The organism is Erythrobacter tepidarius, assembly GCF_002155695.1.
Taxonomy (GTDB): Bacteria; Pseudomonadota; Alphaproteobacteria; order Sphingomonadales; family Sphingomonadaceae; genus Erythrobacter; species Erythrobacter tepidarius.
The window spans coordinates 1-57503 of sequence record NZ_MUYJ01000009.1; the positions used below are offsets into that span (position 1 = coordinate 1).

The 57503-nt window shown below is 66.7% G+C and carries 50 protein-coding genes and 2 riboswitches (1 of these 52 running past the window's edge); of the genes, 21 read left to right on the forward strand and 29 right to left on the reverse strand.

Annotated features, from left to right (window positions below; genetic code table 11):
• The 12 genes from gcvPB to BZF61_RS09900 form a co-directional block, all read right to left on the reverse strand.
• Positions 1–1418: aminomethyl-transferring glycine dehydrogenase subunit GcvPB (gcvPB, locus tag BZF61_RS09845; protein WP_086618915.1), on the reverse strand; the 1418-nt coding region annotated here is incomplete at its 3' end.
• Entirely contained in the window at positions 1418–2791 is a 1374-nt protein-coding gene (gcvPA, locus tag BZF61_RS09850) for an aminomethyl-transferring glycine dehydrogenase subunit GcvPA (protein WP_086618916.1), read from the reverse strand. The genes gcvPA and gcvPB, both read right to left, overlap by 1 nt.
• 33 nt (positions 2792–2824) lie before the next feature.
• Positions 2825–3616: a hypothetical protein gene (locus tag BZF61_RS09855; RefSeq protein WP_245804575.1), complete on the reverse strand. Its 792-nt coding sequence runs from the start codon at positions 3614–3616 to the stop codon at positions 2825–2827.
• Complete coding sequence (gene gcvH / locus BZF61_RS09860; protein ID WP_086618917.1) at positions 3613–3981, reverse strand: glycine cleavage system protein GcvH; 369 nt, start codon at positions 3979–3981, stop codon at positions 3613–3615. Before gcvH ends, BZF61_RS09855 begins: the two co-directional genes overlap by 4 nt.
• A gap of 3 nt (positions 3982–3984) precedes the next feature.
• Complete coding sequence (gene gcvT / locus BZF61_RS09865) at positions 3985–5115, reverse strand: glycine cleavage system aminomethyltransferase GcvT (protein ID WP_086618918.1); 1131 nt, start codon at positions 5113–5115, stop codon at positions 3985–3987.
• 167 nt (positions 5116–5282) lie between these two features.
• A riboswitch (glycine riboswitch) is annotated at positions 5283–5382 on the reverse strand.
• A gap of 78 nt (positions 5383–5460) precedes the next feature.
• Positions 5461–6408, reverse strand: a complete 948-nt coding sequence (locus BZF61_RS09870; protein ID WP_086618919.1) for a sulfite exporter TauE/SafE family protein — start codon at positions 6406–6408, stop codon at positions 5461–5463.
• Positions 6409–6411: 3 nt separating this feature from the next.
• Positions 6412–7599: a serine hydrolase domain-containing protein gene (locus BZF61_RS09875; protein WP_245804576.1), complete on the reverse strand. Its 1188-nt coding sequence runs from the start codon at positions 7597–7599 to the stop codon at positions 6412–6414.
• Positions 7600–7631: 32 nt separating this feature from the next.
• On the reverse strand, positions 7632–10232 hold the full coding sequence (metH, locus tag BZF61_RS09880; RefSeq protein WP_086618920.1) for a methionine synthase: 2601 nt from the start codon (positions 10230–10232) through the stop codon (positions 7632–7634).
• A gap of 20 nt (positions 10233–10252) precedes the next feature.
• Positions 10253–11296, reverse strand: a complete 1044-nt coding sequence (locus tag BZF61_RS09885) for a homocysteine S-methyltransferase family protein (RefSeq protein WP_086618921.1) — start codon at positions 11294–11296, stop codon at positions 10253–10255.
• Positions 11293–12225: a methylenetetrahydrofolate reductase [NAD(P)H] gene (gene metF / locus BZF61_RS09890; protein WP_211276759.1), complete on the reverse strand. Its 933-nt coding sequence runs from the start codon at positions 12223–12225 to the stop codon at positions 11293–11295. The genes BZF61_RS09885 and metF overlap by 4 nt, the downstream gene beginning before the upstream one ends.
• On the reverse strand, positions 12225–13220 hold the full coding sequence (locus BZF61_RS09895; protein ID WP_086618924.1) for an ArsR/SmtB family transcription factor: 996 nt from the start codon (positions 13218–13220) through the stop codon (positions 12225–12227). The genes metF and BZF61_RS09895 overlap by 1 nt, the downstream gene beginning before the upstream one ends.
• Before the next feature lie 96 nt (positions 13221–13316).
• Positions 13317–14783, reverse strand: coding sequence for a sodium:solute symporter family transporter (locus tag BZF61_RS09900; RefSeq protein ID WP_245804577.1), 1467 nt, complete (start codon positions 14781–14783; stop codon positions 13317–13319).
• A 112-nt stretch (positions 14784–14895) separates the two neighbouring features.
• On the opposite strand from BZF61_RS09900, the gene BZF61_RS09905 reads away from it, so the two are divergent.
• Complete coding sequence (locus BZF61_RS09905; RefSeq protein ID WP_245804590.1) at positions 14896–16977, forward strand: alpha-galactosidase; 2082 nt, start codon at positions 14896–14898, stop codon at positions 16975–16977.
• Complete coding sequence (locus tag BZF61_RS09910) at positions 16974–18875, forward strand: beta-galactosidase (RefSeq protein ID WP_086618929.1); 1902 nt, start codon at positions 16974–16976, stop codon at positions 18873–18875. The genes BZF61_RS09905 and BZF61_RS09910 overlap by 4 nt, the downstream gene beginning before the upstream one ends.
• Here the strand turns inward: BZF61_RS09910 and BZF61_RS09915 are convergent.
• The 5 genes from BZF61_RS09915 to BZF61_RS09935 form a co-directional block, all read right to left on the reverse strand.
• Positions 18872–19768, reverse strand: a complete 897-nt coding sequence (locus BZF61_RS09915; protein ID WP_086618930.1) for an NAD(P)H-binding protein — start codon at positions 19766–19768, stop codon at positions 18872–18874. The two genes, BZF61_RS09910 and BZF61_RS09915, sit on opposite strands and share 4 nt — an antisense overlap.
• Positions 19769–19860: 92 nt before the next feature.
• Positions 19861–22128, reverse strand: a complete 2268-nt coding sequence (locus BZF61_RS09920) for a penicillin acylase family protein (protein ID WP_086618932.1) — start codon at positions 22126–22128, stop codon at positions 19861–19863.
• 123 nt (positions 22129–22251) lie between these two features.
• Complete coding sequence (locus BZF61_RS09925) at positions 22252–23190, reverse strand: TorF family putative porin (protein WP_086618934.1); 939 nt, start codon at positions 23188–23190, stop codon at positions 22252–22254.
• Positions 23191–23444: 254 nt separating this feature from the next.
• Positions 23445–24518, reverse strand: a complete 1074-nt coding sequence (locus BZF61_RS09930; protein ID WP_086618935.1) for an NAD(P)-dependent alcohol dehydrogenase — start codon at positions 24516–24518, stop codon at positions 23445–23447.
• A gap of 120 nt (positions 24519–24638) precedes the next feature.
• Complete coding sequence (locus BZF61_RS09935) at positions 24639–25433, reverse strand: SDR family oxidoreductase (RefSeq protein ID WP_086618937.1); 795 nt, start codon at positions 25431–25433, stop codon at positions 24639–24641.
• Between the two features lie 199 nt (positions 25434–25632).
• On the opposite strand from BZF61_RS09935, the gene BZF61_RS09940 reads away from it, so the two are divergent.
• The 7 genes from BZF61_RS09940 (at position 25633) to BZF61_RS09970 (ending at position 32800) form a co-directional block, all read left to right on the forward strand.
• The gene (locus BZF61_RS09940; RefSeq protein ID WP_086618938.1) at positions 25633–28026 is read left to right on the forward strand and encodes a TonB-dependent receptor plug domain-containing protein; all 2394 of its coding nucleotides are present in this window, start codon (positions 25633–25635) and stop codon (positions 28024–28026) included.
• Positions 28027–28045: 19 nt separating this feature from the next.
• Complete coding sequence (locus tag BZF61_RS09945) at positions 28046–29086, forward strand: phytase (protein WP_086618940.1); 1041 nt, start codon at positions 28046–28048, stop codon at positions 29084–29086.
• A 10-nt stretch (positions 29087–29096) separates the two neighbouring features.
• On the forward strand, positions 29097–30446 hold the full coding sequence (locus tag BZF61_RS09950) for an alkaline phosphatase PhoX (protein ID WP_086618941.1): 1350 nt from the start codon (positions 29097–29099) through the stop codon (positions 30444–30446).
• Positions 30447–30470: 24 nt separating this feature from the next.
• The gene (locus BZF61_RS09955) at positions 30471–31034 is read left to right on the forward strand and encodes a hypothetical protein (RefSeq protein WP_086618942.1); all 564 of its coding nucleotides are present in this window, start codon (positions 30471–30473) and stop codon (positions 31032–31034) included.
• A gap of 121 nt (positions 31035–31155) precedes the next feature.
• The gene (locus tag BZF61_RS09960) at positions 31156–31617 is read left to right on the forward strand and encodes a Dps family protein (protein WP_086618944.1); all 462 of its coding nucleotides are present in this window, start codon (positions 31156–31158) and stop codon (positions 31615–31617) included.
• Between the two features lie 77 nt (positions 31618–31694).
• On the forward strand, positions 31695–32321 hold the full coding sequence (locus tag BZF61_RS09965) for a 6-phosphogluconolactonase (RefSeq protein WP_086619135.1): 627 nt from the start codon (positions 31695–31697) through the stop codon (positions 32319–32321).
• The gene (locus BZF61_RS09970; protein ID WP_086618945.1) at positions 32321–32800 is read left to right on the forward strand and encodes an NUDIX hydrolase; all 480 of its coding nucleotides are present in this window, start codon (positions 32321–32323) and stop codon (positions 32798–32800) included. The genes BZF61_RS09965 and BZF61_RS09970 overlap by 1 nt, the downstream gene beginning before the upstream one ends.
• Here the strand turns inward: BZF61_RS09970 and dinB are convergent.
• Complete coding sequence (gene dinB / locus BZF61_RS09975; protein WP_086618947.1) at positions 32797–33927, reverse strand: DNA polymerase IV; 1131 nt, start codon at positions 33925–33927, stop codon at positions 32797–32799. The genes BZF61_RS09970 and dinB overlap by 4 nt on opposite strands.
• A 77-nt stretch (positions 33928–34004) precedes the next feature.
• On the opposite strand from dinB, the gene BZF61_RS09980 reads away from it, so the two are divergent.
• Positions 34005–35312, forward strand: coding sequence for a multidrug effflux MFS transporter (locus BZF61_RS09980; RefSeq protein WP_211276760.1), 1308 nt, complete (start codon positions 34005–34007; stop codon positions 35310–35312).
• Between the two features lie 110 nt (positions 35313–35422).
• On the opposite strand, the gene BZF61_RS09985 is transcribed toward BZF61_RS09980, so the two are convergent.
• The 7 genes from BZF61_RS09985 to crtY form a co-directional block, all read right to left on the reverse strand.
• A complete protein-coding gene (locus BZF61_RS09985) occupies positions 35423–36976 on the reverse strand; it encodes an acyl-CoA carboxylase subunit beta (RefSeq protein ID WP_086618949.1) in 1554 nt (517 codons plus the stop codon).
• 103 nt (positions 36977–37079) lie between these two features.
• A complete protein-coding gene (locus BZF61_RS09990) occupies positions 37080–38993 on the reverse strand; it encodes an acetyl/propionyl/methylcrotonyl-CoA carboxylase subunit alpha (RefSeq protein ID WP_086618950.1) in 1914 nt (637 codons plus the stop codon).
• A complete protein-coding gene (locus BZF61_RS09995; RefSeq protein WP_086618952.1) occupies positions 38990–39478 on the reverse strand; it encodes a hypothetical protein in 489 nt (162 codons plus the stop codon). The genes BZF61_RS09990 and BZF61_RS09995 overlap by 4 nt, the downstream gene beginning before the upstream one ends.
• Positions 39479–39534: 56 nt before the next feature.
• Positions 39535–40488 carry a phytoene/squalene synthase family protein gene (locus BZF61_RS10000; RefSeq protein ID WP_086618953.1) on the reverse strand — a complete coding sequence of 318 codons (954 nt, stop codon included), beginning with the start codon at positions 40486–40488 and terminating at the stop codon, positions 39535–39537.
• 10 nt (positions 40489–40498) lie between these two features.
• Complete coding sequence (locus tag BZF61_RS10005; protein ID WP_086618955.1) at positions 40499–41080, reverse strand: LOG family protein; 582 nt, start codon at positions 41078–41080, stop codon at positions 40499–40501.
• Entirely contained in the window at positions 41077–42639 is a 1563-nt protein-coding gene (locus BZF61_RS10010; RefSeq protein WP_086618957.1) for a phytoene desaturase, read from the reverse strand. Before BZF61_RS10010 ends, BZF61_RS10005 begins: the two co-directional genes overlap by 4 nt.
• Positions 42636–43898, reverse strand: a complete 1263-nt coding sequence (crtY, locus tag BZF61_RS10015; protein ID WP_086618958.1) for a lycopene beta-cyclase CrtY — start codon at positions 43896–43898, stop codon at positions 42636–42638. Before crtY ends, BZF61_RS10010 begins: the two co-directional genes overlap by 4 nt.
• Positions 43899–44057: 159 nt before the next feature.
• On the opposite strand from crtY, the gene BZF61_RS10020 reads away from it, so the two are divergent.
• Positions 44058–44987 (forward strand): MipA/OmpV family protein, encoded by a 930-nt coding sequence (locus BZF61_RS10020; RefSeq protein ID WP_158094087.1) that lies wholly within the window; start codon positions 44058–44060, stop codon positions 44985–44987.
• A 54-nt stretch (positions 44988–45041) separates the two neighbouring features.
• Here the strand turns inward: BZF61_RS10020 and BZF61_RS10025 are convergent, their stop codons facing one another.
• Positions 45042–45329, reverse strand: coding sequence for a hypothetical protein (locus tag BZF61_RS10025; RefSeq protein WP_086618960.1), 288 nt, complete (start codon positions 45327–45329; stop codon positions 45042–45044).
• 106 nt (positions 45330–45435) lie between these two features.
• Here BZF61_RS10025 and BZF61_RS10030 point away from each other — a divergent pair, with 106 nt between their 5' ends.
• The 6 genes from BZF61_RS10030 to BZF61_RS10055 all read left to right on the forward strand — a co-directional run bounded on the left by BZF61_RS10030 (position 45436) and on the right by BZF61_RS10055 (position 52660).
• On the forward strand, positions 45436–46722 hold the full coding sequence (locus BZF61_RS10030) for a metal-dependent hydrolase family protein (RefSeq protein ID WP_425429619.1): 1287 nt from the start codon (positions 45436–45438) through the stop codon (positions 46720–46722).
• A 403-nt stretch (positions 46723–47125) separates the two neighbouring features.
• Positions 47126–48829, forward strand: a complete 1704-nt coding sequence (locus tag BZF61_RS10035) for a S8 family serine peptidase (RefSeq protein WP_086618961.1) — start codon at positions 47126–47128, stop codon at positions 48827–48829.
• Between the two features lie 81 nt (positions 48830–48910).
• Positions 48911–49177, forward strand: coding sequence for a hypothetical protein (locus tag BZF61_RS10040; protein ID WP_086618962.1), 267 nt, complete (start codon positions 48911–48913; stop codon positions 49175–49177).
• A 66-nt stretch (positions 49178–49243) separates the two neighbouring features.
• A riboswitch (TPP riboswitch) is annotated at positions 49244–49353 on the forward strand.
• 40 nt (positions 49354–49393) lie between these two features.
• A complete protein-coding gene (gene thiC, locus BZF61_RS10045; RefSeq protein WP_086618963.1) occupies positions 49394–51265 on the forward strand; it encodes a phosphomethylpyrimidine synthase ThiC in 1872 nt (623 codons plus the stop codon).
• Positions 51258–51836: a DUF3833 family protein gene (locus tag BZF61_RS10050; protein ID WP_143737003.1), complete on the forward strand. Its 579-nt coding sequence runs from the start codon at positions 51258–51260 to the stop codon at positions 51834–51836. Before thiC ends, BZF61_RS10050 begins: the two co-directional genes overlap by 8 nt.
• Positions 51837–52015: 179 nt before the next feature.
• Entirely contained in the window at positions 52016–52660 is a 645-nt protein-coding gene (locus tag BZF61_RS10055) for a hypothetical protein (RefSeq protein ID WP_086618966.1), read from the forward strand.
• A 33-nt stretch (positions 52661–52693) separates the two neighbouring features.
• Here the strand turns inward: BZF61_RS10055 and BZF61_RS10060 are convergent, their stop codons facing one another.
• Positions 52694–53464 carry a GGDEF domain-containing protein gene (locus tag BZF61_RS10060; protein WP_158094088.1) on the reverse strand — a complete coding sequence of 257 codons (771 nt, stop codon included), beginning with the start codon at positions 53462–53464 and terminating at the stop codon, positions 52694–52696.
• Between the two features lie 271 nt (positions 53465–53735).
• Between BZF61_RS10060 and BZF61_RS10065 the strand changes: the two genes are divergently transcribed.
• Positions 53736–53948: a cold-shock protein gene (locus BZF61_RS10065; RefSeq protein ID WP_086618969.1), complete on the forward strand. Its 213-nt coding sequence runs from the start codon at positions 53736–53738 to the stop codon at positions 53946–53948.
• Positions 53949–54221: 273 nt separating this feature from the next.
• Complete coding sequence (locus tag BZF61_RS10070; RefSeq protein ID WP_245804578.1) at positions 54222–54572, forward strand: HPF/RaiA family ribosome-associated protein; 351 nt, start codon at positions 54222–54224, stop codon at positions 54570–54572.
• Between the two features lie 21 nt (positions 54573–54593).
• Here BZF61_RS10070 and BZF61_RS10075 read toward each other — a convergent pair whose 3' ends face one another.
• Complete coding sequence (locus tag BZF61_RS10075) at positions 54594–55826, reverse strand: FAD-binding domain-containing protein (protein ID WP_086618970.1); 1233 nt, start codon at positions 55824–55826, stop codon at positions 54594–54596.
• 68 nt (positions 55827–55894) lie between these two features.
• Between BZF61_RS10075 and BZF61_RS10080 the strand changes: the two genes are divergently transcribed.
• Together BZF61_RS10080 and BZF61_RS10085 are read left to right on the forward strand one after the other, a co-directional pair.
• Positions 55895–56320 (forward strand): COG3650 family protein, encoded by a 426-nt coding sequence (locus BZF61_RS10080; RefSeq protein ID WP_086618972.1) that lies wholly within the window; start codon positions 55895–55897, stop codon positions 56318–56320.
• A 31-nt stretch (positions 56321–56351) separates the two neighbouring features.
• Positions 56352–56759, forward strand: a complete 408-nt coding sequence (locus tag BZF61_RS10085; protein ID WP_086618973.1) for a GFA family protein — start codon at positions 56352–56354, stop codon at positions 56757–56759.
• Between the two features lie 8 nt (positions 56760–56767).
• On the opposite strand, the gene BZF61_RS10090 is transcribed toward BZF61_RS10085, so the two are convergent.
• Positions 56768–57503 carry the 3' portion of a S41 family peptidase gene (locus BZF61_RS10090; RefSeq protein ID WP_086618975.1) on the reverse strand. The gene runs 725 nt beyond the window's last position, so the window shows 736 of its 1461 coding nt (coding positions 726–1461); the start codon falls outside the window, past its right edge; it ends in the stop codon at positions 56768–56770.

The window sequence follows — 57503 nt, forward strand, 5'->3', positions numbered from 1 at the left end:
AACTGGTCGATCGCGGCCTTGCTCTCGGTCTCGGTCGGCTCGACCAGCATCGCGCCGTGGACCACCAGCGGGAAATAGACCGTCATCGGGTGATAGCCCTCGTCGATCAGCCCCTTGGCGACATCGAGGGTCGAGAGGCCATTGGTGAAGTCCTTGTCGCCGAACAGCGCCTCGTGCATGCACGGCCCGCTGGCGCCGAAGGGGGCGTGGAGAATGTCCTCCATCGAGCGCAGGATGTAGTTGGCGTTGAGCACCGCGTCCTCGGCCACCTGCTTGAGCCCGTCGGCCCCGTGGCTGAGGATATAGGTCAGCGCGCGGGTGAACATCCCCATCTGGCCGTGAAAGGCGGTCATCCGGCCGAAGCTCGGGCCGCGTTCCTCGTGGTTCTCCTCCTCGACGAGGTAGAAGGTGCCGCCCTCATCCTTCCGCACGAAGGGCAGCGGCGCGAAGGGCGCGAGCGCTGCCGACAATACCACCGGCCCCGAGCCTGGCCCGCCGCCGCCATGCGGGGTGGAAAAGGTCTTGTGCAGGTTGATGTGCATGGCGTCCACGCCAAGGTCGCCCGGGCGCACCTTGCCGACGATGGCGTTGAAGTTGGCCCCGTCGCAATAGACATAGCCGCCCGCCGCGTGCACCGCATCGGCGATCTCGCGGAAATCCTTCTCGAACAGCCCGCAGGTGTTGGGGTTGGTGATCATCACCGCCGCCACGTCTGGCCCGAGCCGCGCCTTCAGCGCCGCAACATCGACCCGGCCTTCGCTGGTCGCGGGGATGTCCTCGACGCGGTAATTGGCAAAAGCGGCGGTGGCAGGGTTGGTGCCGTGGGCGCTTTCGGGCACCAGCACCACCTCGCGCGCATCGCCGCGCGCCTCATGCGCGGCGCGGATCGCGAGGATGCCGCAAAGCTCGCCATGCGCGCCGGCCTTGGGGCTCATTGCCACGGCGGGCATCCCGGTGAGCTTGCACAGCCATTCGCCGAGCTGGTGGATCACTTCGAGCGCGCCCTGCACCGCGTTCTGGGGGGCGAGCGGGTGAATATCGGCAAAGCCGGGCAGGCGCGCGATCTTCTCGTTGAGCCGCGGGTTGTGCTTCATCGTGCAGCTGCCGAGCGGGAAGAAGCCGAGGTCGATCCCGTAGTTCTGGCGGCTGAGGCGGGTGTAGTGGCGCACTGTTTCCGGCTCGGTCAGGCCGACAAGACCGATCGCATCGCGGCGGGCCAATCCGCCAAGGCGCGTCGGCGCGGCGGGATCGATGTCGGGCAGGTCAACGCCGGTCACGTCCGCACGGCCAATCTCGAATAGCAGCGGTTCTTCCAGCATCAGCGCGCGGTTGCCGGTGGTGGTGGCCGGGCCGCCGTGGAACCCGTCTTCGGCCAGCTGCATCTCGGGCTTCCAGCCGCTCTTGTTGGGGGCGTTCATCACACGGTCTCCTTGACGCTGGCTTCAAGCTCTGCGGCGAGGCGTTCGATGTCTTCTTCGGTGGTGGTCTCAGTCACGGCGACGAGCAGCGCGTGTTCGAGCGCCGCGACCCCAGGGTAGAGCCGCCCCAATGACACCCCGCCCAGCACGCCCCGGTCAGCCAGATCGCGCACGATCTGGCGCGCAGGCTTGCCGCCGAGCATCAGGGTGAATTCATTGAAGAAGGCGGTGTTGAGCACCGCGACGCCCGGCACCTTGGCGAGGCGATCGGCGGCGAGGCAAGCAAGGCGGTGGTTCTCCGCGGCCAGCTGGCGCAGGCCCCTTTCGCCCAGCAGGGTCATGTGGACGGTGAAGGCGAGCGCGCACAAGCCCGAATTGGTGCAGATGTTGCTGGTCGCCTTCTCGCGGCGGATGTGCTGCTCGCGGGTGGAGAGGGTGAGCACGAAACCGCGCTTGCCCTCGGCGTCCACTGTCTCGCCGCACAGCCGGCCGGGCATCTGGCGCACGTGCTTGGGATCGCGCACCGCGAACAGGCCAAGGTACGGCCCACCGAACTGCAGGCCGACGCCGAGCGACTGACCCTCGCCCACCACGATATCCGCGCCCATCTCGCCGGGGCTTTTGATTGCCCCCAAGGCTACCGGCTCGGTGTTGACCACCACCAGCAGCGCGCCCTTGGCATGAGCCGCTTCGGCGACCGGAGTCAGATCGCTGATGCGCCCCAGAATGTCGGGATATTGCACCACGACACAGGCGGTGTCCTCGTCGATCCGGGCGATGAGGCCAGCGAGATCGGGTTCAGGCGTTATCGCAGGCAGGGCATCGGCAATCTCGTCGCCGGTGAAATGCGCCATGGTCTTCACCACCTGCGCATAATGCGGGTGCAGCGCGCCCGAGAGCACCGCGCGCTTGCGGCGGGTGACGCGGGTCGCCATCGCCACCGCCTCCCAGCACGCGGTCGAGCCGTCATAGAGCGAGGCATTGGCGATTGTGCAGCCGTAAAGGCGCGCGACCTGGGTCTGGAACTCGAACAGCACCTGCAACGTGCCCTGCGCGATTTCCGGCTGGTAGGGGGTGTAGGCGGTGAGGAACTCGCCGCGCTGGAGGATGGTGTCAACGCTCGCCGGAACGTGGTGGCGATAGGCGCCCGCACCGAGGAAGAACGGCACGTCGCCCGCCACCAAGTTCTTCGCCGCCAGCGCCTTCATGTGGCGCTCCACCGCCATCTCGCTGGCATGCATCGGCAGGCCGTCAATCGGCCCATCGAGGCGGGCGACTTCGGGCACGTCGACGAACAGGTCATCGACCGAGGATACGCCGATCCTGGCCAGCATCGCCTGCCGGTCGGTGTCGGTGAGGGGGAGGTAGCGCATGGGAGAGGGTATCCGTGGCTGGTGGGTGGATGGTCAGGTGCTCAGGTGCGCCAGATCGGCGAGCGCCCCGACGAAACGCGCGGGGCCGGTGTGGGTGGTGCGCATCCAAGGCGCGGCCCAGACCCGGAAGCCCGCATCGCGCGCGCGGTGGCAGAAAGCGTAATCGTCGGAAAGCAGGTGCCCGCTTTCGGGATCGAACATCGGCTGGAATAGCGCATAGAGATAGTCGCCCAACCCGTTCTCGCCGCGGTCCTGCGGGTCGACCGGGTAGCGCAGCTCGGGGTGCCGCTCGCACAGGGTTTCGATCACCTCGCGGCGGATCAGCATCAGGCCGGTGCCGATGCGCTTGAGTTCGAGCGGCTGGTCGAGCCGCACGCCCGCCGCCGGATCGAGCGCGTCGAGCGCGAACAGGCCGGAATAGCGCTCGAGCTCGGCCGGATTGCCCTCGGCCAGCCCCTTGGCCGCCGCCGCGGCGACGAGCGCCCAGTTGACCCGCCGCTTGGGGCAGGGCGCGCCGATCACCGCCAGCCGCGCGTCCGTCTCTACCAGCGCCAGCAGATCGAGCACCTGTTCGGGCAGAAAGCCGATATCGGCGTCGAGAAACAGCAGGTGCGTCGCATCCGATTGCACGAAGGCCCCGGTGAGCAGGTTGCGCGCTCTGTTGATCGAGGCGTTGTTGCTGAGGAAGGCGAAGTTGAGCGCCACCCCGCGCTTTTCGGCCAGACCCGTCAGCCCGATCACCCCGCGCAGATAATCGGCCTCGGCCCCGCCATAGAGCGGGGTCGCGACCATCAGGCGCGGGGGCGAGGCGGGCTTCGTGGTCACAGGCTCTCGATGAAGGCCTTGTAGGCGGCGGCGTCCATCAGCTCGGTGAGTTGGCCGGCATCGGCGATGGTCATGCGGAAGAACCAGCCCTCGGCCTCGGGTGCGGTGTTGACCAGCGCTGGGTCTTCCTCGAGCGCGCTGTTGATTTCGGTCACTTCTCCGTCGATCGGGGCATAGACGTCGGAAGCGGCCTTCACGCTCTCGACCACGGCGGCGTCCTTGCCCTTGGTGATCGCGGTGCCGACCGGGGGAAGTTCGACGAACACGATGTCGCCGAGCTGGCCCTGTGCATAATCGGTAATCCCGACCGTGGCGACCTCGCCATCAACCTCGATCCATTCGTGCTCGTCAGTGAAATAGCGCATGGGTCAGCTCCCTCGGTAATAGCGGTGGGGTACGAATGGGGTGGGCGTGACAGTGGCCGCGAGGCGCTTGCCGCGAACCGCCACCTCGATTTGCGTGCCGATGGCGGCATGGGCGCTTGCGACATAGGCCAGGGCGATGGGCACCTGCAGCGTGGGCGAAAAGCCGCCGCTAGTGACTTTGCCGATCTTCTGGGCGCCCGCGAAGACTTCCGCGCCTTCGCGCGCCGGGAGGCGGCCCTCAATCGTGAGGCCGACCCACCTGCGTGCCGGGCCTTCGTTGATCTCGCGGATGATCCGTTCAGCGCCCGGAAAGCCGCCTTCGGTGCGGCGGCGCTTGTTGATGCCGAAGGTCAGACCGGCTTCGATCGGCGAGGTTTCGGGCGAAAGGTCATGGCCGTAGAGCGGCAGCCCCGCCTCCAGCCGCAGCGAATCCCGCGCGCCGAGGCCGATTGGCTTCACCTCCGGCTCGGCGCAGAGCAGGTCGGCAACTTCGGCGGCAACCGCGGCGGGGAGCGAGATCTCGAACCCGTCCTCACCCGTGTAGCCGGCGCGCGCGATGGTGACGTCATGGCCCGCCAGCTTGAACCTGCCGAACTTCATGAAGGTCAGGCCGGCGGCTTCGGGCACATGGCGGGCAAGCGCATCAACCGCCTTGGGCCCTTGCAGCGCCAAAAGGGCATGTTCGTCCATGTGGTGGATCGTGATATCGTCGGGCAGGGCCACGCGTAGGGTGCCGATATCGTCCCACTTGGTTGCGCCGTTGACCACCAGATAGAGCGCCTCCGGCCATCGCGAGACCATCAGGTCATCGAGCACTCCCCCGTTCTCGTCGAGCAGCAGCGAATAACGCTGCTGGCCGAGCTTGAGGGTCGAAAGGTCAATCGGCAGCACCGCCTCGACCGCTGCATCGAGATCCGGTCCGGACAGCAGCAGCTGGCCCATGTGCGACACATCGAACAGGCCCGCATTCTCGCGGGTCCATTTGTGCTCGGCAAGGATGCCCTCGTACTGGATCGGCATCGCGTAGCCCGCAAAGGGCACCATCCGCGCACCGCACGCCCGGTGCCACGCATCAAGCGGCAGCGCCGCGAGCGGCAGATCTTCGAGAGTTTCGTCGGTGTCGTGGTCGCTCACGTGCAGTTCCCAGGCAGAATGCGGCAGTCCGGGAGCGCCATTACAGCACCCCTAAAAACTGCCCCCTCTGTCGGGTGACCTGAGAGCTTCGGCAGACCCGCAAACGCGCGGCCCGCCTCCCCTTCGGTGGCCGCAAGCCAAAGCCGGCGGCGCTTTCCAGAGTGTCACACAGTCGAGCGGTCCGGTGGCCTGAGAGTTTCCGGGGCGGTTGCTCCTTCGGCGCCTCTGCCCCCTTGCGAAGGCATCGGACTCTCCCGCTCGCCTGCCCGCACGAGAATCGCTCCGGTGCGGAAGACATTCTCGCCCTGCGCGAATTGCTGCATCGCGTCAATCGGGCGAAATGCCTTAGCGCGTGTTCAGCCACAGCAAATATAGCGCCGAGAGCACGATCCAGCCGCCGTCGAGGGTCTTGAGGCGCTTTGCCCCCAGCCACAGCGCGATCGGACGGGCAAGGAACCCGCCCAGGGCCGCCCCCGGAGCGGCGAGCAGCACCACCTCCCACTGCACCGTGCCGGCCCCGATATGCCACACCACCCCGGCAAGGCAGCTCGCCGCCGAAATCACGCAGGCCGCCCCGGTGCAAAGCAGCACCGGATAGTGGCGGATGAACAGGTAGAGCGCGACAAGCTCGCCCATCCCGACCGAAAACAGCGCGGTGATCATCCCCCCTGGGATCGCCAGCAAGAGCAGCACCACAAGGTCAGTCCGCTCAAGCCGGGTGCGCTCGGGCCGCTGGGCGTTGACCGTCCATGTCGCCGCGATCAGTGCGGTGCCGAGCAGGATCGAGAAGCCCTTGTAGGCAAACAGCACGTCCTGCTGGTCGAAGGCGGTGAGCCGCTGGGTGGCGAGCATCGCGGGGAGCGAGAGCGCCAGCACGCCGAGCGCCACGGTGACGAAATCACGCGGACGCACCCGCGCCTCAAGCGGGCCGGGTTCGGGCTGGTGCAGCAGGCGGTCGGTCCAGCGCAGCGAGCCCATGGTCATGCCGAAGGACTGGATGCCCATTGACACGCCCACCACCATCAAAGGCGAAAGGCTCATCACGCCTAACTCGCGCATTGCGTTGAACACGGGCACGAAAACCACGCCCCCGCCGGTGCCCGAAGTGTTGGCAATGATCGCGCCGATGATGCCGACGCCGGGGAGGAACCACAGCCGCGCGAGCAGCGCGGGATCGGCGGGCACCAGCGCCCACAGTGCGATATAGGCGATCAGCAGCGCGAGGCCGCCCGCCAGCACGATGCTGTGCGGCGGCAGCGTGCCGCCGGGCCGGGGCGGGGGACGACCGGTCATGGTCTAGCGCGCGCGCTCCGCCATCATGTCCAGCGCCCGCGCCATCAGCGCCCTTTCACGCGGGGTGAAGTTGCCGGTGTCCTCGCCCCCGGCAGGCGGCGGGCTTTCGGTGGTGAAATAAACGAAGCCCTGCCCGCGCGAGGGTTCGTACCACAGCCCCGAAAGCAGACCATAGGCCTCACCTGGGTGGCCCAGCCACGGCCTTCCGCTGTCGAACAGGGTGTCATCGCAGGGGTCATCGAACCATTCGATCATTTGCAGTCCCAGCCCGTAGTGGCAGAACAACTGCTGCGCTTCAGTCCGGCCCTGCACGGGCGAAATCACGAAAAGCTCCAAGGTGCGGGACTTGAGAAAGTCCGCTTCCCCTCCCCGCACAAGCGCCTGCCCGATCTTGCCCAGGTCCATCATCCCGATCCGCACCCCGCCCTGAGGAGAAAATATCGAGGCATTGGTGCCGGGGACGTAGGCGTCAAGGCTGCATTCCACGCCTTGCGCAACAGGGATGGTGCAGGCTGGCGGCAGGCTGTCTGCACCATCGGCTGCGACTTCGCCGGCGTGGCGGTAGAGCGTTACCGCGCGGGCCTCCATCTCGGGGCCGCAGCCGATCCAGTTGAAGCAGGCCTTCACCCCGAGCGGCGCGAACACGAGGCGCTCCACCAGCCGGTCATAGCGCTCGCCCGAAGCCGCTTCGAGCACGGTCGCCACGATCGGCGAGCCGAGGTTGGCATATTCGAAAGCGGCCTCTCCCGGCCTGCCCGTCTTGCGCCACGCCGCAGGGTCGGCCAGTTTCGCTTCGAGGCTCTCGCCCAGCGGAATGACATATCCCCCCGCGTCGGACAGGCCGGCGCGGTGCATCAGCAGGTGCCTGAGGGTGACGGGCGCATCGGGATGGTGGGGCGAACGCAACTTCCACCCGAGATAGTCCGAAACATCGCGGTCGAGATCGAGCTTGCCCTCGTCCATCAGCCTGAGCGCAGCGAGCGCCATGATCAGCTTGGAAATCGAAGCGATGCGCACCGGATCATTGGCCTCGAGCGCGCGGCCGCTTTGCTTGTTCGCCAGCCCTTCCACGATCAGCGGGCGGACGCCCTCGCGGTCGAAGGCGACCACCACTGTTGCAGGCGGCGTATTCTGCGCGACGGCGGGGACAGCGGTGAGCGCCAGAGCGGCGACGGCGAGGCGGCGGATCATGCCGCACAACATCGCCGCTTGCCCCCGCGCAATCAATCGAGATTTGGCCTGAGCCAGCGTTCGGCCTGCTCCACGCTCACGCCCCTGCGGCGGGCGTAGTCCTCCAGCTGGTCGCGGCCCACGCGGGCGACGCCGAAATACTGGCTTTCGGGATGGCCGAAATAGAACCCGCTCACCGCCGCGGTCGGCAACATGGCAAAGCTTTCGGTGAGCGTCAGGCCGGCATTATTCGGGGCATCGAGCAGATCGAACAGGATCGGCTTCAGCGAGTGATCGGGACAGGCAGGATAGCCCGGCGCCGGACGAATGCCGCGATATTCCTCCTTGATCAGCGCCTCGTTGGTGAGCTGTTCACCCGGCGCATAGGCCCACAGCGTGGTGCGCACGTGCTGGTGCAGCGCCTCGGCAAAGGCTTCGGCAAAGCGGTCGGCGAGCGCCTTCAGGAGGATGTCCGAGTAATCGTCCTTGTCGGCCTGGAAGCGCGCCGAATGCGGCTCAACCCCATGGACGCCGACCGCAAAGCCGCCGATCCAGTCGCCGTCGGGGGCGATGAAGTCGGCAAGGCACATATTGGCGCGATCACGCGATTTCTTCACCTGCTGGCGGAGCATGGGCAGGCGGGTGCCGTTGTCGAGCACAATATCATCGCCGTCACGCCGGCACGGCCACAGGCCGGCGACGCCGCGCGCGGTGAGCCATTTTTCCGCGATGATCCGGTCGAGCATCGCATTGGCATCGGCGAACAGCTGGGTCGCGGTTTCGCCCACCACTTTATCGGTGAGGATCGCCGGGTAGTTGCCATGCAGCTCCCACGCGCGGAAGAACGGCGTCCAGTCGATAAAGCCGCGCAGGTGCTCCAACGACCAGTCACCAAACACATGCAGCCCCGGCTGCGCCGGGGCGGCGGGCTTTTGGGCGAGGTCGATCACGAAGCCATTGGCGCGCGCTTCGGCCAGCGCGAGCAATTCGCTCTGCCCCTTGCCCGCCCGCGCATCGCGGACATTGCTGTACTCGCTGGCGACCTCGGCGACGTATTCGTCGCGTTGGGTGTCGGAGAGCAGTTTGGAGGCCACCCCCACCGCGCGGCTCGCGTCGAGCACGTGGATCACCGGGCCATCATAGGCCGGATCGATCTTCAGCGCGGTATGCACCTTCGATGTGGTCGCCCCGCCGATCAGCAGCGGCATGGTCATGCCGGCGCGCTGCATTTCCTCTGCCACCGTGACCATCTCGTCGAGCGAGGGGGTGATAAGGCCCGACAATCCGATCATGTCGGCCTTGTTGTCGTTGGCGGCCTTGAGAATCTCCGGCCAGGGCACCATGACGCCGAGGTCGATCACCTCGTAACCATTGCACTGGAGCACCACGCCGACGATGTTCTTGCCGATGTCGTGGACGTCGCCCTTGACGGTGGCCATGATGATCTTGCCCTTGGCCTTGCGATCTTCCTCGGGCAGCAGATCCTTCTCGGCCTCGATGAAGGGGATGAGATGGGCGACCGCTTTCTTCATCACCCGCGCGGACTTGACCACCTGCGGCAGGAACATCTTGCCCGAGCCGAACAGATCGCCGACGACGTTCATCCCGTCCATCAATGGGCCTTCAATCACATCGATGGGGCGCGCGGCAGACTGGCGCGCTTCTTCGGTGTCCTCGACGATATGCGCGTCGATGCCCTTCACCAGCGCGTGTTCCAGGCGCTTGGCCACCGGCCAGCAGCGCCATTCCCCGGCGGCCTTCTCGTCGGCGAGCGACTTGCCCTTGAAGCTTTCGGCGAGCGCGATGAGACGTTCCGTGGCGTCAGGATCACGGTTGAGGATCACGTCCTCGCACGCCTTGCGCAGCACGGGATCGATCTGGTCGTAGACATCGAGCTGCCCGGCGTTGACGATCGCCATGTCGAGCCCGGCGGGGATCGCGTGGTAGAGGAACACCGAATGCATCGCGCGGCGCACGGGTTCGTTGCCGCGGAAGGAGAAGCTGAGGTTGGAAAGCCCGCCCGAGTAATGCGCATGCGGGCACAAAGTCCGCAACTCGCGCACCGCTTCGATAAAGTCGACACCGTAATTGTTGTGTTCCTCGATCCCCGTCGCGACCGCGAAGATGTTGGGGTCGAAGATGATGTCCTCAGGGGGAAAGCCCTCGGCCACCAGCAGATCATAGGCACGCTTGCAGATTTCCACCTTGCGGGCCTTGGTGTCCGCCTGCCCGACCTCGTCAAAGGCCATGACCACCACGGCCGCGCCGTAATCCATGCAGATGCGGGCGTGATGCAGGAAGGTTTCCTCGCCTTCCTTCATGCTGATCGAATTGACGATCGGCTTGCCGCTGACGCATTTCAACCCGGCTTCGATCACCTCGAACTTGGACGAATCGATCATCACCGGCACGCGCGCGATGTCCGGCTCGGCAGCGATCAGCTTGAGGAACGTCGTCATCGCGTGGACCGCATCGAGCAGGCCCTCGTCCATGTTGACATCGATCACCTGCGCGCCGTTTTCGACTTGCTGGCGCGCCACCTCGACGGCAGCGGCATAGTCGCCCGCCATGATCAGCTTCTTGAAGGCTGCACTACCGGTAACGTTGGTGCGCTCGCCGATATTGATGAAGCGCGAGGAAAGGGGTTGGCTCACTTTGGATCTTTCGAAATGGGTCAGCCCGTCACGAGCGCCTCGAGGCCCGCCAGCCTCATCACTGGTTCGGGCTGCGGAATGACGCGCGGGGCGCTGTTCGCAACCGCCTTGGCGATGGCGGCAATATGGGCGGGCGAGGAGCCGCAGCATCCGCCGAGGATGTTGACCTGGCCGTGATCCGCCCAGTCCTTGACCAGCGCGGCGGTGGTTTCGGGCAATTCGTCATATTGACCCAGTTCGTTGGGCAGCCCAGCGTTGGGATAGACCAGCAGCAAGGTATCGGCGATCTGCGACAGGACCTTCACATGCGGGCGCAGCTGTTCGGCACCGAAGCTGCAATTGAGGCCGATGGTGAGCGGTCGGGCGTGGCGCACCGCATACCAGAATGCTTCGACCGTGTGGCCTGACAGATTGCGGCCCGACAGGTCGGTGAGCGTCATCGAGATCATCACCGGCACTTCGCGGTCCAGCTCCCGCTCCAGCTTCTTGACCGCCATGATCCCGGCCTTCGCGTTGAGGGTATCGAACACGGTCTCGATCAGGACGAAGTCCACCCCGCCCTCGACCAGCGCGCGCGCCTGTTCGAGATAGACATCGACGAGATAATCGAAGTCGATCTCGCGGAAGCCCGGGTCTTCGACATCGGGGCTCAATGAAAGGGTCTTGTTGGTCGGCCCGATTGCCCCCGCAACGAAACGGGGCCTGCCGTCCTTGGCCTCGAATTCCTCCGCCAAGGCACGGGCGATCTTGCCGCTGGCGAGATTCATCGCGCGCACCAGACCTTCAGCCCCGTAGTCGGCCTGCGAAATGCGGTTGGCCGAGAAGGTGTTGGTCGAGACGATGTCCGATCCCGCCTCGAAATAGGCGCGGGTGATGTCGCTCAGCACATCGGGGCGCGTGAGGGCGAGAATGTCGTTATTGCCTTTCTGGTCGGCGGGCAGGCCAAGGTTGCCCGCGTAATCCGCCTCGGTCAGCTTGCGCAGCTGGATCTGCGTCCCGAACGCGCCGTCGAAGATCAGCACGCGTTCGCGCGCGGCGGCGAGGAGTTGTTCGCGCTTGGTCATTGGCCGGCCTCCGCAACGGGCCGCTTCCCGAGCAAATGGCAGATCGCGTAAGTCAGCTCGGGGCGATTGAGCGTGTAGAAGTGGAAATCGCGCACCCCGCCGGCATAGAGCCGGCGGCACAGTTCGGCAGCAACCGTGGCCGCGACCAGCTGTCGCGTGGCGGGCATTTCGTCGAGGCCTTCGAACAGCCCGTCCATCCACGCCGGGATCGCCGCCCCGCAGGCGCTTGCGAACTTGCGCGCCTGTGCGACGTTGGTAACGGGCAGGATGCCAGGGAGGATCGGCGCCTCGATGCCTGCCGCTGCGCATTGATCGCGGAAGCGGAAGAAGGTTTCGGCGGAAAAGAAGAACTGGCTGATCGCGCGGGTCGCCCCGGCGTCGAGCTTGCGCTTCAGATTGTCGATGTCGGCCTGCGGCGAGGCGGCGTCGGGGTGCGTTTCGGGGTAGGCGGCGACCGAGATTTCGAAGTCGGCGATCTCCTTCAGCCCGGCAACCAGCTCTGCCGCGCAGGCATAGCCTTCGGGGTGCGGGGTGAAGGGCGCGCCCGGTTCTCCCGCATCACCGCGCAGCGCGACGATGTGGCGCACGCCCGCGTTCCAGTATTGCTCGGCCACCTCGCGGATTTCCGCCTTGCTCGCGGCGACGCAGGTGAGGTGCGCGGCGGCGGGCAGCTGGCCTTCCGCGATGATCCGCGCGACCGTTGCATGGGTGCGCTCGCGGGTGGATCCGCCCGCGCCATAGGTGACCGAGACGAAGCTCGGGCCGAGCGGCTTCAATTGCGTCACCGCATCCCACAGCTGGGCCTCCATCTTCTCGTTCTTGGGCGGGAAGAATTCGAAGCTCACCGCGACGTCGCCGGGCAAGCTGGAAAACAGCGGGGCATCGGTGGCGGTGCGGTATTCCTCAAGCTGGCTCAGGGTCTGGGTCATCAGGCGGTTTCCTTGGCGCGGCCAGATCCGGGGGATGCGGCAGAAGAGGCGGGGGACGTGCGACGGGTGCCAAGCCAGATCTTGACGGTGAGATCGCCGCCTTCGAGCGCGATCGGAGTGCTCGCGGCAAAGCCGGCGGCGCGCAGCAGTTCGGCCATCTGCCGGTCGGCAAAGCCGAGGCGCGCGTGCTGGTGGCGATCGCGCAGTTCCTCGCGCTGGTGCGCGGCGAAATCGACGATCGCGATCCGCCCGCCGCGCCGCAGCACGCGTCCGGCTTCAGCCAGTGCCGGGCCCGGATCGGCGGCGAAATGCAGCACCTGGTGCAGCAGCACCGTATCGAAACTGGCATCGGCAAAGGGCAGGTCGTAGAAATCGCCCTGCACCAGCTCGATCCGCGCCGCGGGCAGGTGTTGCAGCTTGGCGCGTGCGACACGCAGCATTTCGAGATTCTTGTCGAGCGCGACCACCCGCTCGGCACTGCCTGCGAACAGTTCGGCCATGCGGCCGGTGCCAGTGCCGATATCGAGCAGGTGCCCGAGCGGCGCGTCGGCCAAGGCCGCAGCAAGGCGGCTTTCGACTTCGGCATCGGGGCTGTGGAGCGCGCGCAGATCGTCCCATTCGCTCGCGTGGCGAGCAAAATAGGCTTCGGCTGCGATCTCGCGCGCGCGGCGGATCGCAGCGAGCTTGTGCCGATCGGCCTCGCACAGGGCGGCGAATTCGCCTTCCTCGGCCTCGGCCACCGCGAGCAGGTGCTGAACCGCCGTTATTATCGGCCTGCCCGCTTCGCTCTGGCGCAGGAACACCCAGCTGCCCTCGCGGCGGCGCTCGGCAAGGCCTGCATCGCACAGGATGCCGACGTGGCGCGAGACGCGCGGCTGGCTCTGGCCCAGCACTTGCGCAAGCTCGCCCACCGCCAGCTCCATTGTCGAAAGCAGGCGGGCAATGCGCAGCCGCGTCAGATCAGCGAGCGCCTTGAAGATATGCTCGGTCACCATCACAGGATCGATATAAAGATATTTTTATATCTGTAAATCGCCTGCGTCGACGGGGAGCGCCAAAGCCTTGTCCGCCGCTCTGGCCTGATGCTTGCGTCACCCCTGCAGCCGCGGCGCTGCTCCAATGGCGAGGCGCGCGCGCTGGCCCAGCACCAGCCGGTTGACCGCCAGCGCCGCCGCCACGCTGGTCGCCAGCGTCACCACCATGAAGTGGATGTAATGCAGGGTAATGATCCCCTCGGGCTGCAAGATGAAGGTGTAGAGCCCGTAAAACGCCACCCCCCACACCACCCCGGCAATGGCCGCGCGCGATTCCACCCCCTTGAACAGCAGCCCGACCACGAAGGCCGAAAGGATCGGCATCGAACTGAGACCGTTCAGTTGCTGGAGCAGGTTGATGATGCTGGTGGCGTTGGCGAACACGGGGACCAGCGTGATCGAGCTGGCAGTAAACAGCACTGTCACCACGCTCGACAGGCGCCAGTGATTGGCGACCGGGGCGATGAACTTCGCATGGAAATCGACCGCATAAAGCCCGACCGCCGCATTCATCACCGCGGCGGTATGCGCGATCACGGCCGCGGCGATCGTGGCGGCGAACACGCCCGATAGCCACGGCGGAAGCACTTGGCCCACCAGCCGGCCATAGGCCGCATCGTTGATGTCGCCGAACAGCTGGTAGGCCACCACCCCCGGCACCACCACGATCGCCGGGATAATCAGGATGCGCACCGCCGCAGCCGCCAGCACGCCCTTTTGCGCCTCGCGCACACTGGGGGCGGCCATCGCCTTCTGCGTGATCGGCTGGTTGGTCGACCAGTAGTAGATCTGGATGAAGATCATCCCGGTAAACAGCGTCGCGAAGGGAATCGGCGAATCCGGTGCACCGATCATCGTCAGCCGCTCCGGCGGGACGCCGCGGGTGATGTCCCAATCCACCGCGTTGAGCGCCAGCACCACGATCAGCACCGCGATTCCCAGCACGCCTATCCCTGAATAGGTCTCCATCACCGCCACCGCGCGCAGCCCGCCGGCAATGGTATAGGCCGCCGCCACGACCCCAAGAAACCCGGCCAGCACCAGCAGCGGCAGATCGATCCCCGCGGTCTTGAGGAACAGCGCCCCCGAATAGAGCCCGGCCGGGAGGTAGATCAGGATCATCCCGAAGAGAAACAGCGCCGACACCAGGGTGCGAATCCCGCCCCCGCCATAGCGCTGTTCGAGCAGCTCGGTGACGGTCGTCACCCCCGCGCGGTAGTAGATCGGCACGAACACGAAGGCGAGGATCAGCAGGCCGACAAAGCCGCTGATCTCCCACCATGCCAAGAGCAGCATCTGGTTGCCGTTCATGCCGACGAGCTGGTCGGTCGAAAGGTTGGTGAGCGTGATCGCCCCGGCCACGAACAGCCAGTTGAGCTTGCCGCCGGCGAGATAGACGTCCTTCTGCGATCCGTCGTGCCGGTCGCGCCGGGTGGTAAACCAGGTCGCCAGCGCGATCAGCGCGGTCAGGCCAAGGCACACCGCGATCTGCACCAGACTGGCGGTCGACATGGCTTCGGGCATTCTCGTGCTTTCCCCTCCCGTTCGGGGCGGTTACAGCGCATTGACGGATGCCGGGCAAGCCTGCAGGCGCAGTTCATCACCGGACGCGGATGGGAGAGAAGGCTTGGACTATGTGCGGCTCGATGGCGACGCGCTGACGCTGGTCTTCGCGCTCGAGCAGGGCGGCGGTGCCGACCTCGCCTATGCCGGGCCGCGCCTGCCCGAGAAGGAGGATCTGGCGATGCTGGCCGCCGCAGCGGCACGCGGACGGCATGAAAGCCAGCCCGATGTGCCCCCGCAGCCCGGCCTCTGGCCGCAGCGCGAGAGCGGCTGGCAAGGCACGCCCGCCGCCCGGTTTCGCCGCCTTTCGGGCGAGATCATCGCGGCGGATTTCCGGTTGATCGCGTGGTCCCACGAAGAAAGCGCATTGGCCTGCCGCTTCGCCGATCCGCGCGCCGGACTCCACGTGTCGCTCCATTGGAGGCTCTTTCGCAGCGGCGCGGTTTTGTGCCTGGCCGAGGGCTGCAACGCGCGCGACGAGGCCATCATCCTCGAACACCTCGCCACGCTCAACCTGCCGGTTCCGTCACGCTTCGACAGTTTCACCGCATTCAGCGGGCGCTGGGCGAGCGAAATGCAGGAGACCCGGCAGCCCATCGCTCCCAATGGCCTTGCGCGCGCTTCGGCGGGCGGCAAGCCGGGCTTTGGCGGGGGCAACTGGCTGCTGCTGCACGCGGGCGCGGAAGTGCTGGGAGCGCACCTTGCCACCAGCGCGGATCACGAAACGCGGATCGTGTGCGACAATGCCGGATCGAGCAACGGGAGAGCGATCCTGCAGATGGGCGCCGGGCTGGAACCTGGCGGACGGATCATCCCGCCCAAGGGCGCCTTTGGCGGAGCGCCGGTCCTGTTTGCCCTGGCCCCCGATCGCAGCGCACTCGCGCAGATCTTCCATCGCCACCTGCGCGAGGCTGTCCTGCCGGCGCGTGCCGCATGGGTCCCGCGCAAGGTGCATCTCAATTCGTGGGAGGCGCTCGGTTTCAACCTTGGCGAACCCGCGCTGATCGCGCTGGCCGAGGCCGCTGCCGCACTCGGCGTCGAGCGCTTCGTGCTCGACGATGGCTGGTTCGGCGGGCGGCGGGACGATACCACCAGTCTCGGCGACTGGACCGTCTCGCCTGAGGTGTTCCCCCACGGCCTCGGCCCGCTGATCGCCCGTGTCCACGAGCTTGGCATGGATTTCGGCCTCTGGGTCGAGCCGGAGATGGTCTCCCCCGACAGCAAGCTCTACCGCGCGCACCCTGACTGGTGCCTGCACACGCAGGGCCGCGCGCGTCCGACGATGCGCGGCCAGCTGGCGCTCGACATGGCCCGAACAGAGGTGCGCGATTACCTGTTCGAACGCCTCGACGCGCTGCTGCGCGAATACCCGATCGCCTACCTCAAGTGGGATCACAACCGCGATCTTTTCCCCTCGGCTCCGGGCCAGACCGAGGGCTTTTATGCCCTGCTTGACCGCCTGCGTGATGCCCACCCCCTGGTCGAGATCGAGAGCTGTTCGAGCGGCGGCGGGCGGATCGATTTCGGGGTGCTGTCGCGTTGCACCCGTGTCTGGCCATCCGACAACAACGACGCGATCGAGCGCCTGCGAATCATCCGCGCATGGAGCCAGTTCCTGCCGCTTGAAGTGCTTGGCAGCCATGTCGGCCCTTCGCCCAATCCGGTCACCGGACGCAGGCTGGCGATGGACTTTCGCGCGAAGGTCGCGGTGTTCGGCCACATGGGGGTGGAGGCCGATCCGGCGCGGATGAGCGCGCAGGAACGCGCCACGCTGGCGGCGCATATCGCGCTCTACAAAGACTGGCGCGGTGTGCTGCATGAAGGCGCTCTGTACCGCCTCGCGCATCCCGATCGGAACGTCACCGCGCTGATGGTCGTGCATCACGGCAGGGCGCTGGCCCTCGCCGCGCAGACCGCTTTCTCACCGGTGTTCGATGCTGCGCCGGTGCGGCTCGCGGGGCTGGATCCGCAGGCGCGCTATCGCGTCACCCTGCCAGAACCTTGGCCGCCCAAGGCGAAACACTACCTTGCCAATCCGCAAAGCTGGCGCGCGGGCCTTGTCCTGTCAGGCAGCGCGCTGATGACCGACGGCCTCGCCTTGCCGCTCACCCACCCGGAAACCGCGTGGCTCATCGCGCTGGAGACAATCGCGTGAAACTCGGTTGCTGCTACTACCCCGAACACTGGCCCGAGGCGATCTGGGCCGATGATGCCCGCCGGATGCGCGACATGGGTCTGTCGCTGGTGCGCATCGGCGAATTCGCCTGGAGCCGGATCGAACCCGAGCCGGGGCGCTATGACTGGGGCTGGCTCGACCGTGCGATCGAAACGCTCGCGGGCGCGGGCCTCAAGGTGATCCTCGGCACGCCGACCGCCACCCCGCCCAAATGGCTGGTCGAGCGGATGCCGGACATGGTGGCCATCGACGCTTCCGGCCGCCCACGGGGCTTCGGCTCGCGCCGCCACTATTGCTTCAGCCACGAAGGCTACCGGGCCGAGTGTCGCCGAATCGTCACCGCGTTGGCGGAGCGCTATGGCCGGCATCCGGCGATCGCCATGTGGCAGACCGACAATGAATATGGCTGCCACGACACGGTGCTGAGCTTCTCGGATGCCGCCGCCTGTGCCTTTCGCGGCTGGCTGGCGGCGCGCTACGGCACCCCGCAGGCGCTCAACGCGGCCTGGGGCAATGTCTTCTGGAGCATGGAATACCGCAGCTTCGCCGAGGTCGACCCGCCGCATCGCACCGTTACCGAGGCGAACCCCGCGCACTGGCTCGACTATCGCCGCTTCGCTTCCGATCAGGTCGCGCGCTTCAACCGCGAACAGGTGGAGATCCTGCGCGCCTTGTCGCCCGGCGTGGACATCACCCACAACTTCATGGGCTTCTTTGCCGAGTTCGATCATCACGCTGTGGGCCGCGATATCGATCTGGCGACGTGGGATTCCTACCCGCTCGGCTTCCTCGAACAGTTCTGGTTCGCGAAGGAAGAAAAGGCCGCCTACCTGCGCCAGGGCCATCCCGATATCGCCGCCTTCCACCATGATCTTTATCGCGGGTGCTCGGGTGGGCGTTGGGGGGTGATGGAGCAGCAGCCCGGCCCGGTGAACTGGGCGCGCTTCAACCCCGCACCTCTGCCCGGCATGGTCGCGCTGTGGACGCTGGAAGCCTGCGCGCACGGGGCGGAACTGACGAGCTATTTCCGCTGGCGGCAGGCCCCTTTCGCGCAGGAGCAGATGCACGCAGGCCTGCTGCGTCCCGACAGCAGCGAGGCGGAAGCCACGCCCGAAGTGCGCACAGCCGCGGCGGTGCTGGCGGATATCGGCCCGCAGACCACCGCGCGCGCGCCGGTCGCGCTGGTATTTGCCTACGAGGCTGCATGGGCCATCGGCATCCAGCCGCAGGGGGCCAGCTTCCGCTATCTTGAACTGGCGTTCGAAGCATACTCTGCGCTCCGCCAGCGCGGGCTCGACATCGATATTGTCGCGCCCGATGCCGACCTTGCGGCCTATCGGATGGTGGTGGTGCCGAGCCTGCCGATCATCCCCGATGGCTTTGCCGAAAAGCTCGCCGCGCTTGCCTGTCCCGTGCTGCTCGGCCCGCGTTCGGGCAGCAAGACGGAAAGCTTCCGCATCCCCGAAGGCCTCGCGCCCGGCGCCTTGCGCGATGCGATCCCGCTCACCGTCACCCGGGTCGAATCCCTGCGCGAGGGCATAGCCGAACCGGGCGACGGCTTTGCCGTCACCCGCTGGCGCGAGGACGTGGCGAGCGATCTCGCACCCGAACTCACAGATGCCGCCGGGCGCGGAGTGGTCTGGCGCCACGGCCACATCCGCTACTGCGCCGTCTGGCCCGACCGCGCGCTGCTGCGCCTGCTGGTTGCGCGCATGGCGGCCGAGGCCGGCCTCGATCTCATCGATCTGCCCGAAGGCATCCGCCTGCGCCGCTCGGCCAGCCACGCCTTCACCTTCAACTATGCCGCCCAGCCGGTGTTCGTCCCGCATCTGGGCGAGACGCTCGCCCCGGCCAGCTGGCACATCGCCCCGCGCTAGCTTTCGGCCAGCAGCCGCGCATAGTGATCGCGCAGCGTCTCGCTCCCGAACTCGGGGGTCAGATCGGCGGAATATTCGCCCGTCGCCGGATCGAGCACCAACATGCTCTCGGTCGCGTAATAGCGCGCGATGCGGACATATTCGGCCTTTTCGGCGAACCAGTCGGAAAACCCCGCGCCGAGGTTAAGCAGCTTCTCGGCAAAGGTGAACAGCTTGGGCGAGATCGCGGTGAACCGCACCGGCTGGCCCGCCAGCTCGCACAGCAGCGCGCCCTGTTCGCGCAAGCTGATCGCCGGGCCGGGGCCACCGATCGGCAGGATCCGGCGGCTGGCCTCGGGGTTGTCGATGCAGCTGGCGATGAAGCGCGCCAGATCACTGTCGCTGATCGGCTTGCAGCGGGTCTGTTCGCCGTCGCCGAAGATCAGGAACGGCTTGCCCGCCTTGACGCGCTTCACCTGCCCTGACAGCGATTTGAAGAAGGCCGTCGGGCGGATGATGGTGTAGTCGATGCCGCTCTCGGCCAGCCGCGCCTCGAAGGCGAGCTTGGCGTGCTGGAAGGCGAGCAAGGGCTTTTGCACGCAGATCGCCGAGAGCAGAATGAACTGCCGCGCCCCCGCCGCCTGCGCCGCCTCGAGCAGCGTGACATTGGCGGCGTAGTCCACCGCCTGCGCATCTTTGGGCGCACCCGTACGCGAAGCAATGCAGGAGATCACCACCTCGGGCCGCGCCTCGGCCATGACCCGGGCCAGCGCGCCCGCGTCGGCCAGCACGCTGCGCCCCGGGGTCGTCGTCGCATGGCCCTCGGCCACCAACCGCGCCACCACCGCCTGCCCGATGGTGCCGGTCGCCCCGGCGACGAGAATGGAGCGCGGGGAAGACAGTGCCTGGGTCATCGGTTGCGACACTAGCGCGATGACCGGATGGGTCAAATCGCCGGTTGCGCCGGCCGGTGTGCCTTCCGCATGGCTCAGGGGGGACGTGCGGGCTATTCGCGGATGCGGATCGCCTTGCCGATCGCCTGCGCGCGGATGTCCTTGCGGTGGAACGGCAGGCGGTGCCAGCGCTTTTCGGCATAGGCGCGGGTCTGGTCGGCGGCGTGCGGCGAGGCGGGATTGGTCGATTGGCTGTAGCTCAGGATCGCGTCGGCCACCGGCCCCTGATCGTCGAAGCCGACGATCTGGATGTAGCTGGTCCCGTGACGCGGCACGAGCTTGCCGTTGGGCGCGCGATCGGATTCCTGCATGTTGAGGACGCCAAGCCCGCCCGGGCCGCCATGGATCGGGATCGCCTCATCGCCGGCCATCACCTGCTGTTCGTCCCCCCATCGTCCATCGAGCGCATGGCCCGCCTGCTCCATCGCGGTGACCGCCGCGGCAAGGGCTTCGAGCAGCTTCGCGCCGGTCTCGCCCTCGGTTGCCAGATCACGCGGGGTGGTGATGGGCTGCGCGGGATCGAAGGGCACCTCCCACAGGCCCTTGATCCGCTCGGCCTGCGGCCAGAAGGCGCGGAACAGCGCAGCGCCGCGGCTTTCGGTCTCGAAGCGGCGGTCCCACTTGGCCAGCGCAGCGCACCCGCGCGCAGCCGCACCTTCGGCCTTGGCGCACAGCGTCAGCAGTCTGGGCAGCGCCAGATCGGCAGCAAGGCTCTTGTTGCCGAAGACCAGCGCCGCGGCGCGGGCGTGATCGAGCTTGCCGGCCGCGAGCATCGCCTCGGTCTCGGTGAAGTTGGAACGGGTCCGCAGCGTGCGCGCCTTGCGATAATCACCGAGGATCGGCGATAGCTCGCGGTGCGGCATCGCCGGGTTGCTGATCCAGTAACTGTCGTTGGAATTGGTGAGATAGCTGCGCACCACCGTGGCCGCCTGATCGTGCGCCGGCATGAGCCCAGGTACCGGCGTGCCTTCGGCAACATCCCAGGCGCAGGCCGATTTTGAGCCGTCGAGCAGGATCGCCAGTTGCGCAAACAGGCCCGAAATCGGGGTGGAGCAGGCCTTGACCTTGGCCGCCGACACATTGGGCACCGCAGTCACATCGGCATGGAGCGCATCGCCGAAGCGGTCAGCCGCGATGGTGTTGACCCACGGAATGCCGAGCGTTTCGCTGACCGCGGCCTTGACCTCGGCCACGCTGCGCGCCTCGCCGATCCGCAGCCAGGTTTCGATCCCGCGCTGGTTGCCGCGGTTGGCGTCCAGCAGGGCAAAGGCGTTCTGCCTGCTCCAGATGATGCCGCGGTCGGGAATGATGAACACCGGGCCGAAGCGGGTGGACCAGAGCGTGCGGGTCACCTCCGGCTGGCCCTCGGGCATCGGCACGGTGACGGTCCGGCTGGTCATCGCCTCGCTCTTGCCATCGACCATGTAGCGGGTCGGATCCTTCGGATCGAGCGCCAGCTGGTAGAGCGTTAAGTGGCGCGCCGCGGTGACGGTGTGGGTCCAGGCAATGTCCCGGTTGAAGCCGAGCGTCGGCATCGGAGTGCCCGCCAGCCCCACGCCCATCACCTCGTAGCCCTTGGGGCCCTTGACGTGCATCTGCCAGAAGCGGTTGGGGCCTTTCCACGGAAAGTGGGGATTGCCGATCACCATCCCGCGCCCGTTGGCGGTGACATCGCCGCCGAAGGCCCAACCGTTGCTGCCCATGCCCAGTTCCTGCGGGTGAGGCATGGCAATCGCGACCTCGGTCGGCGGCGTCCCCGGCGGGGCGGCATTGGCGATCGCGGGCGCGAGATTGAGCGAGCTTGCCAGCAGCATCTGCTTTTCGTTGAGGCGCAGCATGTCGTCGATGGTGATAGGGCGCACCCATGCCTTGCCGCGGCATTCGGCGGGGATGCCATCGGCCCCGGCATCACGCAGGAAGCGGTTATAGCCCGCGACATAGCCCGCCATCAGTTCCTGCGCACGGGCGGGCAGCCGCTTGGCGCCCTCGCGCAGGGCGGGCAGATCGATTATCGCACGGAAGAACACGTCGGAGGACAGGTTGTCGACCTCCTGGAAACCCAGCACCGCCTTGGCTGCGGGGCCGAAATGGCGCGAGCGTTCGCCTGCGACGGTCGCGAATTCCTCGGCCAGCAGGCACAGATTGTCCTGCGCATAGGCATAGGCGACCCCGTAGCCGACCCCGCGCCAGTCGCGCGCCTCGATGTGCGGGATGCCATAGGTGGTGCGGGTGATCGTCGCATCATAGCGGGGCTTGGCCTCGATTGCAGGCGCCGCGAGCACGGCTGCACAGCCGGCCACCCAAATCCCGATTCGCCCCATTTTCTGTCTCTCCCGCGCAAGCACAATCGGTTGTCGCGGGAAACCTATCGGCACGACGGGCAAAGTAAAGGGGCGCTCCGCCGGCTTGGCGAAACGCCCCTCACCCAGGTTGCGGGTCTGCGGTCAGAACGAGGCGGTGATCGAAAAGACCACGGTCGCATCCGAGATCGAGTCCCCCGCCAGCGTGGCGAAGTTCGGGCGGATGCGGTTGGCTTCGGCTTCCGAGATATCGGTGTCGACATAGGCGGCCGACAGGGTCAGGCCCGAGATCGGCGCGATATCGATGCCCAGCAACCAGTCGAAATAGGTGCCGGTCGGGGCGATGCTGGTGCCATTGGGGCCGAGGCCCGGGTTGCCGTCGGAATAGCCGATATGGGCTTTGAGCGTGATCGGTGCACCGCTGATCGCGTAGGTGGCATCGCCCGAAAGATAGAGATTGTCTTCCTTGTCGCCCGGATCGGCCGGAGCGCCGACCGGGAAGGCATTGCCCAGCGCTTCCTGCTTGGGCGCATAGGCGACGCCGGCTGTCAAACCGAGGCTGCCGACGCTGCCCGACAGTCTGGCGTAGAGTTCGGCGAAGTCGGTGGTGTCGGCGCCGCTGGGGTACATGTACCAGGTGAGGCCGGTGTCGAGCGTGCCTTCTCCGACCGCGAACTTATAGCCGGCAATCAGATCGAGCTCCATGTTGGCGCCGCCGAAGGTGCCCCAGCCGGCGAGGTTCGAACCCCACGCGCCGACGTAGAAGCCGCTTTCGTGGCTGATGGTGATGCCGCCCTGCACGGCCATGCCTTCGTCCGACTGCGAGACGCCGCGGAAGCGGTAGTCCGAAGTCAAGGTGGCGGCGCCGGAGATGGTGATCGCCGGGGTGTCGTCCTCGGCCTTGCTGGCGGAGGCGAGATCGACCGGCGCGATCGCGCGCAGCGCGGCGGCGCTTTCGTCCGCGGTGACGATCTCCTGCTGACTGGCGGGTGCGGCACCCTCTGTCTCCCCGGCAAAGGCGGGGGTGCAAAGGGCAGTCGCAAGAGCAACGGCTGAGAGAGCCGAGGCAAAACGGATGGACATAAGGAACGCTCCATGAAGAGGATTGGATCGTTCCACCTGCGTGCCGCGCGGCGCCTGTTATCCTTGCCGACCAACCCGCACTGCGGTGTCGCGCGCGCATCCGGCACCTGTCGCGTAGCCCTAGATATACGAAGGTTGCGTGAAACCACAAAGGTTATGTGATGGGGGCGGCCTATATTATTTTGTTGCGTGTCATCCTTGCATCACTTGCACACAAGTGCGGCGGACCGGAACAGCGCGGGGGGCGTGCCCGATCACCCGCCGGCGCGCAGGCTCTCCATATCGATCACAAAGCGATACTTGATGTCGCTCGCCTCCATCCGGTCATAGGCGGTCTGGATGTCCTGTATCGCGATGACCTCAATATCGGGCAGGATGCCCTTTGCGGCGCAGAAATCGAGCAGCTCCTGCGTTTCGGCCAGCCCGCCGATCCCGCTGCCGGTGAGCACCTTGCGGCCCAGCAGCACGCCGGTGTGCAGTTCGGGCATCATGTCGATCATCCCGACCAGCACCTGCACCCCGTCAATCCGCAGGAGGTGGAGATAGGGCGTGACATCGTGGCGCACCGGAATGGTGTTGAGCACCAAGTCGAAATAGCCGCGCCGCGCCTTCATCGCATCCCTGTCGGAGGTGTTGAGAAAGGCATGGGCGCCGAGTTTTGCGGCATCAGCGCGCTTGCTTTCGCTGCGGGAGAGCACGGTCACTTCCGCGCCCATCGCCGCCGCGAGCTTGACCCCCATGTGCCCCAGCCCGCCGAGACCCGCGACCGCGACCTTGCTCCCCCGGCCGACCTTCCACGTGCGCAAGGGGCTGTAGGAGGTGATCCCGGCGCACAGCAGCGGGGCGGCTTCGGCCAGCGGCAGGGCATCGGGCACCTTGAGCACGAATTCCTCGCGCGCGACGATCCTTTCGGAATAGCCGCCATAGGTGGGCGAGCCGTCGCGCCGGTCCTTGCCGTTGTAGGTCCCGGTCATCCCGCCGCTGAGGCAGTATTGTTCGAGATCGGCCGCGCAGTGGCGGCATTCCATGCACGAATCGACCATGCAGCCGATCGCCACCCGGTCGCCGACCTTGTGGCGCGTGACACCCTCGCCGACCGCGCTGACGATGCCGACGATCTCATGGCCCGGCACGATCGGATAGACCGTTGCGCCCCAGTCGTTGCGCGCGCTGTGCAGATCGGAATGGCAGATGCCGCAGTGGGTGATCTCAATCAGCACGTCGTCGTGGCGCAGGCCGCGCCGGGTGATCTGCATCGGCCCCACGCCCGAATCCGGCGCAGTCGCGCCATAGGCCCGGGTGGGGTATGCGTTGGTCTGGGTAGCCATGCGCTCTCTCCTGACAAGCACTGGTTCGGACCGGGAAGGTCTGCAAGGGCAACCGCCCGCCGGCCGGTAGGCCGCCCCCGCGGAGGCATCGGCCAAGCCGATTAGCCGCGAGCGCGAAAACTACTTCGGCGGCATTCTGATCGCGCCATCCAGCCGGAACTGATGGCCGTTGATGTAGCTGTTGCGGGCGATTTCGAGCACGAGGCTGGCGAACTCCTCCGGTTTGCCGAGCCGCTTGGGGAAGGGCACGCTGGCATTGAGCTGCGCCCACATCGCCGGGTTGCGGTCCTTCATCCCGAGCATCAGCGGGGTGGCGAAGATGCCCGGCATCACCGAGTTCACGCGGATGCCGAGATCCATCAGGTCGCGCGCCATCGGCAGGACAAGGCCGTTCACCCCCGCCTTGCAGCTGCCGTAGATCACCTGCCCGATCTGCCCGTCCTGCGCGGCGACGCTGGCGGTGAGGATGATGCACCCGCGCTCGCCGTCGTCATTGACCGGATCGGCATTGGCCATGCCCAGCGCCGAAATGCTCGCTACGCGGTAGCTGGCGACGAGGATGCCCTCGGCCCCGAAGGCGTAATCCTCGGTGGGCAGGCGCTTGTAGGCGCCCGCTTCCTTGTCCCAGCCCAGGGTCTTGCCGCGCCGACTGGCCATCGCGCAGTGCAGCGTCACGCGCTCCTGCCCGTGCGCCGCACGCGCGGCGGCAAAGCCGGCCTCGACCGAAGCCTCATCCATGATGTCGACGTGGTGGAAGGTGCCGCCGATCTCGTGCGCATGGGCCTCGCCCGCCTCGTCGTTGATGTCGAAGATGGCAACCTTCATGCCGGCCTCGGCAAAGGCCTTCGCGCTCGCCTTGCCCAGACCGCTCGCGCCGCCGGTAACCACCGCGGCCATGCCCGGTTCGATCTTCATCGCTGTCCTTTCCTGCTGCTCTTCTGCCTGTTGCTAGGCGCTTGGGCGGCCTCGCGCCACCTCTCCAATTTGCGGCATTCGCGCAACACCTGCGCGAGTCACCGAAGCGTCATCACTTTGTCGCTCAGGCGTCACGCGCGATGGATAAGCGCGGGCCGCCAACGCCCGGAGCGACGGGCGACCCTAGGAGAACCTCGTGATGATCCGTAGCCGTCTCATGCTTGGCAGCGCTGCCGTGGCGCTGTCTGCCACCGTCGCCGCGCCCGCCCGCGCCGCCGAAGCCGCCGACCCGCAGGTGCTCGCCACCGGCGTCCAGTCGGGCGGTGCGATCGCCGAGACCGAGGAGAGCGAGGACGACCGCGTCCAGACCGCCAAGGAAATCGTGGTCCAGGGCAATATCGGCTTTCGCAACCGTTCCGACGCGGCCGAGCCGGTGCTGGTCTATGACGAGGAATATTTCCAGCGCTTCGAGCCGCTGACCGCGGGTGATGCCTTGAAGCGCGTGCCGGGGGTGACCTTCCTTTCGGACGTGATCGAAAGCGACGGGGCGCGCCTGCGCGGCCTCGATCCGGGCTACACCCAGATCCTCATCAATGGCGAGCGTGTGCCCGGCGGCCAGTCCGACCGATCGTTCTTCCTCGACCGTATCCCGGCCGAACTGATCGAGCAGGTCGAAATCGTCCGTTCCTCCTCGGCCCGGCGCACCGGCGATGCGGTGGCCGGCTCGCTCAACATCAAGCTGCGTGACGGCTTCGCGCTCGATGGCGGTTACCTGCGGGCGAGCGGGCTGTTCTTCGACGATGGCGAGGTCAAACCGGCGGGCGGCTTCTATTATGGCGGCGCGCTGGCAGGCGGACGCGTCCTGATCGGCGCCAACGTGCAGGGCCGCTACAACCCCAAGAAAAAATTGAGCCTGCGCTACAGCGACTCGCCGGAAAACAACCCCAACTTCGCGACCGACGACTTCGTCAACCGCGAAGATCAGACCGATACCCGCAACGGCACCGACTATGCCTTCAACGCCAGCTGGGCGATCGAGACCGAGACCACCAAATTCGAGCTGCTCGGCAATTTCGTGCGGACCGAGCGAATCGAGGATGAACGTTCCTTCGAATATAATGATCCGACCGCGATCAACGGCCCGGTGCGCGCCACGCCGGCGGGCAACCTGCTGACCGACAACGCCAACGTCAACGATATCACCACCGAAAGCTGGTCGATCATCGCCAAGCTCGATCACGAATGGAGCCTTGGCGAGACCCAGCTGCGCGTGGGCTATTCGGGCTTCGACGATTTTCAGGACGAGTTCGAATACGAGATCGATTTCGACCGGGCCAACCCGCGTTTCACCGGCGATCTGACGGTGCTCGACATCAATGACACCGAGATGTTCCTCAACCTCGAGCATGAGTTCGAGCTGTCGGATGAGCTCGAATTCGCGATCGGCGGCTTTTTCCAGGACAAGGATCGCGACACCATCCTGCGGACCGTGCGCAGCCGCTTCAATCTCATCCCCGCCAACCGGCAGGGCTATGACCAGTTCAGCCGCAATCCCGGCGAATTCGCGCCGGCGACCTTTCCGCCCTTCGTCGACACGATCACCCGCATCACCGAGCAGCGCAAGGATCTCTACGCACTGCTCGAAGGCGAATTCGACATTGTCACCTTCGAAGTCGGCATCCGCTGGGAAAACACCGAAGTCGACATCACCGATATCGTGGGCGGCTTCACCATCAGCAACGACTATGACGCGTTTCTGCCGTCGGCCTCGGTCAAGATCGAAGTGGGCGATGGCCGGATCACGCTTTCCGGCGCGCGCACGCTGCGCCGGCCACGGTTCGACTTCCTCACCCCTGGCCTGCTCGAAGCCGAACTGGGCGATAACGACTTCCTGGGCAATCCGCTGCTGCTGCCCGAAACCGCTTGGGGCGGCGATCTCGGCTACGAGCACAAGATCGGCAAGACCGGGATCGTCGGCGTCAACCTGTTCTACCGCGACGTCACCAACCTGACCGAGCTGGCGACGCTGCTCGATCCGGTGACCGGTCTGCCGGTCGAAGGTTCGGAAGGACCGGGCACCTTCGTTTACACCCCGCGCAACACCGGCAATGGCGAAGTCTACGGGATCGAGTTCGATGCCTCCTTCAGCCTCGCCTTCCTCGGCCTGCCGGATACCGGCGTGTTCGGCAACCTCGCGCTGCTCGACAGCAAGATCACCGACGAGTTCGGGACACGCCGCTTCAACGACCAGTCGAAATATGTCTACAATTTCGGCGCAATCCAGAACCTGCCCGGCATCGGCGCGGCCTTCGGGGCGACCTACCGCAAGCAGGGCGTGGCCTTCGGTCGCGTGGTGGGCGAGGAGGTGACCACCCGCTATGGCGCGGATCTTGAAGTCTTCATCGAAAAGCGCTTCGGCGACAACTTCACCATCCGCGCGGTCGGCTCGAACCTGCTTGACGGCAGCAAGGACGAGGTCTTCAACAAGTTCTCCACCGTTGCCGATCAGGTGAACCGCGACTTCGACGAATACGAGCGCGAAAGCGAGCGCGCCGGTCCGGTGTTCCAGGTCGTTGCCCGTTATGCCTTCTGACAGAGTGGGATTGCTTGCCATGTTCCGACCCTTCCATGGCTTCGCGCTGCTGAGCCTGGGGATTGCCGGCGCCTGCGCCAGCGTGACCCCGGCGATCACTGGCGATCCGGCAGTCACCGTCACCGCGCTGGTCGAAACTCCCCCGGTGGGCACGGCACGCGAGGACGCCGCGGACGATCCGGCGATCTGGCGCAATCCGGCCAATCCGGCGGCGAGCCTGGTCGTCGGTACCGACAAGAAGGGCGGGCTCTACGTCTATGACCTCAAGGGTGCGCAAAAGAGCTTTCTGGCAGCTCCGGGGCTCAACAATGTCGATCTGCTCGAACTGGCCGCTGGCCGGGTACTGGTGGTCGCCAGCGACCGCAGCGATCTGACGCGCGTGAACCTGTTCCTCGCGCTGCTCGACACCGCTACGGGCAAGCTCGCGCCGGCGGGCAGGATCGCAGTCGGGCCGGGCGAAGGCTACGGGATCTGCATGGTCAAGCCCGCGGGCGGCGAGGGCATCATCGCCTTCAGCGCACCCAAGAGCGGGACGATCTACCGCACCCTTATCCGCGAGGCGAACGGGGTTTTTAGCGGCACCACCACCACGCTGGCGCAGGTCGCCACCCAGACCGAGGGCTGCGTCGCCGATCCGCGCACCGCCACGCTCTACATCGGCGAGGAAGACGCCGGAATCTGGGCGATCGACATGAACACGGGGGCCAAGCGGCTGGTCGCGCCGGTCGATAACCGGATGCTGGTCGCCGATGTCGAAGGCCTCGCTCTCGCGCCCGAGGGCGCGGACGGCGGCTATCTCGTGGCCTCATCGCAAGGGGACAACGCCTTTGCGGTGTTCCGCCTGCCCGACATCAAGCCGCTGGGCCGGTTCCGCATCGCCCCAGGCGCGCTCGGCTCGGTCGAGGAAACCGACGGGATCGAGCTCGACAACCGCGATTTCGGCCCCGATTTTCCGGGCGGGCTGTTCATCGCCCAGGACGGGATCAACGCGCCCAAAGCACAAAACTTCAAGTTCGTGCGCTGGGACGAGGTGCTTGCCGCTTTGGGCGAGGCGAAGTAACCCATCGCCCATGACCTACCCCAGCGCCACGCCTGATCGCCGCCGCTTCCTCGGCGCAACTGCCACCGCCTTTGCCGCGCTCGCGGCGAGCGGCTGCATGACCCGCAGCGGGGCCTCTTCCCCCGCGCGCCCGGCAGCGAGCGGCTTTGCCGGCTATGGCGACTTGCGCCCGGATCCGGCCGGCCTGATCGACCTGCCGCAGGGCTTTTCCTATCGCGTGATCTCGCGCCTCGGCGATGCAATGGATGATGGTGGCACCGTGCCCGACCGGGCCGACGGGATGGGCTGCTTCGACCTGGGCAATGGCGAGATCGCGCTGGTGCGCAACCACGAACTGCAACCCAAGCACGATGCGGGCGGGCCGATTGCCAAGGGCTTCGGCAAGCGCAACGGCGTCTTCTTGCCCGGCGGCACCACCACCATCGTGCTCGATGCGGCGACGCTGGCCATCAAGCGCCAGTTCCGCAGCCTGGGCGGCACCATCCGCAATTGCGCGGGTGGCGTCACCCCGTGGGGCAGCTGGCTGACCTGCGAGGAAGCGCCGACCGGCCCCGGCCAGCAATATGGCGAGGGTCTGGAGCGCAATCACGGCTGGGTGTTCGAAGTCCCCGCCGCCGCGCGCGGGCTGGTCGATCCGGTGCCGCTGACCGCGATGGGCCGCTTCAACCACGAAGCTGCCGCGGTCGATCCGGCCACCGGCATCGTTTACATGACCGAGGACCGCGACGACGGGGTGCTCTACCGCTTCCTCCCCAAGACTCCTGGCAAGCTGGCCGAGGGCGGGCGTCTCCAGGCGCTGGTGATCGAAGGCCTTGCCGACACCCGCAACTGGACTTCCCCCGCCATGCCGCTTGGCAAGTCCTTTCCGGTGCGCTGGGTCGATCTCGATGAAGTCGAGGCCCCCAGGGACGATCTGCGCCAGCGCGCGGCGGCGAGAGGCGCGGCGCTGGTCGCGCGCGGCGAGGGTTTGCACATGGGCGAGAATGCGGTCTTCGCCTGCGCCACCAGCGGCGGGGCGAAGCAGCTCGGACAGATCTTCAAGCTCACCCCCGGCCTTGCGGGCGCGCCCGATAGCATCGAGCTGTTCTTCGAGAGCGAGAGCATCGATCAGTTCAACTACGGCGATAATCTTTGTGTCGCGCCGAGCGGCCACCTGATCGTGTGCGAGGACCAGTACACGGATAGGGTGGACAACCACATCCGCGGGATCACACCGGCAGGCGAGGCCTACACGCTGGCAAGGCTGGAGGTGCAGGCCGAGCTGGCCGGCGCGTGCTTCTCGCCCGATGGCAGGGTTCTCTTCGTCAACGTCTATTCCCCCGCCACCACGCTGGCGATAACCGGGCCGTGGTTCGCCTGAGGGCGCGAGCCTGAGGGAAGCGGCTTGGACAGCTTCCTCCTTTCGCTGCTGCTGGTCTTCGTGGTGGCGCTGGGTGGGCGCGACCAGTGGCTGGTGGCGTGTTGGGCCGAGGCGCTGGGACGGCGCGTCTCGCTGCTCGCGATCGGCATCGTCTCGACCGCACTGACGGCCGGGCTGATGGCGTGGCTCGGGGCCGGTTTCGCCGCCCGGCTTCCGCCGCGCGCCGCGCAGATGCTGGTCGCCTTCGGACTGGCGATCGCCGGGTTCGAGCTGGTCTGGCCGGTCAAACCTGATGCTCCGCGTGAGCCGACCCGCTCGCTCGGCGCCGTCGCCATCGTGCTCGCCGCGCGGCAGGTCGGCGATGCAGTGCGATTCGCGGTGTTTGCCTTTGCTGCCGGGGCCAGCCTGCCGGTCACCGCCGCGCTCGGCGGCGCTTTGGGCGGGGGAGCGGCGATCGCGCTGGGCTGGTCATTGGGCAGCGAAAGCCTCGCGCGGCTGCCGCTGACGGTCATTCGCCGGGTGCTGGCAGCGGGCGTCATTGTTGCGGCGCTGTTCATCGGATTGAACGCTCGTTACGCCGCCCTGTAATCGCTTCGTTCGATTATTGCGAATTGGATAATTCCGGAACGCAATCGTCTCGGATCCATTATAGTATTGATATCGAAAGCGGCCAAATGATGCCGCATATGATACAACAAAGGAGAAATTCATGGCTCAAGCCAAGACCAATTCGAAAGCCGCTCTCGTGGCTGAACTCAACGGCCTGCTCGCCGACCATTTCGCACTCTTCATCAAGACGAAGAATTTTCACTGGCATGTCAAGGGGCCGCGGTTTCGTGACCTTCATCTCTTGTTCGATGAACAGGCGCTCGAAATCCGGGATCAGATCGATCTGATCGCCGAGCGCGTGCGCAAGCTCGATGCCGAGACGCTCACCTCGCTCGGCAGCGTGGCGCGGGCGACACGGATCAAGGACCAGGACAGCACCACCCTGTCTGCCGAGGCAATGATCGCTGAACTGCGCGATGACAATGTCGCGGTGGTCGAGCGCCTCAAGGGCATGAAGCCGCTGGCCGAACAGGCGGGCGACAATGCCACCGACGGGCTGCTCGACGACTGGACCGACATGGCCGAACAGCGCGTATGGTTCCTCACGTCGCTGCTGGCCTGAGGACAAACCCTGCGCCGGAACAAAAAATTGGGCCGCTCCCGCTGACCGGGAGGGGCCCTTTTGCTATGGGCCAGCCGATGCAGGACATGGCGAGGATCGAAGGCGCGGACAGCGCAAAAATTGCCGGCTGGCTGGCCGAGCGTCTGCGTGCGGCCGGTGGCGGGGCGATCACGATTCCGGGCGGTTCGACACCCTTTCCCATCCTTGCCGATCTGGTCGCGCGCGATGACGGGGCAATCGACTGGGCCGCCTGGCAGGTCTGGCCCAACGACGACCGGATCGTGCCCGAGGATCACGAGGCCTCCAATACCGGCAAGATCCGCGCCCTGCTCGAACCCGCTGGCGCCCGGATCGTGGCCTTGGCTGAAGGGGCCGATCCGCCGCATTTTGCGCTGACATGGCTCGGCATGGGGCCGGATGGGCATATCGCCTCGCTGTTTCCCAACACCGATCCGCGACCCGACGATCCGCAGGCGATCCGGCGCCTCACCCCCGATCCGCTTCCCCCGCACGCCCCGTTCGACCGGATCACACTGACCATCCCGGCGCTGGTCGAAAGCGATGCCATCGTCTTCACGCTCGGGGGTGCGCCAGACAAGCGCGCGGTGTTCGAGGGCGCGCTGCGAGGCGAGCACGATCTCCCGATCGCCCGCCTGCTGCGCGCGGCCGCAGCGCGGGGTATTGCGGTGACGGTCTTCACCTGATGTCAGGCTTTCTCCCCGCTCCGCTCCACCGTGCGCTGATGCCGCTCGCCCACGCGCTGCGGCATTACTGGCGGCGCTGGCGCAAGGCGCCGATTGCGGGGGTGAGCGTGATCATCACCAACCTGTCGGGCGACGTGCTGCTGCTCAAGCATTCCTACGGCCCTGATGTCTGGGGCCTGCCGGGCGGTGGGCTGGGCCAGGGCGAGGATCCGCGCGAAGCCGCGCGGCGCGAGGTGCGCGAGGAGCTTGGCATCGAACTGGTGCGGATCGAACCAATCGGCACGCTCGAGGAGGTCTTGTCCGGCTCGCCCCACATCGCCCATCTGTTCGCCGCGACCTGCGACTGTCAGCCGCGGCCCGATGGGCGCGAGGTGGTGATGGCGCGCTTCTTCCCTTCGCATTCGCTGCCCGAGCCGCTCGGCCGCCACACCCGCGCGCGGATCGCGGCGTGGAAGGCGCGCGGGACGCAGAAAGGCTAGAGCAGGCGCAATTGCGCCTCGTCGCGCGCCGGCTTGTCTTCTTCGGCCCCTTCGAGATTGCCTAGCGTCAGCCCCATCAGCCGGATCGGCCCGCGCAAGGGCAACTCCGCTTCCAGCAGCGCGCGGGCGAGGCCGGCAAATTCTTCCCTGCCGCTGACATGGTCGGGCCGCGTGACCGCGCGGGTCATGATCTGGAAATCGGTGAACTTGAGCTTGAGCGTCACGGTCCGTCCGCGTGCGCCCGCAGCCTCGATCCGTTCCCAGACGATGGCGATGATGTTCTCCAGCGTTTCGCGCAGCGCCGCGCTGGTGCCGATATCCGCGGGAAAAGTCCGCTCGCCGCCGACCGATTTCCGCACCCGGTGCGCGGCGACGGGCCGCAGGTCGATCCCCCGTGCGGCGCGGAACAGATAATCGCCCATGCTGCCGAAGTGCTGCCGCAGGAAGGCAATGTCCTTGGCCGCAAGGTCCGCGCCGGTGGCGATGCCGAGCTTGTGCATCTTCTCTTCCGCCTTCGGCCCGATCCCGTGAAACCGCCGGATCGGCAGGCCCGCCACGAAACGCGCGCCCTCGCCGGGGCGGATCACGCACAGCCCATCCGGCTTGTTCTGGTCACTGGCCAGCTTGGCGAGGAACTTGTTGTAGCTCACCCCCGCGCTCGCCGTCAGCTTTGTCTTGGCGCGGATTTCCTGGCGGATCAGCTCGGCGATGCGGGTGGCGCTGCCGATTCCGAGCCGATCATCGGTGACATCGAGATAGGCTTCATCGAGGCTCAGCGGCTCGATCACCGTGGTGTAATGCGCGAACACCTGGCGGATCTGGCGGCTGACCTTCTTATAGGCATCAAAGCGCGGGCGCACGAAAACGAGTTCGGGACACAGGCGCCGCGCCGTGACCGAGGGCATCGCGCTCCTCACCCCGAACCGCCGCGCCTCGTAGCTTGCGGCGGCGACCACCCCGCGCCCGCCCGCCCCGCCCACGGCGACCGGCTTGCCGCGCAGTTCGGGGTTGTCGCGTTGTTCGACGCTGGCGAAGAAGGCATCCATGTCGACATGGATGATCTTGCGCAGCCCCGGCTCGTCGCGGGGCGCGTCCTCTTGCGACGCAAGGGGGGGCAGGTCGGCCATTGGCGGACAAATATAACCTTGGCTCGTGCGAAGGAACCGTTGCTGGAACCATTCCCCCGGGCTGCCATTTTGTGCACATGCGAAAAGAACAGTGGTCTTCCGGCGAACCGGCCGGCAAGGGCCTCACCATGGCCAACACGCTTGCTCCGTCCGTGCCCACCCGCAAGCCGCTCGGCGAGACCGAGCTCTTGTGGATGATGGCGATGCTGATGGCGCTTAACGCCTTCGGGATCGACGCGATCCTGCCCGCGCTCGATGCGCTTTCCGGCGATCTCGCGGTGAGCGGCAATGACCGGCAGTTCGTGATCGGGGTCTATCTGCTTACCGGCGGGATCGGCTCGCTGGTGCCGGGTGCGCTGGCCGACCGCTTCGGACGGCGGCCGATCCTGCTCGGCGCGATCGCGGTCTACATCATCCTGTCGATCCTCTCCGCGCTCGCTCCGGCATACGAGACGCTGATCGCGGTGCGGGCGGCGCAGGGCTTGTTCGCCGCCGCGATCATCGCCCTGCCGCCCGCGATCATCCGCGACCGCGTCGGCGGCGACAAGATGGCGCGCATGATGAGCATCATCTTCGTGATCTTCCTGATGGTTCCCGCAGTGGCTCCGACCATCGGCGAGGCGATTCTCCGGCTCGGCGGCTGGCGCGCGATCTTCGGCTTCATGGCGCTGCTGGGCGTGGTCATGGCGACGTGGGTGTTCATCCGCCTGCCCGAAAGCCTGACACCCGACAACGTCCAGCCGATCCTGCCGCGCACCATCGCTGCCAACATGACCCGCGCGCTCTCCACCCCCAGCATCGCCGGCTATGTCATCGGTTCGGCGCTGGTGTTCGGCGCGCTGTTCGGCTTCATCAATTCTTCGCAGCAGCTCATCACGCAGACCTTTGGCGCGGGCGAGGCCTTCCCGCTGATCTTCGGCATTTGCGCCGGTTCGATGGCGCTCGCGAGCTGGTCCAATTCGCGCATCGTCGAACGCTTCGGTGCACGCCGGGTGAGCCACACTGCGCTGTTCGCCTTCATCATCGTCAGCGCCGCGCAGGTGATGATCGCCTTCCAGCCCGAGGAGAGCCTGTGGCAGTTCGTACCGCTGATGGCGATCAACATGGCGCTGCTCGGCTTCATCGGCAGCAATTTCGGCGCGATCGCGATGAACCCCTTCTTCGCCATCGCGGGCGCGGCGAGTTCGGCGCACGGCTTCGTGCGCATGACCACTGCGGCGCTGCTCGGCGGGACGATCGGCTATGCCTATGACGGCACTGCCCGCCCGCTCGCCCTCGCGCTGCTGATGAGCGGTCTGGCCTGCCTCGTGCTGGTGCTGCTGAGCGAAAAGGGCAAGCTGTTCGGGCCGAGCGATGCCGAGGCCATGATCGGCGGGCGGTCCTGATTACCGCACGCGCCTGGGGGCGCGCGGTCATCGCCGGGCGGACAGCATGGCTGCCCCCGCCACAGGCGGCGCGGCATCTGTGTGGCGCCCTTGCCGCGCCTCGGACCGGATCAGTTTTCGCTTTCGAGCTTTCTCCACGCCAGCCCGGCGAACTCGCAGAGCAGGGGCCGCGTGTCGCGCGGATCGATGATGTCCTCGACATTGAAGCGCTCGGCCGAGCGGAAGGGCGATGTGACCTTCGCCAGCCTCGCGCGGATCTGCTCCAGCAAGGCTTGCGGGTCGTCCGCAGCCTCCAGCTCGGACTTGTAAGCGACCTCCAGCCCGCCCGCGATCGGCAGGCTGCCCCAGTCGCCCGATGGCCAGCAATAGCGGTACTGGTAGCGCTCGGCATTGCTCATCGCGCTGCCGGCAATGCCATAGGCGCGGCGCAGCACGACCGACGCCAGCGGCACGCTCGCCCGGTAGATCGCGTTCATCGCGTTGACGCCATAGCGGATCGTCCCCGCAACTTCCGCCTCGCGCCCGATCATGAAGCCGGGATTGTCGACCAGATGGACGATCGGCAGCCGGAACAGGTCGGCAAGCTTCACGAAGCGTTCGACCTTCTCGCTGGTCTTGGCTTCCCATGATCCCCCGAGATAGCTGGGGTCGCTGGCGATCACGAACACCGGCCAGCCATCGAGCCGCGCCAGCGCAGTGATCGCCGCGCGGCCCCAGTGGCGGCCGATTTCGAACACGGTGCCTGCGTCGAACACCATCTCCAGACAGCGGCGCATCGAATAGACCTGTTTGGGATCCCGCGGCACGAGGGAGAGCAGCGCTTGCTCGCGGCGGCTGGCCGGGTCGCCGGATTCGATGCGGCGGGCGGGCTGGCCGACATATTCGGGCATGAAGGAGAGGAAGTGCCGCGCGCGGGCGAAGGCTTCGGCTTCGCTGGCGACCTCGTCATCGACCACCCCGTTGCGGGTGTGGATCGCCGAGCCACCGAGCGCCTCTTTCGCTTCCTCGTGATTGGCCGCGCCGCCCCTCCACGCATCGCCCAGGCCATCGACCACGGCAGGGCCGGCGGCGAAGATTTGGCTGAGGCCCTTGACCATGATCGAATAGTGACTGGCGACGGTGCGCGCCGCGCCGAGGCCCGCCGTTGGCCCGAGCGCGAGCGCCACGACCGGCACGGTGTCGAGATTAGTCACCACATCGCCCCAGCCGGGCACGGCGGGAATGTAAGTGGCACCGATCTGTTCGAGCGTCTTGACGCTGCCGCCGCCGCCCGTGCCGTCGATCATGCGGATGATCGGGAGCTTCAATTCGTGCGCCATCCTTTCGGCCTGCACCATCTTGCGGCTGATGCCGGCGTCAGCCGCGCCGCCGCGGATGGTGAAATCATCCGCCGTAGCGACGACGGGGCGGCCATTGATCAGCGCCTTGCCGAAGAGGAAGGGGGCGGGCGTCACCGCGGTGAGCTCGCCGTTTTCATCATAGTGGCCTTTGCCAGCGATCTTGCCGATTTCGCGGAACGAGCCGGGATCAACCAGCGCCGCGAGCCGCGCGCGGGCATCCATCTTCCCGCGCCCATGTTGGCGCGCAACCTTGTCCGCGCCGCCCATCTGCTCGGCCAGCGCCTCGCGGTGGCGCAGTTCTTCGAGTTCCTTGGCCCAACTCACAACCCACTCCCGTCATGCTGAACTCGGTTCAGCATCCATCCCTCGACTTCGGACCTAGATGTTTGGGGCGAAATGGACTTTGAAACAAGTTCAGGGTGACGGGTCAGGATTCCGAGGCGGCAGGCACCACCCGGCACAGCACCGCCTCGACCTGCACCTGCGAACCCGCGCTGACCGTCAGCCCCTCGACCACCCCGTCGAAAGGCGCGGCAAGCGCGTGTTCCATCTTCATCGCCTCGAGCACCATCAGCCGCTGCCCGGCGGTGACGGCCTTGCCTTCGCTCACATCGACCGCGATGACCTTGCCCGGCATCGGCGCAATGATCGCGCCATCGGCGGCGGAGGCTTGGCCGGTGCCGTCGATCCGCGAGCGCAGCAGATAGGTTTGCCCTTTTTCGACAACCAATATTCCGTCGCCAGTGACACGAGTCATCATGTTGAACTGATCGTGATCTTGCGCGCGGGGAGTGATCTGGCCGGTGACGGCCTCACCCGAAGGAAGGGCGAAATGCACCCCTTTCCGGTCGGGCGCGTTGAGGCGGAAGCCGGTCAGACTTCGCGCCTTCCAACCGGGAATAGTGGCCTCGTCCCTTTCCCAATAGAGCGCCTCGGCTGCTGCTCCCACGTTGATCGTGTCAGAGGAGGGGCTTGCAGGGGGGATGAGGTTTTCGCCTCGCCGTTCGATCAGTCCGGTATCGAGATCTGCAGCTTGGAAAGCGGCATCGGCCAAGCACAGCCAGAGGAAGCCAGCGTTCGTCTTGACTGGATGAACGAGGGTGCCGTCGAGTTCTTCCTGAAGTGCCGTAATCGCACTTGCCCTTGACGCTGCGTGAACCACGATCTTCGCAATCATCGGGTCGTAGAAGGGGGAAACGACACTTCCTTCCTCGACACCCGTTTCGACACGGGCGTGGAGAGTCGGAATGTAGAACTCGTCCAGCCGCCCCGTGCTCGGCAAAAACCCCTTGGCAGGGTCTTCCGCATAGAGCCGCGCCTCAATCGCATGGCCGTTGATCGACAGCTCGTCCTGCCGCTTGGGCAGCGGCTCGCCGCTCGCGACGCGCAATTGCCATTCGACCAGATCGACCCCGGTGATCTCCTCGGTGACGGGGTGCTCCACCTGAAGGCGGGTGTTCATCTCCATGAAGAAGATGCGATCGGCGCGCAGGCCATCGCTCGCATCGGCGATGAATTCGATCGTGCCCGCGCCCTCGTAATCGACCGCTTGTGCCGCGCGCACGGCGGCGGCGCAGATCGCCTCGCGGGTGGCCTCGTCCATGCCGGGGGCAGGCGCTTCCTCGATCACCTTCTGGTGGCGGCGCTGGAGCGAGCAGTCGCGCTCGAACAGGTGGACGACATTGCCGTGGGCATCGCCGAACACCTGCACTTCGATATGGCGGGGCGAGGTTATCCACTTTTCCAGCAGAACCTCGTCATTGCCGAAGCTCGCCTTGGCCTCGCGGCGGCAGGATTCGAGGCTCGCGGCGAAGTCGGCCGGGGCATCGACCTTGCGCATCCCCTTGCCGCCGCCGCCCGCCACGGCTTTGATAAGCACCGGATAGCCGATCGCCTCGGCCTCCTTGGTGAGGCGCTCCACGGATTGATCCGACCCGTCATAGCCTGGCGTCACCGGAACGCCCGCGCTGCGCATCAGCTGCTTGGCCGCGTCCTTCAGCCCCATCGCGCGGATGCTGGCCGGCTTGGGACCGACCCAGATCAGGCCCGCGTCGAGCACGCCTTGCGCAAAGTCGGCGTTCTCCGACAGGAACCCGTAACCCGGGTGGATCGCGTCCGCCCCGGTGGCCTGCGCCGCCGCGATGATCTTCGCCCCGACCAGATAGGACTCTGCCGCGGGAGAAGGCCCGATATGCACGGCCTCGTCGGCTTGGCGCACGTGCAGCGCCTTGGCATCGGCATCGGAATAGACCGCAACCGTGGCAATGCCCATGCTGCGGGCGGTGCGGATGATGCGGCAGGCAATCTCGCCGCGGTTGGCGATCAGGAGCTTCTTGATCATCGCTGAGGAGCCTCCGGTGCACCCAGCGCCGCGCAGCGTTCGGGCGGTTCCATCGTGAAGCTGGTATTGGCGACCTTCCAGCCGCTTTCGGTGCGGACGAGACTTAGCGCATTGATCCCGCAATGCATGGTCTTGCCTTCGGCGATGAAGCGGTAGGGGCCCCACACCTGCGCCATGTCGCCATCGACCAGCACCTTGTCGTAGCGCATCACCTCATCGACCTTGCGCGTGCTCGTGACCCAGCGTTCCAGGTGCTTGGCAACCGGCACGGCATCGACCCGCGGACGATCGGGCTGCATTCGGCTGTGCACAAAGATCATGCCCTCGGGCAGCATCTGCTCGGCAAGTGCGGTTTTGTCATCGCTGCGCAAGGCGGCGAAGAAGGCATCGGCGGCGGCAATGGCTTCTGCCTGTTCGGGTGTCGGCGCCTGTGCAGCGAGCGGCGCGGCGGCGAGGAGGACAGCAAGGGCGAGAGACGACTTCATGGCAGCCTGGTTAGTCGAGCTTGGTTGCAAAGAAAACCGCTTCCCGCTGCCCGGCTTCACCGCTTGGGCCGGTAATCGGCAATCCCCCAGTCGATCCCGCCGGGGGGCATTCTCTCCCGGTTGAGCGCCGCTGAAAGGAAGGCGCGCAGGCCATGAAGCGCCTTTTCGGCCCGCGGCACATAGGTGCGCGAATTCCACGCCTCGGGCCCGCGTGCCCGCACCTTGCGCCCGATCGCACCATAGATGCGCGCGGCGCAGAGCACCGCCCAGCGGCTGCGGAAGGGGAGTTTTGCCGCGCCCACGCGCGCCGCGGCCTCGTGCTTTTCCACCAGCGCCACCAGCCGTGCGGCCATCTCGGCCAGTTCCTTCCTGTGGTGCGGCTTGGTGTGTTGGCCGGGCTCGATATCCTGTTCGGCCAGCCATTCCTGCGGCAGATAGCAGCGGCCCGCCGCATCATCCTCGACAATGTCGCGGGCGATGTTGGAAAGTTGGAAGGCAAGGCCGAGATCGTTGGCGCGGTCGAGCGTTTCCTGATCCTCCGGCGAAACCCCCATCACCACCGCCATCATCACGCCCACCGCGCCTGCCACGTGGTAGCAGTAGCGCAGCATGTCGGCCTCGGTGCGCGGGCGCCAGTCTTCCGCGTCGAGCTGGAAGCCGGCGATCACGTCCTCGGCCATCTGCGGAGTGAGGCCGACTTCGGCGGCCACCACGCCAAGGCAATCGAAGGCGGGGTCTCCGGTCGGTTTGCCCTCGAAGGCGAGCGCGGTGAGGCGGCGGATGTGAGCGAGGCGCCCGGCGAGGTCGGACTGGTCGCCCAGTTCCCCGCCCATGTCCTGATTGTCGGCGATGTCGTCCGCCCGGCGACACCAAGCATAGAGCAGCCACGCCCTTTCGCGGGTTTCCTTGTCGAACAGGCGCGCGGCGGCGGAAAAGCTCTGCGAGCCGCGCTTGATCGACAGCCGCGCGTGCTCGACCAGCGCGGCGCGGGTGGCGGGATCGACAGCCATCGCCTGAACCCTAGAGTTCCTCGGCCTTCATGCGGAAGATCGGGGTGTGCGGCTGGTAGGACGCCATCTTCGCGAGCAGTTCGGTGATCGTATCCGCCGCGATCAGGATGTTCTGGTGCGCGGGCCTGACAAAGCCGACCTCGGCCATCTTGGCGTTGAAAGCGAGCAGGTGATCGTAGAAGCCGAAAGCATTGAACAGGCCCACGGGCTTGGAATGGTAACCCAGCTGCGACCAGCTCATCGCCTCCCACAATTCGTCCATCGTGCCCACGCCGCCGGGGATGGTGACGAAACCGTCCGAGAGGTCGGTGAAGCGCTGCTTGCGCTCGTGCATGCCGCTGACGGTGACAAGCTCGTCGCAATCGTGGTTGGCGACCTCGGCGCGCACGAGGCTTTCGGGGATGATGCCGATCACCTCGCCGCCAGCGTCCTTGGCACCCTTGGCGACCGCGCCCATGAGGCCAAGCTTGCCCCCGCCATAGACCAGCCCTATGCTGCGGCGGGCAAGTTCCGCGCCGACATCATAGGCGAGCTGAATGTAACGCGGATCCTCGGGCGAGGCCGAACCGCAATAAACCGCAAGCCGTTTCACGCAGGCATCCTCGCCAGATCCTCCAGCATCAGACCCGCGGTCGCCTTGGCGCTGCCGACCACGCCGGGGATCCCTGCCCCCGGGTGCGTTCCCGCACCGACGAGGTAGAAGTTGTCGATCACGTCATCGCGGTTGTGGCCGCGCAGCCACGCGCTCTGCCACAGCACCGGCTCCAGGCTGAAGGCGCTGCCCATGTGGGCGTTCAAGTCCTGCTTGAAGTCCTTGGGCGCGTAGCTGAACTTGGTGACGATCCGGCTGTGGATGTCGGGGATCAGACGGCGCTCCAGCTCGTCGAGGATCATCTTTTCGAGGCGCGGGCCGACCTCGTCCCAATCGAGCGGCATCTTGCCCATGTGGCTCACCGGCACGAGCGCATAGAAGGTGCTCTTGCCCTCGGGCGCCATGCTCGGATCGGTCACGGTCGGGTGATGGAGATAGATCGCGAAATCTTCCGGCACCACGCCGTTCTTGTAGATGTCGTCGAGCAGCCCCTTGTAGCGCTTGGCGAACAGGATCATGTGATGCGGGATGCCGGGCCATGTGCCCTCCAGCCCGAAGTGCACCACGAATAGGCTGGGTGAAAAGCTCTTGCGGCCCAGCGACTTGGCCATCTGCTTGCCGCGGGCACTGTGCGACAGCAGATCCTTGTAGGAATGCATGATGTCGGCGTTGCTGGCGACCGCGTCGAAGCGCTGGCGGAAGCCCGACCTGGTTTCCACTTCGCTCGCCTTGGTGCCCAGCGTGTGCACCTGCACCACCGGATCGCCGATGCGCATCGTCCCGCCGAGGCGCTCGAAATGGCGCACCATGCCCGCAATCAACCGGTTGGTGCCGCCGCGCGCCCACCACACGCCGCCTTGCTTTTCCAGCTTGTGAATCAGGGCGTAGATACTGCTGGTGTTCATCGGATTGCCGCCAACCAGCAGCGTGTGGAACGAAAGCGCCTCGCGCAGTTTCTCATTCTCGACATAGCTCGACACCATGCCGTAAACGCTGCGCCACGCCTGTTCCTTGATGAGCGCCGGGGCGGCCTTGAGCATCGACTTGAAATCGAGGAACGGCTTGGTGCCGAGCTTGAGATAGCCTTCCTGATAGACCCGCTCGGAATATTCGAGGAAGCGCGCATAGCCGGCCACGTCCGCCGGGTTCAGCTTGGCGATCTCGGCGTTGAGCTGCTGCTCGTCGTTCGAATAGTCGAAATTCGTGCCATCGGGCCAGTTGAGGCGGTAGAAGGGCATGACCTTCATCAGCTCGACATCTTCGGCCATGTCGTGGCCGGTCAGCGCCCAGAGTTCTTCAAGGCAGGGCGGATCGGTGATCACAGTCGGGCCGGCATCGAAGGTGAAACCGTCCTTCTCCCAGAAATAGGCCCGCCCGCCGGGCTTGTCGCGGCTTTCGATCACGGTGGTGGCGATGCCGGCGGATTGCAGCCGGATGGCCAGCGCCAGACCGCCGAAACCCGCCCCGATTACGCAGGCCGTGCGCCCGGCATAGCGTTCAGCGAGCGCGGGGTTGATGCCCTTTCCGGCAGAAAGATTGAGCTTCGCATCGGCGTTCATGCCGGGTTCTCCACGTTGAGAGACTTGGTTTCGAGGGGTTTTCCGGAGGAAAACAGGGCGCGGATCGCCCGCGGGATAGCTACGGGTGGCTTGCCGGTAAGGATGCGCAAGCGATCGGGCCAGGTCGACCGACCGGCGTAGAAGCGTTCGACCAGCCGGCCGCGCAGGGCGTAGAAATGCTCGAACACCACCACCCGCTTGTCCGGCTCGGCGGCCTCGAACAGCATCCGGCTGAGCAACCGGTAATAGCCGGTGGCGCGCCAGTGCCGCTTGGCGCGGCGTTCGCAGAAGGCGGCGAGTTCGTTGCCCGACACCCCTGGGCGGGTCGCCAGCAGCCGGGCGATGGCGAGCGCGTTGTCGGCGGCAAAGGGCAGGGTGTAGCTGGTGAGCGGGTGCGAGAAGCCCCCGCGCGCGCCGGCGACAGCCACGCCGGGGATCGCGATTTCATTGAGCGCGGCAGCGAAATTGCCGCCCGAGACGACCGGCAGGATCCCCGCCTCCTGATCGATCACCTCGCCCTTCCAGCCATTGGCGCTGGCATAGGCGGCGACCCGGCCCTTGAGCACTTCGGCATCCATCTTCGGCTGATCGGCATAGTAGGTGTCCTCGATGAACACCTCGTCCTCTGACAGCGGCAGGACGTAGACGAAGCGATAGGCCGCGCTGTTACCATAGGGGGCGACCTGATCGACGCTGGCATCCATGATCACCGGGCGGGTGAGGCCATGGGGCTTTTCGCACTTGAAATGCTGGCCGAGGAACACCTGCCAGCCGCCCGCAAGGTGGCGCGAGGGGCGGAACGGTCGGCAGTCGATCACGCGGCGGCCGGCGATGCGGGTGCCGTCGGCGAGCGTCACCCCGTCGGCGTCGATTGCTGTGGCCTTGCTCGACAGCAGCACCCGCTCGGGCGGCAGTTCGGCGAGCAGCTTGGCGTGGAATTCGGCGCTGGTGAGCGAGCGATAGGAGGTCGGCAAGGTGCGGCCATAGGCGGGGAAGGTGATGTCATAGCCATCGTCCCAACCGTTGAGCGCGAAACCGGCCATCAGCGCCTGCGCTTGCGGGCTAAGGTCGGTGGCGAACCAGCTCCAGCGGTGATGCCCGCCGAGCGTGCGCCCGGCCTCGACCAGCAGGAAGCGGCAGCGCGGCGCATGGCGGTGCAGTGCGAGCGCGATCAGCCCGCCCGCGAGGCCGCCGCCGACGATGATCAGATCGTGAGCCATGGCCGCTTCGGAAACCGGATTGTGCAAGGAATCGCTCATGCGCAGCCAGCCCTAGGCGAGGGCGAGCGATACGGCAATGATAGCGGCACGCCGGCGGCGGCCAATTGCTGTTGCAACATCACATCAAGCGCCATATCGGCGCCCGGAACAGCGCGGACGAATCGCGTAAAATCGCTTATTTATAAAGGATTTATATCTATGAAACTGCGCAGAAAGCTCGCCCTGTCAGCCATGCCGGCCGCCGCGATCGCGCTGGGCGCAACTCCGGCGCTGGCCGATGGCGGCGAGCGCGCCTCGGGCGATGTCACCGAACCTGCCGCCCAGCCTGCGCCAGCAGCGCCGATGCCGGGCTTCACCAAGCCGGTGTTCGACGAAACCTGGGCGACCATCGGTCTCGGTGCCGGGCTGGTGCCGAGCTATGCCGGCTCGAACGATTACGTGGTCTTCCCGCTGCCGCTGATTGTCGGGCGCGTGGGCGGGGTCGGCATCCGGCCCAACGGCCCGGGGCTGACGCTCGACCTGCTCTCGCCCAAGCCCAGCTTCGGCCCGCGCAAGACCCGTCTCGCTTTCGGCCCGGCGTTCCGCATCCGCAACGACCGCAATGGCCCGATCAAGGATGATGTGGTCGAAGCCGCGGGCGAACGCGATGCGGCGCTGGAAGTGGGGCTCAACGCGGCGGTGTCCTTTCCCGGCGTGTTCAAGCCGCTCGACAGCCTTACCCTCGGGGCGCAGGTGCGTTGGGACGTGCTCGGCGCGCACGAGGGCATGGTGATCGAGCCGCAGGTCAATTATTCGACCCCGCTCGGCAAGGCCTTCGTCCTGCAGGTGCAGGCGCAAATGGAGTTCGTCGATGACAGCTTTGCCGACTACTACTTTTCGGTCACCCCGCCCCAGCGGCTGGCAAGCGGGCTGCCATCCTTCGTGGCCGAGGGCGGGCTGAACCGCATCGGCACGCTGGCGATCGTCAACTACGACCTTTCCGGCAATGCGCTCGACGGCGGGTGGAGCGTTTACGGCGTGGGCGGCTATTCGCGCCTGCTGGGCGATGCGGCAGGCACGCCCTACACGGCGCTGCGGGGCAGCCCCAACCAGTTCATCGCGGGCCTTGGCGTCGGCTATACGTTCTAGTCGTCGATCGCCTTGCTGCGCGACGCCGGCCCTGCTTGGCGAGCAGTTGCTTGATCAGCTCCGGGCTTTGCGCCTTGGCAAGCGCAAACCCGGCCGAAGCGGCCATTCGCGCCCGAACAGCACCAGCGCCTTGTCGATCATCAGCCCCTGATCAACCGATGCCTCCATCGCATCAGAAGGATCGGCACAGGCGGCCTTGCTGGCATCGCCCGCCTGCGCCAGCGCGGGCGCGATGGGCGGGGCAAGAGCAAGAGCAAGGCCTGCGGCGAGGCTCTGGATGAGCGGCAGTCGGAAAATGGTCGTGCGGCCGCACTCATTGGCAAGCGGCTGAAACAGCGTCACGGACAACCGCACCCCGCGCGCTTGCCGAGCGCAATCGCGCGCAAGGCTTGCAACGCGCGGGGCGGCGGCGCATCACGGTGGCGGGACAGGGAGACCTTGGGGAGACATGACGATGAAGCGACACGCGCGCCGCTGGGCCAATCTTGCAGGCTTTCTGGCGATGGCAATGGCCGCGCCGCTGGCGGCCGAGACCGTGGCGATCCGCGCCGGCAGCGTGATCACCGACGCCGCCAGCGAACCCACCGGCCCGGCGACGATCCTCGTCACCGACGGGCGGATCGTCTCGATCACCCCCGGCCACGATGCCGTCACCGCGGACCGCACAATCGACCTTGCGGACAAGACCGTGCTCCCTGGCCTGATCGACCTGCACACCCACCTCACCGGGGATCCCGGCGGCGATTTCTGGAAGGAAGCGACCGAGCCCGATGAATGGGGCGTGATCGTGGGCGCCAAGAACGCGCGCCTCACCGCGCTTGCCGGCTTCACCACGGTGCGCGAGGCGGGCAGCGGGCGCGACACCGCCTTCGCGCTGCGGCGCGGCACCGCCGAAGGGCTGGTGCCGGGGCCGCGCATCCTCGCCGCCGGCCCGCCGCTGGCAATCATCGGCGGGCATGGCGATGTCAACGGCTTCCGTTCCGAGGTCAATGAATTGCTCGATTCTGGCTTTACCTGCACCGGCCCGGTCGAATGCGCCGCCAAGGTGCGGCTCGCCAGTCAGAACGGCGCCGACGTAATCAAGATCACAGCGACCGGCGGCGTGCTCAGCCAGCAGGGCCGTGGGCTGGAGGCGCACTTCACCCCCGAGGAGATGAAGGCGATCGCCGATACCGCGCACAGCCTCGGCCTCAAGGTCATGGCCCACGCCCACGGCGCGCGCGGCATCCAGCAGGCAGCCGAGGCGGGGATCGATACGATCGAGCACGGCACCTATCTCGATGAAGCCGCCGCGAAGGCAATGAAGGCGCGCGGCACGGTGCTGGTTCCCACCCTGATGGCGCTGCAGGGCGTCTCCGAGGGGCTGGGCAAGGGCGTCTATACCCCGGTGGTCGAAGAGAAGATCCGCGCCGTCCAGCCGCTGATGGCCTCGCTGGTGAGCCGGGCGCGCCAATTTGGCGTGACGATCGCCTTCGGCACCGATGCGGGCGTGTACCAGCACGGCCGCAACGCCGAGGAGCTGGGACTGATGAAAAAGCAGGGCATGTCCGACCGCGAGGTGCTCGCCAGCGCCACCACGGTCGCGGCCAAGGTGCTGGGGATGGAGGGCCAGATCGGCCGCCTCGCGCCCGGCTACTCGGCGGACATCATCGCGGTCGAGGGCAATCCGCTCGCCGACATCACCGTGCTGGAAGAGGTCGACTTCGTGATGGTGCGCGGACGGGTGATCGAATAGCGATCCACCCGCCCTTGCCCGCCTTGGGCAAACCCGGCCCGCCCGCGGCGCGGGCCGAACCGCTGCGCGCGGCCGATTGACTCCCCCTAAATATAGTTTTAAATATTTTTGCGTGGAGTCGCAAGTTATTCTTGTAAGTTAAAACATATAAATCTTCGTTAATCATTATTATATTTGGTTCGTCAGACAAAGATTTCATCTTGTCTGATGACGCAGCCTGATGTCCGCGCGAGACATGCCGGTGGTGGCCCCGTGCCGCTTTGCCGACGCCCCTTTGCGTTCCGTCGCCAGGCGGGGCGTTCGGCCGGCAAGGCGAAGATCATCGCGGCCTTCAGGCCAAGAAAAAACATGCCGGGTCGATGATGAAGCCAAGAAACGGAACAATCATCAGGAGGATAACGCCATGAAAAGGAATCTCATCATCGAGCTGGACTACGGCGCCCGGCTCGCCGAGGCTGCCTTTGCTGCCGCTTCCGATCCGCAGGCCGGACTCGATCCAGCCGCCGTGCCCGATATTGCCGGGATCGCACTTGATCCGAGCTTTGCACCGACCGTGATTCCGGGGGTCCATGCCACCGATCCGACGGCGCCGGGCTATGTCTCGGGCCAGAAGGTCGAACTCGCACTGACCGAAGCGGGCGAGATCGACCCGAACCAGGCCACCTACATCGTGCGCGCCACCGCCGAGGAAGACAAGGTCGAGGAGATCCTCGCCCAGAAGCACGTCGTGGGGGTCTTTGCCGATGTCGAGATCCAGCCGAGCCTGATCTGCCCCGGCAGCCCGCCGATGGGCGACGACGGCGATGTCGAGCGGTTGCTGTGCGTGCCGCAGATGCGGCGCCTGCGGATGGACGGCTCCGGGGTGCTGGTCGCGATCGTTGATACCGGTATCAACCTTGCCCACCTAAGCGCACGCGGCCGTCCGATCACGCTCGATGTCGCGCGCAGCTGGGTGCCAAGCCCCGGGATGGTGCCAGGCAATGCCCCGGTCGGCCACGGCACGATGTGCGCCTTCGACGCGGCGATCGCCGCCCCGCAGGCGACCTTCCTCGACATCCAGCTGTTGCGATCGAGCGCGAGCGGACCGACTCCGATGAGCGGTGTCCTGTCGGATGCGGTGCGCGCCTATAGCCACCTGATCTCGGTGATGACCGCGCCGCGCCGCCCCGGCGAGGCCCGTTCGCTGGTGGTCAACAACAGCTGGGGCATGTTCCACCCCTCGTGGGACTTCCCGGTGGGGCACCCCGGAAACTATTCGGACAATCCCAACCACCCGTTCAACCGGATCGTCGCCGCGCTCGAACGGGTCGGGGCAGACATCCTGTTTGCGGCCGGCAACTGCGGGGCGAACTGCCCCGACGGGCGCTGCCAGGGGGTGACTGCCAACGCGATCTACGGCGCCAACAGCCACCCCTCGGTGCTGACCATCGCCGGGGTCGACATCTCCAACACCCGCGTGGGCTACTCGTCGCAAGGTCCCGGGCGGCTGGCGCGCAACAAGCCGGATTTGGCGGGCTATACGCATTTTCGCGGGTCGGGGGTCTATGCCGCCGACGGCGGCACCTCGGCAGCGACGCCGGTGGTTGCGGGGGTGGTCGCGGCGGTGCGCAGCCGCCGTCCGTTCCAGCCCGGCAACCCCGCTGCCAGCCCTGCCGCGATCCGCGCGCTGATGCGCTCGACCGCGACCGATCTGGGTGCAGCCGGGTTCGATTTCGATCACGGCTTCGGCGTCGTTGGCGGGTGCGCGCTCGTCCGCCGGTTCATCCGCGTCCGGCCGATCAGGCCGATCGACATCTGCCGCCGCATCCCCGAACTGTGCCGGCCGCGGCCGCTGCCGATCGACATCTGCCGGCGCTTTCCGGAGATCTGCCGGGGGGTACGCCGTCCCGATCTCCCGCTGCCGCCGCCCGACCTGCCCCGCCCCGGACCGCAGTTCGCTGCGGATGACGAGAGCCTCGGCGACTTCGGGTTCGAGCTCGGCGGGGCGAGCCTCGAAGACCTGCTTGCCGCGGTCTGGGAGGCCGGATACTACGACGGTTCGCAAGTCACCGGCGGGGCGGCGGCCTCCCGCTCTCCGGCCAAGGGCTGCGGGTGCGGGTGTAGCTGAGGGCCTGGCCGAAGCGCCGCTGCCGGGTCTGACCGGCCCGCAGCGGCGCCGGCTGACCGACGCGTTCGAGAAAGGCCGACGATGGACACCGTCATGCTCCAGTTCCGTCATCGCGGCATGGCGCCGGGCCTCGACGAGGTGGCGGCGCTGTTCGGCCTCGCGCCCGGCGAGATCGATGCCACGTTCGGCGTGATTGCCACCGATCCGGCCGAGGGGCTCTACACCGTGCGCATCGACGTGCGCGGGGCCGATCGGGTGCGCGCAGCATTGGCGCAACGCCCCGCCGATCCGGCCGAGGGCCTGTTCGCCAACCCGCCCATCGCCCCCTTCGGCCCACCCGAAGACTGACTGCCCCGGATGCGGCACCGCCCGCATCAATCTCACTGGACGCAGCCGCGCCTTGCGCCTATCCCTATCCCATCCCCGGGGAGCACGCTTGTGCTGAGAGGGGCGGTTAGCATCGCCCGACCCGTCGAACCTGAACCGATTAGCATCGGCGGAGGGAGTGGGCTGGTCAGTGCACCAAATCCCGCGCTCTTTCCGCCCGTTGGAGAGAGAACGCACATGGCCGACATCAATTCCCCCGTCGAAATCGGCGTCACCACCGGGCCGATCCGCGGCAGCCGCAAGGTCTATGTCAGCGCCCGCACCGGATCGGGAATCCGCGTCGCGATGCGCGAGATTGATCTGGAAGGCGGCGAACCCCCGGTGCGGGTCTATGACACCTCCGGCCCCTACACCGATCCCGATGCCCATATCGACATCAGCGCCGGCCTCAATCCGATCCGCCGCGACTGGATCCTCGCGCGCGGCGATGTCGAGGATTACGAGGGCCGCGAGGTCAAGCCCGAAGACAATGGCCGCCTCGGGCCTGACCGTTCGGGCGGGGTTCCGAGCTTCCCCAAACCCGTCAGGCGCCCTCTACGGGCCAAGGCGGGGATGAATGTCACCCAGATGCACTATGCCCGGCGCGGGATCATCACCCCCGAGATGGAATATGTCGCCGAGCGCGAGAACCTCGGGCGCGAGATCGCCAAAGACCTCGTCCGCGACGGCGAGAGCTGGGGGGCGCAGATCCCCGATGTCATCACTCCCGAATTCGTCCGCAGCGAAGTCGCGCGCGGCCGGGCGATCATCCCCGCCAACATCAACCACCCGGAATCCGAGCCGATGGCGATCGGGCGCAACTTCCTCGTCAAGATCAACGCCAATATCGGCAATTCGGCGGTCGCCTCGGACGTGGCGAGCGAGGTCGACAAGATGGTCTGGGCGATCCGCTGGGGCGCGGACACGATCATGGACCTTTCCACGGGCCGCAACATCCACGACACCCGCGAATGGATCATCCGCAACAGCCCCGTGCCGGTCGGCACCGTGCCGATCTATCAGGCGCTGGAGAAGGTCGGCGGGATCGCCGAGGAGCTGACCTGGGAAATCTTCCGCGACACGCTGATCGAGCAGGCCGAACAGGGCGTCGACTACTTCACCATCCACGCCGGCGTGCGCCTGCCCTATATCCCGCTCACCGCCAAGCGCGTCACCGGCATCGTCAGCCGCGGCGGCTCGATCATGGCCAAGTGGTGCCTGGCGCACCACAAGGAGAGCTTCCTCTACGAGCACTTCGACGAAATCACCGAGATCATGAAGGCCTATGACATCGCCTATTCGCTGGGCGACGGCCTGCGCCCCGGTTCCATCGCCGACGCCAATGACGAAGCGCAATTCGCCGAGCTTTACACCCTGGGCGAGCTGACCAGGCGGGCCTGGGCGCAGGACGTGCAGGTGATGATCGAAGGCCCCGGCCACGTGCCGATGCACAAGATCAAGCAGAACATGGAAAAGCAGCTCGAAGCCTGCGGCGAGGCGCCGTTCTACACCTTGGGGCCGCTCGTCACCGACATCGCGCCGGGCTATGACCACATCACCAGCGGGATCGGCGCGGCGCAGATCGGGTGGTACGGCACGGCGATGCTTTGCTACGTCACGCCCAAGGAGCATCTCGGCCTGCCCGACCGCGACGATGTGAAGGTGGGCGTGGTCACCTACAAGCTCGCCGCCCACGCTGCCGACCTCGCCAAGGGGCACCCGGCAGCGCAGGTGCGCGACGATGCGCTCTCCAAGGCCCGCTTCGAGTTCCGCTGGCGCGACCAGTTCAACCTCAGCCTCGATCCCGATACGGCGGAGCAATACCACGACCAGACGCTCCCGGCGAAAGGTGCGAAGTCGGCGCATTTCTGCTCGATGTGCGGGCCGAAGTTCTGCTCGATGAAGATCACGCAGGAAGTCCGCGATTTCGCCGCCAGGCAGAACGCAGGCATCGAAACCTTCGTCGCCAGCGAAGAGGAGGCGGAAAAGGGCATGGCCGAGATGAGCGCCAAGTTCCGCGAAGTCGGCAACCAGCTCTACGTCGGCGCGGGGGACCGCGAGCATGACTGATGCAGGCGCAAGGGGGCGGGCGCGTATCGTGCTGCTCGCCCCGCTCGCGCTTCTGCTCGGCGGCTGCGTTTCCACCCCGCCGATTACCGCCCCGATTGCACAGGCCGAAACGCCGCGCTTCGATCCCTTCGCCTTCTTCGTTGGAAAGAGCCGCGGCACCGGCACGCTCGCCAAGGTGCTGTCCGATCCCGTCCCTATCACCGTGGTCAGCCGCGGGCGGATCGTCACCGAGGCCGAGACCGCATCGGCCTGGGCGATCCCGCCGCGCCGCGTGCTGGTGCTCGACCATACCGTGACCGAGGGCGACAAGCCCCGGCGTGCACGCCAGTGGCGGCTCGTCGAGCTCGCCCCCGGGCGCTACGAGGGCACGCTCACCGACGCGATCGGGCCGGTGACGGGGCGCTCCGAGGGCAACCGGCTGGTGCTCGAATACATGATGGAGGGCAGCTTCAAGGTGCGTCAGGAACTCACCCTCGCCCCCGACGGGACGCGCGCGGACAACGTGCTCAAGGTCAGCCAGCTTGGGATCACCGTGGCGGTTCTGGTGGAGGACATCCGCAAAACCCCCTGAACGCGCGTTCGCTTGCCCCTTGCACAATGCTTCTTTCCTCACCCCGTCGCGTAAGACGGTGCCGGATCTGCCATGGTGATCCAAGCCCTGGCGTCCGGGCGCAAGGCGCACGACGAGATTACGACGCCAAGGTTTGCGACCCCTTTCCTACACCCCCCGACCCGAGTCATCCTCCCCGGATGGCCCAGACACACTCCCCCCGCTCGCCCGGCGCGACTGCGCCCGTCACTCTCCCCGCCACGCCGCGCGCCGAGCGCCATGATGGCTGGTCTCGGCCCAAGCAGGTCGCCTTCCTGCGCGCGCTCTCGGCGACGCATTCCGTGGCCGAGGCGGCGCGGTCGGTGGGGTGTTCGCGGCAGTCGGCCTACCGGCTGCGCTCGCGCCTCAAGGGCCAGCCCTTCGACCTCGCGTGGGAGGTGGCGTTCCATCATTCCTATGACGTGCTCGCCCAAGCCGCGCTCGACCGCGCGATCAACGGGGTCGAGCGGCCGGTGTTCTACAGGGGCGAGCAGGTCGGCTCCTACCGCCATTTCGACGAGGGGCTGACGGTCGCGCTGCTGCGCTCGCGCACGCTTGAGGGCAATCCGCTGTTCGGCCGCCTGCGCCCGATGGCCGAGCGCTACGCGCGCGATTTCGAGAGCCTGCTGGCCAAGGTCGCGGCGGGCGAGGCCGTCGAGACCGGCGCGCTGACCGTCAACGATCCCGACGAATTCGCCACCTACCGCGAACAATTCTCCCGCGCCGGCCCCGGCTGTCCGTCCGCCATGAGCGACGATGAATTAATGCAGGCATTACAAGCATCTGGCTGGGAAGAGCCAGAGTGACACGGTGTCACCTTTGTCAACTTTGTTAGAAAATTACGCCGCCCGCTCCGTCCGGTTTCTTCCGCCCTCCTTGGCGGCATAGAGCGCGGCGTCGGCGCGGGAGATGAGGCGATCGACGCCCTCGTTTGCGCTCCTTGCGGCGATGCCGAAACTGGCGGTGAGGTGCCACGGGCCGCTCGTCGTGATCAGCGGGGTGATCGCGATGGCGGTGCGCACCGCCTCGATCCGCGCGGCGAAATCGGCCGGGTCGATGCCCCGTGCGGCGAGCAGGAATTCCTCGCCGCCGATCCGCGCGATCAGCCAGCCGGGCGGCACCAGCTTGCGCAGCATCGCGGCGAAGTGGACGAGGCTGGCGTCCCCGCCCTCATGGCCGAGCCGGTCGTTGATGCGCTTGAAGTGGTCGAGATCGGCGACCGCCAGCGCCAACGGCTCCGTCCCGGCCACCCAGCTCTCCAGCTTGGCGAGCGCGGCGCGGCGGTTGGCAAGGCCGGTAAGCGGATCCTGATGGGCGAGGCGATCGCGTTCGGCGCGCGCGGCCTCAAGCTGCAAGGTCAGCCCGGCGATCCAGCGGAAGGCAAGGCTCGCCACCGCCAGCGGGATGAGCACTGCGGCAATCATCGTGGCGGCGTAGTCGAGCTCGCCGAGCAGGATAAGGCAAAGATGGGTAAAGCTGACCGAAGCGAACACCGATCCGCCCACCACCCACAATCCCGTGCGCCGCAAGCGCGCACGCAGCGCCCCGCGCCCCGCAGCGGGTGGAGCGGGGCCGGCGGCCGCGGTGAAGACAGAGGCGTGTGGCATCATTGCCCAGGATACCGCCATGCCTCTCGCGAATGTCTTAACGAACTCCTGCGGGATGACCGATTAGGCGATCGGCGCAAGCTGTGTTATGGTCGGCCCGCTGACGTCGAAATTTGCGACGGACTTCGAACTTTGTGCTCCGCCGCCGCCAGGGATCCCCTCCCCGGCTCCGGCGTCTCTCAGACGACGACTTCCTTTCATTGGACGATACGAAGCACGACCCCTCGCCGCATTTCGCGGCGGGGTAATCCCATGTTCTTGAAAGGAACATTCCATGAGCAAGACCGGAACCGTGAAGTTCTTCAACACCGACAAGGGCTATGGCTTCATCCAGCCGGATGATGGCTCGTCCGACAGCTTCGTCCACATCAGCGCGGTGCAGGCCGCCGGCATGACGACGCTCGATAAGGACCAGCGCCTCAACTACGAGCTGGAGCGCGGGCGCAACGGCAAGGAAAGCGCCGTAAACCTTTCGCCGGCCCACTGAGGAATCGCCCTGGGCGGGGGCGCGCGGCCATGCGCTCCCCCGCCCGGCACCCTCGCCTTCTCCCTCTCCCGGCAGGACGGGCCCCATCGCCCAGACTTCCGAATTCCGGTGCGAACGCGCGGACGAGGCGGGCGGGCGAGATTGCCCAGGCTGCGGACAAGATCGCCTGACCAGCCTGGCGATCCGTGCAGTTCCCGCTGGAAACCCGGCTTCGGACTTCCCATCTTTGAAGCGGCAACAGGGAACCACGACTGGCTGACACAGGAGAGCCCGATGACAATGCAGTTCCAGTTCAATACTGACAGTTCGGTGATGGGAACCCAGAATGTGGCCGAGCGGATCGAGCAGCAGGTGCGGCACCGATTGGCGCGGTTCGCTAACCGGCTGACGCGGGTCGAGGTTCACGTCAGCGACGTCAACGGACGCAAGCACGGCGGAGACGACAAGCATTGCACCATCGAGGCGCGGCCGCGCGGCGCTCGTCCGATCGGGGTGACCGAGAAGGCCGCGGATGTCGATACCGCCGCAAGGAAGGCCGCCAACACCCTCGTCGAACGGCTCGAACGGATGTTCGGCAAGGCCGAGCGGCACAAGCACGATCCCTCGCCCGACAAGGCGATCTGACGGTCGGGCAAAGCCGCGGGCCTAGCTGCCGGAGATTCCGCATTCGCCCAGCAGCGCATCGATCTGCTTGGCCACCCCGAAGAACCCCGCCCTGGCATGGGGCCAGGTGGCCCGATCAAGATCGCCGAGCAGGCTAAGGACGCGGCCCTGCGCCGCCAGTGGTGCAAGCCCCGGGGCGAGCGCGTCGCGGGTCCATCCGGCGGGGATATAGGGCACGGCCAGGCGGGCAATTCCGCCCTCAGCCAGCAGCGGCTCGAGCGGCTCGCCCGCGTGCCATTCGCGCGCCGGGCAGCCGAAGGCAGCGGCGGCATCGGCCAGCCCGCCCGCTATCGCACCTGCGGCAAAGCGGGCGGCGGCCGTGCCGAGCGCACCGGGCGAGCGTGCCTCGGGCCGGCTCGCGCCGATCACCAGCGCGGGCGCGGCGGGCAGGGCAAGCGGTGCGTGATGCGCGGCCTCGTCATGCAGCAGCAGCGCGAAGGGCTGGGCAAAGTCCGCCGCGCTCACCGGCGGCGGCAGATCGGGCAGGCGGCGCGGGTGATCCTGCGGTTCCTCGAGCGGCGCCGCATCCTCTGCCAGCCCCTTTGCCGCCAGCGGACCGTCTGGCCGTCCGACAGTGTAGCGGGCGATGTTGTCAGAGCGCGCGAGATAGTGCTTGCCCTTGGTGTGCAGCCCTGCAACCCAGCGCCAGGAAAGCGTGTTCGAAGCCGCATCGCCATCCATCAGGTGCCGCAGGAAGAAATCCGCGCCGAGCTGCCAGTCGAGCTTCAGGGTGAAGATCCAGATGCTGGCAAGCCACATGCGGGCGTGGTTGTGGAGGTATCCAGTCTCCACCAGCTCCCGCGCCCAGACGTCGAAGGCCGCGATCCCGGTGCGGCCCGCAGTGGCTTGCCTGTAGGCCCTCGCCAATCCGCTGTTGCGCCCCATGGCCGCCAGCGCCGCGTCGCGGCCCGCGCAATAGTCTGCCCACACCCCAGGGCGCTGTTCGAGGTAGCCCTTGAAGTAGACTCGCCAGAACACCTCGGCGATGAACTTCTCCGCCGCGCATAGGGAATGCATGCCGAGCACCGCTTGCAGCACCTCGGTCTCGTCGATCAGTCCCGCATGGAGCCACGGCGAAAGCTGCGAGACATTGCCACGCCCGCCAGCCGCCGGGCCATTGTCGTGATTGCGCGCATCGGCATAGTGTCGGCCGGCGGCGGGAAGAAACTCGGCGAGGCGGTGCTGGCCGCGCGCGCGGGTCGGGGTGAAATCCATGGCCGCTGAACCGCTTGGCCGGAGCATGGTTCCGCCCTAAAGCTGTTTCCAAGCGCAAAGGAGTTCCCATGCCCCGCTGCCTTCCGACGCTTGCTGTGCTGCTGCTCGCCGCCTGCTCGCCCGCCCGGAAACACGGGATCGACCCCAAGGGACAGACCTTCGACGCCGTCGCGCCGGAGGAGGCGGTGACCATGATTGGCACCGAGCCGTTCTGGAACCTCAGGATCACCGCCGGCGAAGGCGTGTGGGCCACGCCGGAGAACCCCTCGGGCACCCGCATCGCGCTCAGCCGCTTTGCCGGAAACGGCGGTCTGGGCTTCACTGGCACGCTCGATGGCAGACCGCTCACCGCGACACTCACTCCCGGCCAGTGCAGCGACGGGATGAGCGAGCGCGCCTACCCCTTCGTCGCCACTATCGCTTTGCACGGGGAGACATTGCAAGGCTGCGGCTATACTGATCGCCAGCCCTTCACGGGCGAACCGGCGCCCTGAGGCTTGCGGGGATCAACAGGGGAGACACGCCATGACACTCACCGGAGGCTGCCTGTGCGGCAAGGTGCGCTACACCTGCGAGAGCGATCCGCTGCTGTGTGTCACCTGCCATTGCAAGAACTGCCAGCGTCAGGCGGGCAGCAGCCTGTCGGTGATCATCGGTGTGCCCGAAGGTGCAGTGGCCTATGACGGCGAGCTGACCACCTACAACGACACCGGGGACAGCGGCGCGACCGTACGCCGGCAGTTCTGCGGGACCTGCGGCTCGCCCGTCTTCACCCGGGTCGAAAACCCGCCGGGGATGATGTTCATCAAGGCCGGCACGCTCGACGATACCAGCATCCTCAAGCCCGCCTTCCACTGCTACACCAGAAGCAAGCAGGACTGGGTCGATCTCGGTGACATTCCCGGCTTCGAGACCGTTCCCGAAGGCCTCTAGCCGCGGGTCTAGAACCGTCCGGGAATCTCCAGATCGCCCGCGCCCGGCCGCGCCGGCATGAGCGGCTGGCGTTCGGGCAGGTCAAGTCCTGCGCGCGCGCGCTGGGCGGCATCGAAGGCGACAGCACCCTTCCCGCCCGAAATCGGGGTACAGGCCCGTCCGCCAAGGAAATCGAGCGCCGCCGCGATCGAGCTTTCGCGCGGATCGCCAAGCGGGCGGGTGATGTCGTCCCCGGCGCGGCAGGTGTTCGGCACCACGCTGGCAAGGCCGGTGAAATATTCGCCCTGGTTGTTGGCGTTGACCGTCTGGAACGCCACCGCTCGCACCCTGAGATCGCAGTCCGCCAGATCGAACCCGAATTGGCCGACTGGCTTGCCGAAGGTGTTGCCCCCCACCAGCGCCATGTTGGTGCCGAGATAGGGGATCAGCGAATTGGCGACCAGCTCGCTTGCCGAGGCGCTGGCGTTGGTGGTGATGAAAGCGATTCGGGTGGGGGTGATGGCGTTGGGTTCGGTGCGGAACAGACGCGTCTCGTTCTCGGCGGCCTTGGAAGCGCGCAGCACGGTCCGGCTCCATACCTGGCCAACCCGGCCCTTGCCCATCAGGTCGCCGAGGATGTCGGCCACCTCGACCAACCCGCCGCCATTGTAGCGCAGGTCGATGATCAGCTCGGTCACGCCCTGCGCGGCGAACTGGCCGAAGGCATTGCGCAGCTGGGCCGAGGCATCGGCGATGATAAAGGTC

Excerpts from the sequence above, each read along its gene's own strand:
- BZF61_RS09970 (WP_086618945.1), top strand. The coding sequence starts at position 32,321 with ATGTCAGGCTTTCTCCCCGCTCCGCTCCACCGTGCGCTGATGCCGCTC.
- BZF61_RS09870 (WP_086618919.1), bottom strand. The coding sequence starts at position 6,408 with ATGACCGGTCGTCCCCCGCCCCGGCCCGGCGGCACGCTGCCGCCGCAC.
- BZF61_RS09990 (WP_086618950.1), bottom strand. The coding sequence starts at position 38,993 with ATGATCAAGAAGCTCCTGATCGCCAACCGCGGCGAGATTGCCTGCCGC.
- BZF61_RS09925 (WP_086618934.1), bottom strand. The coding sequence starts at position 23,190 with ATGTCCATCCGTTTTGCCTCGGCTCTCTCAGCCGTTGCTCTTGCGACT.
- BZF61_RS09895 (WP_086618924.1), bottom strand. The coding sequence starts at position 13,220 with ATGGTGACCGAGCATATCTTCAAGGCGCTCGCTGATCTGACGCGGCTG.
- BZF61_RS09945 (WP_086618940.1), top strand. The coding sequence starts at position 28,046 with ATGTTCCGACCCTTCCATGGCTTCGCGCTGCTGAGCCTGGGGATTGCC.
- BZF61_RS10085 (WP_086618973.1), top strand. The coding sequence starts at position 56,352 with ATGACACTCACCGGAGGCTGCCTGTGCGGCAAGGTGCGCTACACCTGC.
- BZF61_RS09920 (WP_086618932.1), bottom strand. The coding sequence starts at position 22,128 with ATGGGGCGAATCGGGATTTGGGTGGCCGGCTGTGCAGCCGTGCTCGCG.
- BZF61_RS10060 (WP_158094088.1), bottom strand. The coding sequence starts at position 53,464 with ATGATGCCACACGCCTCTGTCTTCACCGCGGCCGCCGGCCCCGCTCCA.
- BZF61_RS10035 (WP_086618961.1), top strand. The coding sequence starts at position 47,126 with ATGAAAAGGAATCTCATCATCGAGCTGGACTACGGCGCCCGGCTCGCC.
- metF (WP_211276759.1), bottom strand. The coding sequence starts at position 12,225 with ATGACCCAGACCCTGAGCCAGCTTGAGGAATACCGCACCGCCACCGAT.
- BZF61_RS10065 (WP_086618969.1), top strand. The coding sequence starts at position 53,736 with ATGAGCAAGACCGGAACCGTGAAGTTCTTCAACACCGACAAGGGCTAT.
- crtY (WP_086618958.1), bottom strand. The coding sequence starts at position 43,898 with ATGAGCGATTCCTTGCACAATCCGGTTTCCGAAGCGGCCATGGCTCAC.
- BZF61_RS09915 (WP_086618930.1), bottom strand. The coding sequence starts at position 19,768 with ATGACCCAGGCACTGTCTTCCCCGCGCTCCATTCTCGTCGCCGGGGCG.
- BZF61_RS10010 (WP_086618957.1), bottom strand. The coding sequence starts at position 42,639 with ATGAACGCCGATGCGAAGCTCAATCTTTCTGCCGGAAAGGGCATCAAC.
- BZF61_RS09885 (WP_086618921.1), bottom strand. The coding sequence starts at position 11,296 with ATGACCAAGCGCGAACAACTCCTCGCCGCCGCGCGCGAACGCGTGCTG.
- BZF61_RS10070 (WP_245804578.1), top strand. The coding sequence starts at position 54,222 with ATGACAATGCAGTTCCAGTTCAATACTGACAGTTCGGTGATGGGAACC.
- BZF61_RS10040 (WP_086618962.1), top strand. The coding sequence starts at position 48,911 with ATGGACACCGTCATGCTCCAGTTCCGTCATCGCGGCATGGCGCCGGGC.
- BZF61_RS09965 (WP_086619135.1), top strand. The coding sequence starts at position 31,695 with ATGCAGGACATGGCGAGGATCGAAGGCGCGGACAGCGCAAAAATTGCC.
- BZF61_RS09980 (WP_211276760.1), top strand. The coding sequence starts at position 34,005 with ATGCGAAAAGAACAGTGGTCTTCCGGCGAACCGGCCGGCAAGGGCCTC.
- BZF61_RS10080 (WP_086618972.1), top strand. The coding sequence starts at position 55,895 with ATGCCCCGCTGCCTTCCGACGCTTGCTGTGCTGCTGCTCGCCGCCTGC.
- gcvH (WP_086618917.1), bottom strand. The coding sequence starts at position 3,981 with ATGCGCTATTTCACTGACGAGCACGAATGGATCGAGGTTGATGGCGAG.
- BZF61_RS09960 (WP_086618944.1), top strand. The coding sequence starts at position 31,156 with ATGGCTCAAGCCAAGACCAATTCGAAAGCCGCTCTCGTGGCTGAACTC.
- BZF61_RS09935 (WP_086618937.1), bottom strand. The coding sequence starts at position 25,433 with ATGAAGATCGAACCGGGCATGGCCGCGGTGGTTACCGGCGGCGCGAGC.
- BZF61_RS10075 (WP_086618970.1), bottom strand. The coding sequence starts at position 55,826 with ATGGATTTCACCCCGACCCGCGCGCGCGGCCAGCACCGCCTCGCCGAG.
- BZF61_RS09995 (WP_086618952.1), bottom strand. The coding sequence starts at position 39,478 with ATGAAGTCGTCTCTCGCCCTTGCTGTCCTCCTCGCCGCCGCGCCGCTC.
- BZF61_RS10000 (WP_086618953.1), bottom strand. The coding sequence starts at position 40,488 with ATGGCTGTCGATCCCGCCACCCGCGCCGCGCTGGTCGAGCACGCGCGG.
- BZF61_RS10030 (WP_425429619.1), top strand. The coding sequence starts at position 45,436 with ATGACGATGAAGCGACACGCGCGCCGCTGGGCCAATCTTGCAGGCTTT.
- BZF61_RS09940 (WP_086618938.1), top strand. The coding sequence starts at position 25,633 with ATGATCCGTAGCCGTCTCATGCTTGGCAGCGCTGCCGTGGCGCTGTCT.
- BZF61_RS09900 (WP_245804577.1), bottom strand. The coding sequence starts at position 14,783 with ATGCCCGAAGCCATGTCGACCGCCAGTCTGGTGCAGATCGCGGTGTGC.
- BZF61_RS10050 (WP_143737003.1), top strand. The coding sequence starts at position 51,258 with ATGACTGATGCAGGCGCAAGGGGGCGGGCGCGTATCGTGCTGCTCGCC.
- BZF61_RS10055 (WP_086618966.1), top strand. The coding sequence starts at position 52,016 with ATGGCCCAGACACACTCCCCCCGCTCGCCCGGCGCGACTGCGCCCGTC.
- dinB (WP_086618947.1), bottom strand. The coding sequence starts at position 33,927 with ATGGCCGACCTGCCCCCCCTTGCGTCGCAAGAGGACGCGCCCCGCGAC.
- BZF61_RS09950 (WP_086618941.1), top strand. The coding sequence starts at position 29,097 with ATGACCTACCCCAGCGCCACGCCTGATCGCCGCCGCTTCCTCGGCGCA.
- BZF61_RS09875 (WP_245804576.1), bottom strand. The coding sequence starts at position 7,599 with ATGATCCGCCGCCTCGCCGTCGCCGCTCTGGCGCTCACCGCTGTCCCC.
- gcvPA (WP_086618916.1), bottom strand. The coding sequence starts at position 2,791 with ATGCGCTACCTCCCCCTCACCGACACCGACCGGCAGGCGATGCTGGCC.
- BZF61_RS09930 (WP_086618935.1), bottom strand. The coding sequence starts at position 24,518 with ATGGCTACCCAGACCAACGCATACCCCACCCGGGCCTATGGCGCGACT.
- BZF61_RS10020 (WP_158094087.1), top strand. The coding sequence starts at position 44,058 with ATGAAACTGCGCAGAAAGCTCGCCCTGTCAGCCATGCCGGCCGCCGCG.
- thiC (WP_086618963.1), top strand. The coding sequence starts at position 49,394 with ATGGCCGACATCAATTCCCCCGTCGAAATCGGCGTCACCACCGGGCCG.